Source organism: Candidatus Poribacteria bacterium (genome assembly GCA_028820845.1).
GTDB lineage: Bacteria > Poribacteria > WGA-4E > WGA-4E > WGA-3G > WGA-3G.
Genome location: JAPPII010000032.1, coordinates 1 through 44,785 on the forward strand (window position 1 = coordinate 1; position 44,785 = coordinate 44,785).

Genomic DNA, 44,785 nt, shown 5'->3' on the forward strand with positions numbered 1-44,785 from the left:
CCCTCTTCATTCGGATGGCGTGGCACAGTGCAGGCACGTACCGCATCCACGATGGACGTGGCGGCGCAGCCTCCGGCACGATGCGTTTCGCGCCTCTCAACAGTTGGCCCGACAACGCCAGCCTCGACAAAGCACGCCGACTGCTCTGGCCCATCAAGCAGAAGTATGGTCGGAAGCTCTCATGGGCAGACTTGATGATCTTCACGGGCAACTGTGCTTTAGAGTCGATGGGTCTCAAGACCTTCGGGTTTGCTGGCGGACGAGAGGATGTCTGGGCACCTGAAGAGGACATCTATTGGGGATCTGAGACCACGTGGCTCGGTGACGAACGCTATACCGGCGATAGGGATCTGGAGAAACCGCTCGGTGCCGTTCAGATGGGGCTCATCTATGTCAATCCACAGGGACCCAACGGGAACCCGGATCCGGTCGCTGCAGCGATAGACATTAGAGAAACGTTCCGGCGCATGGCGATGAACGACGAGGAGACGGTCGCGCTCATCGCTGGCGGACACACGTTTGGTAAGACGCACGGTGCTGCGGATGCGGACGAGTACGTCGGTCCCGAACCCGAAGGCGCGAGCCTTGAGGAGCAAGGACTCGGCTGGAAAAATACCTTTGGCAGCGGCAAGGGTGTCCACACAATCACCAGTGGGTTGGAAGGTGCCTGGACGGCTACGCCGACCCGGTGGGATAACAGTTTCTTTGAGAACCTGTTCAACTACGACTGGGAACTGGAGAAAGGTTCCGGTGGCGCGTGGCAGTGGACTCCCAAGGATGAATCTGCCCAGGACACCGTGCCGGACGCGCACGATCCCTCAAAGAAGCACGCACCGATGATGCTCACGACCGACCTCTCTTTGAAGGCGGATCCGATCTATGCGGAGATTTCCAAACGCTTCTACGAGAACCCGGCGGAATTCGCAGATGCCTTTGCGAAGGCGTGGTATAAACTCACCCACCGCGACATGGGACCTCGCACACGATATATCGGTGCCTTGGTGCCAGAGGAACAGCAGTTGTGGCAAGACCCCGTCCCTAATGTCGATCATGAATTGATTGGAGAACAAGACATCGCTGCCCTCAAGAGCAAGTGTCTCGAATCAGGACTCTCCATTTCCCAACTCGTCTCGACTGCTTGGGCATCTGCGGCGACGTTCCGCGGTACCGACAAGCGCGGGGGTGCTAACGGGGCACGCATTCGCCTCGCACCGCAGAAGGATTGGGAAGTCAACAAGCCGTCCGAACTGCAGGAGGTCCTTCAATCTTTGGAGGCGATTCAAAGCGAATTTAACGGATCGCAGTCCGACGGGAAGAAGGTCTCGCTCGCTGACCTGATCGTTCTGGCGGGGTGCGCAGCGGTCGAGTCGGCTGCGAAGAACGCTGGTGTCGACGTAGCGGTTCCCTTTGCACCGGGACGCACGGACGCGTTGCAGGAACAAACTGACGAGGAATCGTTTGCTGTGCTTGAACCGACAGCCGACGGATTTCGCAACTACCTCGCGAACGGACACGAGAGAACAGCCGAAGAGCTGCTGGTGGATCGGGCACAAATGCTGACACTCACCGCACCTGAGATGACGGTTCTCGTTGGTGGTTTGCGCGTCTTGGATACAGACGTTTGTCAGTCCGGATTCGGCATCCTCACCGAACGACCCGAATCCTTGACGACTGATTTTTTCGTGAATCTACTTGATATGAATACCGAGTGGTCGGCATCCGCTACATCTGAGAATATCTTTGAGGGACGCGATGGCTCGACGGGTGAAATCAAGTGGATGGGCACCCGCGTCGATCTCGTCTTTGGCTCAAACTCCCAACTCCGAGCTATTGCGGAAGTTTACGCCTGTGATGACGCACAAGAGGCGTTTGTACGGGACTTCGTGGTTGCATGGAACAAGGTCATGAATCTCGATCGTTTCGACCTTTCATAAGAATCCGCTGGCGAGGTTTTGCAGCGTACACGCACAAATGCGAAGTGCATTCCTAACCTCGCCAGTTCTCTCATTCCAGCCTTCGTATCTTCCGCCCATGAAAATTCGTTTGACTTTTCCCACGAATCTGTTATCATCTCCCTATGAAGAACGATAAAAAGACAATCTTCGGTTGGTGCATGTACGACTGGGCGAATTCAGCCTATATCACCACTGTGATCGCCGCTATATTGCCGAATTACTTTGCGAAAGCCATTGTAGGCGAAGCCGGTGTTGATATCCTTGGTATGAATATGACTGCTACAACATTATGGGGATATATGTTGGGAACAGCGGCGTTCTGCGTCTTCCTCTTTGCACCCGTACTTGGGGCGATTGCCGATTTTTCCTCAGCAAAAAAGAGATTTCTTATAGGCTTTGCGTATATGGGGAGTCTCTTCGCAACGCTGCTCTATTTTTCCAAGTCTGGCGATGTAGGATTGACTGTTGTGTTATTTCTTGGTTCTCAAATCTGCTTTGTCGGCGGTAATGTTTTCTACGACGCATTTTTACCGCAGATCGCCTCTGAAGACAAAATGGATTCCGTCTCTGCCAGAGGGTATGCTTTCGGGTACGTCGGCGGATCGCTCCAGTTTGCCATTGCACTCGCGCTGGTCGCTATGCAAAAGACCCCAGAGGACCAGGCGATGGCAGCGCGTATCGGGATGGCGATGACAGGCGCGTGGTGGGCAGGCTGGACGTTATTGACGATGAAATACCTAAAAGAGGAGAAAACCCCGTATCAACTCCCAGAAGCCTACCGCAACCGACCGAAAACTCGCGCATACCTCTCCCTCGGCATCAGTCGAACGATTTTAACGGCGAAAAAGGTCGGACGCTTTAAACACCTCACCCTTTTCCTCGTCGCCTATATGATTTACAACGACGGCATCCACACTGTCACGAGCATGGCGACGATCTACGGCACTGAGGAGTTAGGACTTTCGACAACTGCATTGATGGTAACGCTCCTGTTGGTCCAAGTCGTTGCAATCGGTGGCGCGCTGATATTCAGTCGATTGGCGGGCCGTATCGGCGCGAAACGGTCGGTGATGTTTGCATTAGTCCTATGGAGCGGGGTTGTCACCTACGGATATTTTATCCACACCGCAACAGAATTCTTCGTTTTGGGGATGATTGTTGGGATCGTCCTTGGTGGAACGCAGGCACTGAGCCGTTCCTTGTATGGTGCGATGATTCCAGAAAACGCAAGTGCGGAGTTTTACGGGTTCTATTCCGTTTTTAGCAAGTTCTCATCTATTTGGGGTCCCGTAACTTTCGGCGTTATCAAACAGATTACCGGCAGTGCCCGCCTCTCGATTATTTCGTTGATGGTTTTCTTTATCGTTGGGTTGATTCTGTTAGGATTTGTGGATGAGGAAAAAGCGAAAGCGGATAAACTCGCGTTCCAATTTAGCGATACTTAAAATAAGTAGGCGAGGTTTCCCAACCTCGCCATAAAAAATCCATGAAATTTGTGTAATCTGCGATTCAAACAATTAACGTCTCTACCAATCGCTAACTGCTAATTGCCAACTGCTAATTGCCAACCGCTAATTCGCCAACTCAAAAATAATCGGAATTTCAAGCCGTAAACTGAATCCTTCTTGTCCGTCAGGGAACGGTGGATACGGCACGGCATTTCGGACAGCGGCGAGCGCAGCGTTGTCGAGTGCTTTTGATCCGGACGAAATAGTGACTTCGGGATTCCGAACCGTTCCATCTTTGAATAGTGTAAACCGGATGGTTGCAGCGGCACCGGCATCCAAACTTCGGACGCGTGGCGGGAAACGTTGCACCTGTTTAATCCGGTCTCGGACGGCTTTTAGGAACTCGTTAAACGACTGTTTCGCATCTCCCAAGTTCATGGAAGCGAGCTCAAGATTTCCGGGGTCATTGAATTCGGTCTGCGCGAGGTTCGTTCCCATATCCAGCCTTGAAACTAAACTCGTGTTCTCAAACTTCGGTGCCTCAAACTTCGGCATCGTTGTAACAACAGCTGCCTGCCGAGTTCCCGAGAACAGGTTCCGACCGATCCCCACTGTACTAGGTGCCATCACCGGACGTGTAGGAACGTCGTTCGCGAGTAGTGTAAATCGGGCATTGCCTACTGGAATTTTAGCACTCGTCTTGACAACTTGCCCCTTAGGGGCGCGGACTTGAGAGAACTTCGGTTTTGTGGGTTTCCGTTTGGCACGCGGCGGTGTTCGGCGTTTCGTCTGTGGTTTTGACGCTTCTAATACCACACTCTCCACTTTATCCTTGTTCATATCTAACACCGTCTTCTGCACAAAATAGACCGCTCCGGCGATAATCCCAATTACATGCAGCCCAATTGCGAAGGTACCCGCAATCCGCATTGCTTTCTTTTTCCGCGTTTGCACGGCTTCTCGGTTCTGCCGTTGAACGTCGGCAATCGTCATCATATTTTTTTTCTCCCGTTCCTTTCAGCTCAGTAATTAGTCTTCGTAACTCAGTAGTTTATATCTGCCGTTTTTAACAACGACCGAGCCGAGTACTTCCAGCTCCTGTTTCTCCCCAGCGGCGTTCTGTAACGTCAAAACCGTCCCACGCAAAAGATGGAAGCCATCATAGTTTTCCTGCGGTTGATCGAAGCGGATACTCACGAACTGTAGGTGCTGCCCGCCGTAGCGATTCATCCACTTTCTCATACCGATGTTACATTTCGTATTCAGATTCGACCACGCAAATTCACCTGGAAAATTGCTCGGCGGACGACTCGCTGGGAATACCGGCCAAATCCACGCAAGATATTCTTGGCGTTGGACCCGTAGGCGGTTCAACTGTTCAATGTCTTTTCGATTTAATGCGTCAACGACCGCCAGACCGAGTTGGTCCGGCGAGTCGAGACTCTCTTTCCATACCGACGTCTCACATCCAACCCAGCTGCTCCAAACGAAAAGCAGGATTAGAAAGATGTGAGATAGAAAAAAAATAGTGCGTTTCCTAATTCTGTGCACTCGTTGTCCATCCGGTTGTCCAGTTGTTGGACGGGCTCACGCCCCCGATGAAGTTAACGTTTTCAAAGAAACCATCAGCGGGTGGGGCTGCGGGAGAAACCGCGACGGCACCCGCACCGGGTGTGAAATTGGGAGCACTCTTATTGAAGGGTGCTGCCAAGTTCGGATCCGTCTCTTCGTTGTAGTTGGCGGCTGCGAAAGCGGCTTCATCAAAACCGTCGTTGTCTTTTTCGTCGCCGAAATTGCCTTTGCCGTTCTCAAAGAAGATACTGTTTTTGACAACCAGTTTCCCACTATTTGCTTGGGCATGCGTCGCTGCGTTGTTGATATCAAGACCGACTTTATTGAATCCAGTAACAATGAAATTTGCGAATGTGCCAGCGGCACCTTCACGAATCAGCATACCGTTATCGCTTTCAGGGCCTGATGGGTCACCGACGAGCGTGGCGTTGTAGATCGTCGCAGCGGAACGCGGTGTCGCTTCGTTATCTTTACTGCTGTTATCAACTTCAAAACCGTTATCGGCATCATCACCATACTGCTGTACCACGAGGAATTGCGCTTTACCCGTCCAACCATCTGTCCAGTCGAAGGAGTCATCGCGCGCCCCTGTAACAATGACGTATTTAAGGTTGACAGTGCCGCCGAACATTTCAACGCCGTCGTCTTGGTTCATGTGGACTTGGACGTTCTCAACGATTGTACCCGATCCAACGCCTTGGAAGGCGATGCCGTTTAGTTCGTTATCAGGGCTAAACTCAATACCTGCATACTCAACACGGACGTAACGCAGCACACCGCTGCTATCCGCAGGGTTATTTCCGCCGAACGCACCCGTGTCCCCTTCACCGAACGTTACACCTTGGTTCGTCGGGGCGTTCCCATTGACAATCAAACCGCCCCACTGCCCACGCGCCCGGCTGCCGATAGCCGCATCACTGGACATAACAATCGGGGCATCCGCTGTACCCTGTGCCATAATTTTTGAACCTTGGGCGATGATGAGTGTGCCATTGGTCGCTTGCTCACCAAAAATTTGAACGCCAGCCTCGATGGTTAAGGTCGCACCGCCTTCAACAAATACAGCACCGCGTAGGAGGTAATCGTAAGCCGATGTGAGCGTTTTATCCGCATTTAGTCTACCTTCCAGTATCACTACTTGTCGTCCATCGACCTCAATAATAGTTTCTTCAGGGACTAATGCTGCTTCGGTATTTTCAGTATTTTCTTCATCGCTACCACAACCGGCGAACGCCAACGTCAATCCGATGGCGAAAATGGCTATTACCTGAAAAAGATAGTTTTGATATAGACCCTTTGTCCCTGTGGATGCGGGGGTCGACCCAATATTTAACATTAGCTAACTAAGCTCCTTTTTTGTTTTTTTATCCCTAACTGATTGAATAGTCAGGCACCGATTACAAATCGTAACTTACCCCAAACGAGAACGCTCTGCCCAATTTATACTGAACATAAGTTTCTTCACCTTGCCTAAAAAAGACATAGGGATCGAGTAAGTTTTTCGCCGAAAAACTAACCTTGAAGTAATCAGCAACGACCCGACTGAAACTCACGTCCAGTTGACCGCGCGGTTGTTCGTAGACATCCGGGACACCGTGGTTCCCCACTTCAGAGAGCCTACGTCCAAAGATGTTATACGCAATCGCGCTTGAAATACCCCAGTTCGGGGCTTCATAACCGATAGACACGTTGACAATGTAAGGACACTGACCCTGTAGTGGACGCTCAGAGGAGGTTTGAATACCGACATCTGGGAGTACCACCTGCGAGGAGATTAACGCTGCGTTTGTGTTAATCGAGAAGTTGCTCAGTGCTGGTGTAATCACGCCCAAATTCTGACGGGCTTCTAACTCCAGTCCGTAATTGTTCGCGGCATCAGCATTTTCATAAGTAATCCGAACTTCTGCCTGGGGTTGCACAATCTGCTCAATCGGTTTCTGGAATCGTTTATAGAAGGCACTCACGGCTAAAACACCACCTATCTGTGGAAAAGCCTCCCAGCGGAAATCGTAGTTATCGATCTGCGTCCGCTCGAGTTCTGGGTTACCGAGGATTGTTCTACCACCGACGAAATCTGTAAATTCAAACGGAGCCAGTTCTCGGAAATCCGGACGTGTGATCGTCCGAGATGCCGCGAGACGCAAGTTCATCCGTTCTGTTAAGCGATACGTTAAGTTCGCACCCGGCAGTAAGTCGAGCGTTTCCAAAACCGCTACAATCGGTTGCGCGGAGGCGGAGAATGGATCGTAGGTCGTGACCTTTTGCGCTGAAGATTCCAATCGTGTTCCCATCATGAACTGCCATTTCGCGCGAATCGGCATATCAAGCATCAGGTAGCCTGCGTAGATAGCGTGATCTGCGAGGTAGTTATCAGTCGCACGCGTTGATTCTCGTAATTCAAAGACGCGAGGGGCAATGTTTTGGGTTTGGAAAAGGACTTCCGGTTGTGCAGATAGATCGACCGTCGTATCTACCTGGTCAGAAGGCAGGAACCTGAAGCGACGGGCATCAAACGTACGGGATCTGTCCCGGAGGAGTCCACCAAATTTGAAGAGCCCTTCAGCACCGATCGGAATCTTCCAATCAGCACGGGCGTTGTATTCGTCGTCTTCAAGGTCGAAGAAGAATCTGCTACCGCTGTGTGTAACGTCGCGGAAGGTGTAGGTGCCGTCGCCGCGATCTTCGTAGATATTTTCGCGGGTATCCGGTTCATCTCGCGAAGCACGGGAATATGTAAGCCGCCACTCCATAGAGGCATCCGGCTGCTCTGGACCCTCCGCCAGTTCAGGTTCACCGAAATTGAAGTCGTGTGTGCCAGCGAGTTGCCCTGAGAAGAGTTGACGTTCAACATAGCGCAGCCGCGTACTCCGCATATCCGTATTTCTATCGGCATTGAAGCCTTCCCATGTCCGCGTCTCATCTTCAGCGGTATGTGTGAAAAGCGTCCGGACGCTGACTTGATGTTGCGGGGAGAACCGTAGACTTCCGTTCAACACACTCCCCCAGTCTACTTCATTGCCACTCCGTTCAACCTTATAGGAAGTCACGGGTGAAAGCGTCTCGTTGAGACCGATACGGAAGGCGTTGCGCACCTGTGTGCCGTAACTATGGCTATTCCCGTAAGAGATAACCCCTAAATAGCCGAACTCTTTACCCAAAAGGGTATTACTATTGCCGAGACTGAATTTGTAACCTTGGTTAACTGGGATGGATTGTCGTTCCGGGGACCAGACGTTGTCAAACGATTGTCCGAACTCTTGAATCTGTTCGGCGGTGAATCCTAACGGCGTAAAACGACCGCGTTCCCGGATGGGTAAACCCGCCGCACGCGTTTCGACGATAGACGGCAGCGCTCGCGAACCGTCGTCGAACCCGAGAAAATCGAGACCACCGCCCGGGTACGTTAAACCGTCTTCGCCTGTCGCTTGTGTGTTAAAACCGCTCGACATTGATAGCGACATCATCAGTTCTTCGGGAAAATCTTTGGTGAAAACTTGAACCGAGCCGCCCGCGAAACCGCCAGGCTGATCGGGTGAGAAGGTTTTCACCGTCTGTAAACTCGCCAGAAGGCTTGCCGGGAATATATCCATCGGCACGACCCGTCGGTTCGGTTCAGGACTCGGAATCTCGACATTGTTAAGGAGCGTATTGCTGTAACGTTCTCCCAAGCCGCGGACAAATACATAACGACCGCCGACAATACTAACACCTGTTACCCGTTTTATCGCCTCACCCGCAGAAGACGCTGGCAGGCGGCTAATTTCTTCTGTACTAATGCTATCCTCAATTCGCGATCTACGCATCCGTTGTTCAAGGAGGCCGCGCTCACTCGCCTGGCTTAACTGGACGGGCATCTTAATCGCGTCAAGTTTGACCACTTGCGGCACCAGTAATATTTGCACGGGCTGTGGTGCTTCTGCCACGTTGACCTGAAAATCCGATATTACATAACTATTGTAAAACGGCGCGGTTGCCTGAATTCTGTGGGTACCACTTGGCAATTCAAATGAAAATGTACCTGCTTCATCGGTTGTTACCAGAATCTGTGTATCTATAACCCGAACGGTTACGCCAGCCAGCGGCTCTTGGGTTTCACTATCGACAACACTACCTGTTATTTTGACGACTTGTTGCGTTTCTGAGTCGGCGGCGCTTACGTCCCCAAGCCCGAACGACATCCCAAGGATCAAAAGCAGCAAGCCGAGGTAGAAGTGCTCCCTAAAGCGTGGAGTTTGGCAGCCCATATTTAGAAGTCCTCTCATTTCTTATCGTTGATTAACCCCTATTAAAATCCTTTCTATTTTGTAAATTTGTTTATCCGGCGCGCTTGGACGGATTTGACAATCCGTCCTTCGTTACTTTCACATAGAACGCGCGAATGGTGTTTCACCAACATTTCTATTCTCAATGCTGTTCCAATGGTAGAAAAATTGTAATCTGTGAATGATACAAAATTGTGTTATTTTTTTGTTAAAAAGTAATTCTTTAGCGTTCAGCAGTCAGGTCGGTTTTCTGCGAAAACCTTTCAGGGGTCGGGTATGAGTCGGAGCATCTTGTTACAGGCAAAGTTGAAAGCGCAGCACCGTAACGCAGATCCGACGGATTGCTAAAAGCGCAGCGCCCTGATGGCTGAAAGTGCGGTGAATGCCATTAAGGCATTCATACCGTTGATTTGCGCAGCGGAACGCCCTGATGGCTGTCTATTTTCCCTTGCTATTTCCTCGCATAAATCCTATAATAGTTAAGCCGAACGTCCGCGATTTTTTGTTTCTTTCAGGAATCCTGAAAAATGGGCGATCAGGTGCTATGGAGACGAATTCATGTTAACCGAACTCCTTCGGAAAAGCATTCATTTATCAGGACTGATCTTACCGGTTATCTATTTTTTTCTTGATAAGTCGACGATGTTAATTTTTGTCGGCATATTGACGGGAATCGCGATTGCCGTAGAATTGGTAAAATGGTTTTCCCCGAGTTTTGGGGGTTTCTTTTTGCAAATTTTCGCGCCTATGCTCCGTAGCCATGAACGGAGGGGCGCGATGACGGGCGCGACCTATTACATCATCAGCGCGTTCTTGTGTATCCTTTTTTTTAGTAAGACGCTGGCTGTTGTCTGTATCTTTTTCATGGTCCTTGGGGACCTCGCAGCCGCACTGGTAGGAAAAAAGTGGGGGCGGACGAAACTTCTTGGCACAAAAAGTTTAGAAGGCAGTGCTGCGTGTTTCGTCGTTTGTGCTGCAATCGCCCTCATCAAATTACATCCTGTTATCGGGATTATCGGCGCATTAGTTGCCACAGTCGTAGAGATGCTTCCGTTCCCGATTGACGATAACTTGACGGTCCCGTTGGTTTCGGGGGCAGTCATGCACTTTTTGATGCAGAGTGCCTTCATTCAGTCTTTAGCCGTGTGGTAATTGTTTGGCATGCAACGAATAAATAATGGCACATATCAAACTTGAAAATATCCTAAAACGCTTCGGTGATTTTGTCGCCGTCAGAGATTTTAACTTGGAGATTCAGGACAAGGAGTTCGTCGTCTTTCTCGGTCCCTCAGGCTGCGGTAAAACTACGACGCTCCGTCTCATCGCAGGCTTGGAGCATCCCGAAGAGGGTGATATTTTCATTGATGGTCAACGCGTCAACGATCTTTCGCCTTCAGACCGGGATATAGCTTTCGTTTTCCAGTTCTATGCCCTCTATCCGCATCTGACCGTCTACGATAACATCGCTTTTCCGCTTAAAGCCGTAAAGGTCTCAAAATCAGATATTGATACGCAGGTCAAGCGCGTTGCAGAGATTTTGCAAATATCCGATATGCTGAATCGGAAACCGAGCGTCCTCAGTGGTGGGGAGATGCAACGCGTCGCACTCGGACGCGCCATGGTTCGACAACCGAAGGTCTATCTCCTTGATGAACCGATGGCGAATTTAGATGCCAAGATCCGGGTTGACACGCGTGCCGAGATTAAACGACTCCAACACGAAATCGGGGCAACAACGATCTTTGTGACCCACGACCAAGTTGAGGCGATGTCTTTGGCTGACAGGATAGCCGTCATCCATCACGGGGTCCTACAGCAAATCGGAACACCCTACGAAGTCTATAACAGGCCCGAAAGCCTCTTCGTTGCCGGATTTATGGGGATGCCAACAATGAACCTCCTTGACGCTGAACTCACGGCACGGGAGGGCGCGCCTGTCCTGCAGCTCAGTCACACCGATGTTTATCTACCGCTATCATCTGAAAGACAAGCGACCCTCAGTGCCGATGCACAAGAGAACGGCTTAGTCTTCGGCATCCGTCCTGAGCACGTCACTGCTGACAATCAACCCGATGTGCAAAAAATTGCTGCCGATGTTCACCTTGTTGAACCCCTCGGCGCGGTGAACGTTCTTGATATTCGTCTCGGTACACATCCAGAGACACAAGAACCGATTTTACTGCGTGTGCGAACCCACCCGACGTTCCGTGTTGCAGTCGGCGATACCATCTGGTTGGATTTCAGTGAAACCGAAATACATCTCTTTGATCGGAAGACAGAGCAAGTGCTTTCGTGAATAGCGGACCGCAAATCGCGAACCGCATACCGCGAATAGCGAACCACGAATAGCGAACCACGAATAGCGGACCGCAAATCGCGAACCGCGAATAAATGGAGGAAAAGAGAATGGAAAGTGAAGGCGCGAAAATCCCATGTCGATTGGCAGCCTTTGATTTAGATGGGACACTCCTGAACAGTGAACACGCGTTATCTACTGAGAACTGCGACGCGCTCCGTAACCTCACGGCGAATGCTATTCTTGTCGTTTTAGTGTCGGGAAGGATGCACCGTTCTATGCAACCGATTAGCGACCAAATCGGTTTAGAAAACCCTATTATTTCGTATAACGGCGGCATGGTACAGCACGCCACGACCGGTGAGGTTTATCATCACACACCCGTGCCAGCAGATTATGCAATGGAAGTCGTTGCTGCTTGTAGGCGACACCATCTGCATCTCAATTTCTGTTTGAATGATGAACTTTATGTGGCTGAACGCAATGCGTGGAGTGATCTTTACGAGGTGCGCACTGGCGTGCCAGCGACACCGGTTGGCGACTTACGCGAATTGGCAGGGGAAACGCCGACGAAACTGCTGATTATTCACACGTCCGAAGAATTGCCTTCACTTTTGAGCGATTTTCAAAACGATTACGCAGGAAAACTTTACGTCACACAGACCCAACCAGAATATATTGAATTTATGAATCCAGAAGTTACAAAGGGTCGAGCACTTTCCGCACTTGCCAATCGTTTTGACATCCCCATGGATACGGTTGTTGCTTTTGGAGATAGTTACAACGATGAAAGTCTGATCAAGACTGCTGGCTTCGGCATAGCAATGGCAAACGGAGTCCCCCCGGTTCGTGCCTGCGCAGATTATATCACAGGAACGAATGACGATAACGGAGTCGCAAAGGCCATCTATGAATTGATTCTCTGATACAGTTAAATAGGAGTTGCAATTTCCTGTCGTGCGCCGTCTCAACGCGTTAATTTGCCAAAAGGCACTCACCGATTCACACGCATTTCGTGTACTTCCTTGTAGGGGAAGTCCGCCACGAGTGTGCAAGAGTTGCCTTCATGTTTCAAGGATACCTGTACAGAGTTCATCGAAAATTCAAAGTACTTTGCTAATACCTCTGTCAATTCATGTTGTAGCCGCATCATCATGCGGTCATCGACATCGAATCGGTCTTGTGTAATGACGAGCTTCAAGCGCTGTTTGGCGATGCTGCTTGATTTTGATTTGCGCCCGAATAGTTGTCGGATGCTTATATTCATGTACGGACTCCTTAAGTTTTTCTCGTGAACCAGTTGAGAATGCTGGTGAACAGACCTTTCTGTTCTAAGTCTGGGATCGGAATCTGCTGTCCAGTCAACCGTCGTGCGATGCGCATATATGCTTGTGCCCCGGCGGAGTGTTCTTCATAGACAAGAGGGATCCCCCGATTTGTAGAAGTGATGACACCTGTGTCTTCCGGGACGATACCTAAGAGGTCAATATTCAGGATGTCTATAACATCGGCTTGATCCATCATACTCCCATTTCCGACAAGTTCCGGCGAAAAACGATTGAGTACGAGATTAATCGGCTCAATTCTTGCATGTTGTAGCAAACCGATAATGCGGTCAGCATCCCGAATAGCGGAAACATCTGGGGTCGTGACCACGATTGCTTCATCAGCACCTGCGGAGGCATTGCTGAAACCGCGTTCAATACCAGCAGGCGAGTCAACAAGGACAAAATCGTGCGTTGAACGCAACTTATCACAAATCGCTTTCATCTGTGCAGGTTGGACATCGTTCTTATTGTTTTTTTGTGAGGCTGCCAGAAGCGTGAGACCGTCAACCCTTCGATCTCTAACCAGTGCTTTCGCAAGTTCGCACTGTTTATCAATGACATCCATTGAAGTGTAAACGATTCGACTCTCAAGCCCCATCACGATATCAAGATTTCGGAGCCCGACATCCGCATCAACAACAACGACTGTTTTACCGAGAAGCGCGAGGGCTGTCCCTAAATTCGCTGTAGAGGTTGTTTTTCCGACACCTCCCTTTCCTGATGTTACTACGATTACTCTTCCCATAACCGATATCTCCTTTGTTAAAACTTGACAAACCTTTCAACAATAATCATATCTTCTTTCCCGATGCGCGCAATTTCTGGGTAACCTCGGGATTTTTTGCCAATAGGTATACGGTTGAAATAATTACTGATTTGAAGCTGCAGCGGTACTAAATGCATAGCAATGATGACCGCTGAGAGTCTGCCGTTCATTCCTGCATGCGCGTTACCCCGCAATGCTCCCAAAACAACAATATCACCGCCCGCTCTCACTTCAGCACCCGAGTTGACATCCCCATAGATAATCAAACTCCCTTGGGGGAACTCCTCTGTTTGACCCGACCGAATTGTGTAAGGAACAATCCGAGACGGTTCGCTCTCGCGGCTGTCTGGTGGATTCACCACTTGTGTTACGATATGCGTTGTGGGTGCAGCGGCAATAGGTGGCGGCGGCGGCTCTTCGGAGACTATCATGAAGTCTCGCACTGTTACATTGTAGACCTCCTTAAGTTTTGACCGGAGATACGCCATTTCCTCCTCTTGCAAGGTCGGCCCCTTGAGATCAATCTGAAGAGATGTCCCATTTAACGGGCGATTCATCCGAGAAATTTCTTCTTGAATAGCCTCTTCAATCTCTATTATAGAGAGATGCGGTTTGATAATTAAATGCAAACCGTCTCTATATGCTCTGAGTGCTACAATTGAATTTGCCATTTGCTACTTAAATCTCAACTCAATGATGTTGAGGGGACTTCCTCAGTAGAGACGATCTATTGATTGCTATTTTCTATGGTGTATTAGGAATCTTCCAACTGTGCTAAGACATAGGGACCCTCTGGAATCACGGCAATTTGGGCATCTGCTCCGTAACGGTCTAAGATTTCTTCGATACCCTCTTGGGGGGTCTTCAGCGGATGCACAAATAGTTTGGATCGTTGGTGATACGGAATCCCATCGGTATAGAAATAGATGTCAGCTTTCCTGGCAACTTTTGCCAATTCTTCGAGCTGCCACTGATCAATGACGAAGTTTGCTGGATTGTAAAGTCCCTGCACAAACGCAGTGAGATCGTCGGTCTTAAAAATTAAGTCTGTGAACGGCTTGCTGCCGATCCCTTCACTGCACGCTGCCACAAGCAAGATACTACCGCCCTGTTTGACGACCTCAACAGCCGTCAACAAGCCTTTGATCGCTTGATAGAATGTTGAATCCAGCGGGTAACCCGCACTCGACACGACGACAGCGTCTGCGGAGGCAGGAAGTGTGACCTTCGCCTGTTTTTCGACGAACGCCGCGCCGACAAGATGAGATTTAACCATGTCACCGGCGAAAATGCCTGTGATACTGCGCTGCTTATCAATCGCTACGTTCAGATTAAAGTCAACGCCAGCCATCAGTGCGATTTCTGTCGCTTCTTTGTGGAACGGGTTTCCGTCCAAGATGCCGACAGCCGACTTCGGGTGCTCCATCAGTTCGGGACCGTGCATCACCTTCATCGTTTCAACGGACGCGATGCCTGGGCAGATTGCCTTTCTGCCCCCAGAATAGCCTGCCATTAAGTGCGGTTCAATCAATCCGGTGATGACTTTCAGGTCCGATTCAAGATAGGTTTTATTGATATAAACGGGAGTGCCGTTCTCAGTTTTGCCTAAATACGCCTGCGTTTCTGTCTGCTGCGAGAAGTGGTTGACGATTCGGTAGGTCTCCATAATATCGGAGCCAACCATCGTTTCGAGTTCTTCCGCATTATTTGGACGGTGGATACCAGTGGCGATAAGAATAGTGATTTTTTCGCGGGGGATACCTGACGCTTCAAGTACTTCCAACAGTGGAGGGAGGATCACTTTGTTGGGTACGGGGCGAGTTATGTCGGAGATCACAATACAAGCCGATTCGCGACCTCCGGCTAATTCAGCCAAGGGCGGTGAGGCGATGGGACGCGCGATTGCCTCCCGAACCGCTCCGTTTTCATCCGACAGTGGAACACTTTCTGCAATCTCAAGGATCCCAGCAACATTCTCCTCAGGAATCTCCATCGGTAACGTGCCAGTGCCGTATCTCATTTCCACTTTCATGTTGAAGTTGTCCCTTCAGACTGACTTAAAAACGCCAATGTTAGTGTACTGTTGGGTTGGTATACTATCCCCTTGTACAATTATACCTATTTTTGAAAAAAAAGCAAATTTATTTTATACTATTGTACGCTAAGTTGTTATTTGAGCAAAAAAAACGTCATTTTTTCTTCACATATCGGTATATTTTACGCTATTTTACCTTGTATCTGCTGATTAAGTCAAGTGGAATCGGCAACAATTCCGAATCCATATCCTTGACTTTTTTCAGCAAACGTGTTAAAATTGCTCCATGAAACTTGTGTATCTAACTACTGGAATTCTCAAGACGGAGAAACGAAGAATATGCCACGGATTGAAATTACCACGAAACCGAACGGCGCAGGACGCAATTGGCTGGAAGTCGGCCATTTTGAGACGGATACGCTCGGTCGTAAACAGTGGATTAAAAAGAACGTACCGCATCAGGAATCGAAACTCACTGTAGATAGACAATACTCCGCCCGTGGTGAAACTATCGACTGGATCGTTCTCATTCCTGAGAACTATCCTTTCTCTCTCGCTAAGATTACCTACGATCGGCTGAATCCAAAAGAAATTGAGGTGCTCTGGGACCCTGAGGGGACATCTCAAACCGAGACGAACCGGGAAGAGAAAATCAAACGCGTCTTTGAACTCGCCGCGGGTAACGATGAACTCGTCAACCTGCTCAAGGAGCTCCTTACCCCTTAATCCTGACCGCTAACGGCTGGCTACCATCCGTAACGCTCAGGTCCCCACGGTTTTGTAATCAATTCCTGTTTCGCCATCACTATCGTTTTGCTCGGTACATCGTCGTATAAAATGACCCCCGGTCCAACGACGCTATAAGAACCGATGCGTCTCCCCGGCATAAGAATCGCGTTCACACCCGTCCGGCAATAATCGCCCATATAGGTTGCGTTTGCCCCCGATGGCGGCACCTCGTAACGTCCCTCTACCTGTATTGCGGTATCCTTGTCGTCGAATCGGAGCGTTCCGCATACCGTTGCAGCACCGATGTCCGTGGCGCATCCGAAGACCCCGGACATCTCACAGTAGTGATAGAGATAAACCTTATCGAACAAGACCCCCGCCATCTCGGCACCGTGCCCAATAATACACCGATTTCCGATGGTGCTGCTACCGACATCGCAATAATCGCTAATCCTACACTGATCTCCGACGAAGATGTTTCCGTGTAAGATTGCCCCGTTTGTAATGTTGTTGTTCGCGCCTGCAATGAGTGTGCCGTTGACAACGACGCGCGGACCAATCACAGAGTTTTTTCCTAAAACGACGTGTCCATTGATGTCCGCCGCATCGGAAATCGACGCGCCGGGAGCGATCTGATCTGCCGTGACCTGTTTCGCCAGATAGTCAACCATCCGCGTGTTTGCTTCCAGCACGTGCCACGGTTTATCGACATCGACGCAGAACTCGTTGGTCTGAATTGCCAGCACCGCTCTGCCGTCGTCAATCATAAGTTGTAGGGATTGGGCGATTTCGGATTCAGGCGGCGGCATCCCACCGACTGGGACCCTTGTGACTATTCCTGGATTCCTTAAGAGATAAGAAGTCGCGCTACTCCGAAAAGCGTACACGCCGCAGAGCCGATGTGAACCCCCGCGTGGGTGTCCTTCGATACCGGTCAGTTTTGAGAGGTTTTGGTCTTCGGTACCCCCGGTATCAATGCCAGCACAGAGCCAATCGCTTGCGTCTTCGCTACCGAGGGGTTGTACCAATGCTGCAGCTGCTACGTCGTGGGCGCAAAAGTCGCTAATTACAGTGCGTAGGTTTTCAGAAGTGGTTACAATATCGCCGTAAACGACGAGGAAAGGTTCATTTTCGAGGTGTTCTGAGGCGGTTAACACTGCGTTTGCAGTGCCGTCGAGGGGGTGTTGTGTAACAAAAACGACGTTTGGTATATCGGCAACGGCACCCCGTACCTGTTGTGCGTGATGCCCGACGACAACGATAATGCGTTCACACCCGACTTCGACCAAATTCTCTACAACTCGACGCACGATCGGTTTGTTGGCGACGGGGATCGTACATTTCTGTCGAAATTCCCCGTAGGGCCATACCTTACGTCCTAATCCTGCGGCGAGCACAATTGCGGTATGTATCATCAAAGTATTCCTAATTTCCGCCATGCGATATGCTGGTTCATGAATTCTGCTAAAAACGTTAAATCTGGATAAGCCGTCCCTAACTTCTTTTCATAAGGGACGACCCCTATCACTGGCACATCCGTCAACCGTTCAATTTCCAACGGGTTTGTCGCTTCAGCGAGTCCCGCGATCTCTGGACGCAAGCCGTTGAGGACGATCCCAGCAATTTGGATGTTGAACTGCCTCGCGAACCCGACAGTCAGGAGTGTATGATTCAGGGTGCCCAATCCGACCTGCGCGACGATGAGTATCGGCAATTGCAGTGTATTGATGAGATGTGCCACAAGGAAGTCGTCCAGAATCGGCACTGCGATCCCTCCGACCCCTTCCACGATGAGAAAGTTGTATTTCCGTTGAAGTGCTGCGAAAGCCGACTCGATGTCTGAGAGATTGATTTCTTTCTCTTCGATCCGCGCTGCCACGGACGGTGCCAACGGATGTCGGAGGAAGATAGGGTTGATTGCGGAAAGTTCGTCATCAATCTGAGCGGCGTGTTTGAGGAACTGAGCATCAGCGGTATCGCCTGTGCTGATGGGCTTCATCACGCCGACGTTTGTCCCGGCTTCTTTGAGGGATGCAGCGAACCCACCCGCGATAACGGTTTTCCCGATTTCTGTTCCTGTACCTGTAACGAAGATGCCTTGTGTCATACTGTGTTCGATTATACGCAAAAAAGCATTTTTCGTCAAGTGATTAGCGGTCAGCAGTCAGGATCGTTTAGTTTTACATATTTACTTTATTTTTGTGAATATTTTCTTCTGTAGGAGCGAGCTGTGCTCGCGATCCCTACGCGGAAATGCATAAAAAAACTGACAATTGAATGGTTCTGAACAGCTCTAAGGGAATGTTGCGTTCAGGGTTCTTTTTCTGTTATACTTGATACAATCATAACTAATTCTTGTTTCTCTTGGGTCGGGACAGTTCTTACAGCTATTTATAAGGGGGCAGTATGGGCTATAGTGATGGTAGGAAACAGCTACGGCGTATCTTGAGCCTAATCGATCGTCTCGAAAAAACAACACGTGGTATTAAGGTACGAGAGTTAGCAAGACTCTATGACGTTGATATGACGCGTATCTATGAGGATCTGAAAGTTATCGGAGATTTCTACGAACTGAAAAAGGATAGGGGTTCCTATTGGATTGAGGCAACCCGTCCACTGCGCTGGCCCCGTATCGACTCGGAAGAAGCACAGGTTCTGGAATTAGTGATTACGGCTTCGCCGCTTGCAAAAGAACAGCGTTTTGAGGCATCTCTCAAAAGGGTTTTGGAAAAACTTGACACGTCCCTTGCTGAACACATCCAATCAAAATTAGAGAAGGATGGTCCCGCGCAACTTGAGCGTGTCAACAACAGCGATGTGGTTAAGGAGCCTCTCCATCTCTCTGAGAATGTAGAGCCCTATGGGCGTGATAGTGATAATGACGTTGAGGAACATTTTCGTGTTTTGGAGGAGGCACTTTACGAACAAAAGGCGGTTCGGGCGGCGTATCGACCGGGTGGCAAAATGGAGTCTGTGAGACATGTCCTTCATCCGTACGCCATCTTTTTCCGGAGATCGGATTGGTATCTTGAGGCACGTTCCAATTTATCCGAGAACACATCGCTGACTTTCAAAATCCTGCGTTTCCAAAGCGTGACGCTAACAGATGAAACCTTTGAAATGCCTGCGGACTTTTCATTGTCCGAGGATTTGGCTTCTCGATGGGAACTCTTTAGCGGGGAACCGCTCAGCGTAACGCTCAAGATTGCCGCGCACAAGGCGTATCTCGTTACGGAAAAGGAACGCCATCGGTCGCAAGAGATTATAGAACGATGTTCAGATGGATCGGTGATTGTCCGTTATGAGGTGCCGAAAGAGGAATTTACGTTTTGGGTGTTGAGTCTTGGGGATGCAGTAGAAGTACTTGAACCACCCGAATTTCGATCAGAATTTCAGGAGATTGTGCGTAGGATGCATAATGTCTATTCTGGAAATTTGGAAGGGGTGTAGAAGTTTTTGCGTTTTTTATTGACCAGCCCGATAAAATAGTGTATAGTAAGTATTGGAGTGTTGGCGAGAAGTATCTCGATTACGAGATTGAAAAATTGGAATTTTTGTATGCCACATTCCAACATTTTAAGCATTTTAAGATGGCGATAAGAAGTGTCTCGATTACGAGATAAAAAAATTTGCAATACGGATAAGAATGTGCTATCATTAATTTTTAGTAGTTATTGGAATTTTAAGTATGACACATAAAACAGGCAAAAGGAATGTTGAGAAAACTTGGATCAATAGAAGTGAAACGAATCGATCTCTGGGTCGATGAGTCTGGGCAAGACACAAGAGGTAAATTGTTCATTGTCGCGGGGGCAGTAGTGGCTGCAGAAAATAGAGATGAGGCACGCCAATTCTATGCCTCCCTAGAAAAAATCTCGGGCAAAGGCAAGGTCAAATGGGCAGCTGCAGACAAAAATAAGCGTTTAACTTACCTACATACCGCAATCCAAGAAGCCGCTGCTCTTGATGTCACGCTCTTCTACAGCGAATTCCATCAAACAACGGATTATGACGGCGCAACAGTTGAAGGTATTGCAAGAATAGTCCATAAACTACACCGTTCCGCTTCTCGCATATACGTCCATGTTGATGGACTCACCGAATCTAAATGCAGCGATTACAGGGTTCGCTTGCGAAGGTTAGGGTGTCGTCGTGTTAGAGATGTGAGGGGAATTAGAAAAAGACAAAACGAGCCGCTCATAAGATTAGCAGATGCTCTAGCCGGGGGTATAGGAGCATCGCGAAAACATCAGAATAGCCAACTTGCTGGCCTTCTTTCACAAGCTGAGAAAGACGGAATTCTTGTTAAACTTTAAAACAGAAAACCACCCTCGTCAGAGAGTGGACAACCTATTCTCCCGGCCGGCCGGGGGACAGCTCAACCTACGTAATAGTTTTCGGCTGTGATTTTACTTCTGAGATTGGGCAAAAAACCACCTTGGTGAGAAGGTGGGCAACCTATCCTACTGACCGGTCAGCAGGCAGCTCAGCCTACGCAAAGTTTTCGGCTGCTACTTTACTTCTGCGAATGAACTACATGATAATAGTATAACCTTTTTTAGAAAAAAAGTCAAGGAATTCTTATAATTTCTAATTTTTTTTGAAAAAAATGCTGAATTTTCAAATTTTTAAGTCGATTTTTTTACTTTTGCGTAAAACGCAAATTTTATATGGTATCATTAAAGCATAGTAATAGACTCTAAGTTTGTAGGAAAATAGAATGAACCCTATTAAAGTTTTACCTGTCTACTCTAAACTCTCTCAATCTGAACCAAGCGCGGACATACCAACAGGACTTTCTTTGCGAGAACACCAAGTTAAAACTTTTGATGCAATTCGAGATCCTGACGTTGATGTTGTCTTCAACACGGCAGTGACTGGTGATGGAAAGAGTCTTGCAGCGTATCTTCCCGCATTAGTTGACAATCACCGCGTTTTGGCAATGTATCCAACGAATGAGTTAATCCGTGACCAGCGTGATCAGATAGAAACTTATTGTGGTTTGTTCAGTAGCAATATTACACCAGAGTGCATGTACAGTGAGCACCTATATGATCTCCGCGCGGAATTGGAGTTAGGCAGCCAAGCGGGCGCGATAGAGTTTTTGGCAGAAGGACATGAAGTTTTACTCACAAACCCGGATATTTTCAACCTGATTGCCAACTTCAAATACATGAGCGAGCACCAAAACCCTGATCGGCTACTGCAGACTATCTTGAATTGTTACGATGTATTTCTGTTTGACGAATTTCATATCTATGACGTTTCACAGGTGATTTCTGTGTTAACTGCGATGTTGTACATCATTGAACAAACACGAGGGACGCGCGACCGGAAGAAATTTGTCTTTCTTTCTGCTACGCCAAACCCTCTGCTGTTAGAGTGTTTGAAGCAATCCGGGCTTCGGTATAAAATTATTGAAGGGGACTATCGTTTTGAAAATGCCGACGAACAGCGTTGGAGTCAGATTTGCAAACCTTTTACCCTTCACTTTCATGGAATTGGGCGGCAGACCGAGGCATGGATTCAGAGCCATTATGAGGAAATAGCGAACTGGTTTTCAGAAAATCCTGGGTCGCGCGGGGCAATCATTGTTGATTCAGTCGCATCGGCGAAACGTATTGTAGCATTTCTCACGGAACGTCACGATGCAAAAGAGTTTCCAAGTGTTGGGGAAATCACAGGCTTAACCGGAAAATTGGACAGAAAATCAGCACGGGAAAAAGATCTACTTGTCGGAACATCAACGGTTGATGTCGGCGTTGATTTCAAGATCAACTACCTCATTTTTGAAGCACTTAACGCGGGCTCATGGGTTCAACGTCTTGGGCGTCTTGGGAGGCACAAAGGGTATAAACAAGATGATGGTACGAAGATTAACTTTACCAGTTTTGTGGCACACTCCTTGCTCCCGAAGTATGTAGCCGAACGGATAGAAGCAGCTGATATTCCTGAAGAGGTCAACAAAATTTCGTTGATAGATTCCATGCGAAACGAAGAAAAAGATAAACGTATTTTCTCACCAACCAACGATTTTCGGAACTATCAACGCTCATGGGGTTGGCTACATCCTGCCCACGTCATTAATATATTGGGACACCCGCGGTTGCGTGATAATTACGCGTCGCTACGCGAACAACTAACAGAAACCTACAACAACGTCTTCAAGCTGAACATCGGTGAGCGAGTAAAGTGGTATTATAAAATCACGCAAGAGCGACCTGAAATCATTGAAAACGTTGTAACTCACTTTCGCGGTGAAACGCCCTTCACGTGTGGTATCCTTGATCAAAATGATGGTGAAATTAAAACCTATGATTTGCTATGGATTCTCAGGAATGCTGAGACTGAATGGATAAATAAGCACGATTTCATGGAAATCGCTCAAGCACGAGATATTCAACCTCATCGGTATAAGTATGTTGATGTCTATCTACGGTTGCTAAAGTATCGTCCTGAACCTGAACGACTGCGGCTACGCTCCAATAAGGCAATTTTCAGCAGATTTAGTGAAGACGCATATTGCAAAGTAAAAGTGCGTCAAGGCTTTCAGATTGATGGCAATTTCCAAGGCATTAACAAAATAAACCGTTTACTCAAGCGTAAAAAACTTTTGTGTCTGATCCGTAAAGAGTCAGTAGATAAATTGAGAGCCTATTTACGCCTACCACCACTTTTTGGCATTTCTCGCTTAATTGACTCCGAAGGGAATCCACTGAGTGTTATCTTTTTTAAAGACGCGCTCTTGTTACAATCGTTGCCCTACATTTGGGCAGGGGAGGAATAATAATGGCTGAGCAACTTGAAATGTTTGATCAGTTAGATAACAACCAAGATAACAGCGAAGTGACACCTACACCTACGCAACTTGATCAGTTGGTTGATTTAACGGATGACGGAATTGAAGTCGAAGAGGAATCCGCTTATATTGCGCTGCTGAAAGGATCAGTTCCCGCTAATGATCATGTTTTGCAAGATTACGTTGAGATCGTAGGACCCCGAATGCAGAGAGAATACACGCTGCGATCGGCAAAAGGGAGTTCCGTTGAAAAATACGCGCTCAATGACGACCAAAGTATGCTGGCGCATATCCTGAACGGAGTTTTTCCAACCTTGCAGATTATGAGGGAATCTGAAGCGGATTTGAGCGATATTGAGAAACATCTCTATCTCATTGCTTATACACTTCATGACTTGGACAAGTTGGTAAATGTCCGAAAATTAAGTGTTGCTAATGCTAACGAGAAACGCGAATTTTATGGCTATCTGGATGAATGGGTAGAGCGGTTACACTTTGATAATTTTTGTCCAGAATATAATACTTACCGTGAGGACATTGGCTATTTAATCCTGAATACGCAAGTAAAATATGGTGCAGATCTCAACCCACAAAATTTTGATCGCCAACTTTCAGGGAACCGCTATGAGTTTTTGAAAAGGATGTGCCGGTTTTCCGATCTCATCGCTTATTTTATGAAAAATCCCGCAAGTTTTTTAGAGAGACGGGACATTTCGGAATCGCTTACTCATTTAAGTCGTGGAAAACTTGTGTTTGCGTATCACAAAGTTTCCGAGAATCGAGGGATGCTGACTAATGTCATTAACAATGCTGTGCTTGCGGAGATGCGAGACAATTTTGGGTGGAAACCGTTCTTATTTTTTCCTACTGGTGTGACATATCTGCGATCTCGGAATTTGGATGACAAAGCACTCCCAACAGGAGATGATATTGCTGAGATTGTTGTAGAGAAGCTCAAGACATACTGTACCTCCCGGCTTCGACAGAATCTAAACGGATTTACACGCGGCGGGAAAGGTTTCAAATATGCAGATTATTATGATGCCTTCTTTCAACCGGACGAAATGTTGGAATTAATCCAAAAAGGCTGCTTTAAGATTCTCCGACAGGATAAAGCACCTTCGGCAGGGAAACGATTGGCAAAGCTCCAGCAGCTTCAAACGGATGGTAAAATTCCTGAGGATATTTCACTGGATTTTGAAGACGATCTCCGCGTAGATCAGTTGGCGGAGTATCTCGTTGAGGTGGAGAAGCTGCTTGGCAAATTCGCGTCGCGGGAAGCTGTGGCCAACGAAATTCTTTCTTATTTAGGAGTGAATAACTTGCAAGAAGCCTTTGCATCTATCCCAAGTCAGGGGGGGGTGCCGTTGCCCTGGTATTTCGTCGCTGGTAAGTACCTCTTGCAAAATCGCGGCAAAGATGAAAATGACATGAGGGCTTTGTTTGAGGAAATAGCTAAGCATGTTACTAAGGTGTTTGCTGAAACTATCCAGAATCAGCCACAATCGGATAGCTTTACTACGCTGCGGGACTATGTTAAACAAACGGTTGATATTAACGGGCATCAAGGCATCCACCAAGACTTCCAGACTGAGCTCACTCGGTACACCAATACAAAAAAAGTTGGGAGGGGTTCAGATAAAGGATGTTCTCTCTGTTCATCGGTTTTTCAAACACAGGAATCTAGCGAAACAGACGTGATTTTTGCACCGCAAGTTTTTAGTCATAAAAGTCCGATTAATTCTGGTCGAGTTAGGAGAGGTATTTGCCAACTGTGCAAGTTGGAAATGATGCTTCGTCAAATTCTGATTCGATCACGATGGAATCTTATTGGCGCGGGGTATGAGAGTGTCAAAATTAAGTGGCTCTATTTTTATCCAAGTTATTTCTTTACGTCAGAAACATCTAAGGTTATCGGTAAGGCTTATCAAAACCTGAAATCCTTGAATTTTTTTGATGTGCGGCGAAAACTTCACAAGGGTAGTGCTGCAACTGATTTAGTAGAACTTGATGAATTTATCATTGACACTGAAATCCCTGAAACTGAGAAGGAAAATTTGTTCAAAATGGATTTTAGTGAAAATGATTTGGCAACATTCTATTTCTGCGGTATTCCAACCCTTGGCACGCGACCAACCGATACAGAATCTTGGGCAATGCCCACGTTCCTGGGACTTCTCTCAACACTCGCTTTTAATGCTAAAGTTGTTGTGACGGAGTCGCAAGTGCCACTTTACCACAGTGCGGAGGATTTTAAAGAGACGGTGGTTCTCAATGCTCCACATTCTTTTGTTACACACGTTTTGAAAAAAGATAGACTCCGTATTGATGAGATAGAGACGGGTTTAGAAAAGCTCGCAGCTACCTACGACATTAACATTGATGCTTTTCGCGACGGAGCTAAACCGCAGTGGCAACATCTCAATGGTGTCGCTGGGAATATAGAGAGTGATCCACTCTATGTGTTCCACTATCTTGATGTACTTCGCCGAAAAAATAAGTGGGATAGTTTTCCGAAACCCAGAGACGGAGATATATTCATTCCGGAACGCTATTTGCAATTCTATGAAACCCTTGGAGGTGACAAAATGAGTCTAATTGAAGGCATTGCCGAGAGATGCTTCAATTTCTATGGACCCGATTCTTTTAACGCCAACAGCATATTGAAAGTAATCGCTTTAGTGGAGGATGTCATCATTAACAGTGATCCTACAATTGACCCAATTGACCTAAAATGGGAAGCACGCGGTGAGGTTCACAATCTAATGCAACGCGTTAGAAGTAGTCGGGCACAAGGCTTCGCCCGTTTGCTCCAACGAGAGGAGTCTGCGGCTATTGAAGCATTGATCAATTACTTCTATGACCAAGTATTTATGGATGATTACAAAGGGCAGCGGGCAATTCTGCGCGCCCGCCGGAACCGTCTTAATGCTGGTATCAACGCTTGGTATCAGGCGAACTGGCAACAATTCCGAAAAGAAAAAAATGAGGAGGCAACTGATGTCAATAATTGAAATTCCCCAAACGCTTGTTCCTGAAACCTATTTCTTGGATACGATTCCCAAGGCACCCGAGGGGCGATACGCACACATTATCTTGGTTCGGGAGACCGAATCCTATCCAGTCTTTCAAACCGATGGAACTCTAAACATCGCCAACGTTAAAAGCGGTTTGCAACAAACAGAACTATTGATCCGACTCGCAATGTTTAAACGTAAGCAAACCTCTCCAGAGCGTTTGACTGGACGTGAACTCCTGCGACGGACCGGTATCACACAGAATCAGAATGATAAAGCAGACAGGTACTGCGACTACAATGAGCACTTCTGTCAGAGCTGTCCAGATTGTGTCTACTATGGGTTTGCTATCGGGAACGCTGGTGCTGAAAAGTCAAAGGTTTATGTGGATACTGCTTACTCTATCAGTGGTTATGATGAATCGCATCAACAGTTCTCATTTAACGCCCTATTTGAGAAGGGAAACATGAGCCAAAAGGGCACAGTCAGATCCAGTTTTGGGGAACAGGATCACATTGTCCCGCAGGTCTACTTTCCTTCTGTAATTACTATTAAGGACGTGACATCCAATAGTTTCGCGTATGTGCTTAACAATCTGCTGCGGACAAAACGATACGGTGCACAGACGACGCGAACAGGTAGGCTTGCCAATCATGTTGTTGGTATTGTATTTGCTGATGGAGAAATCTTTTCCAATCTTAAGCTGACTCAGGCAATCTATGACAGGCTTTCCGATTCTGAACAGTTGGAAAATACCCCGTTGAATCAAGCCGAAGTTATCAAAAATACCGAAATGGCGATACCACAACTTCTCACTGAAGACGGAGTCATCTTTCATCATGTCCACGGCAGTGATCTTGGTGAATTAATGAATTGTGTGACTGCTGTAACTACTGATGCTGACAAACTTAGGACATTCCTTGAAGAAACAGACGCGGAGACTACTGAGTATTCAGAACGTGTTATCCAAAGTGAGAAAAAGAAGAAGTAAGGAGTTACTGATGCACGTCGCAAAGTGCCAACTTATTTTGCATGACTCGCTCTATTATGCAACTCGTGAAATGGGCCGGCTCTATGAAACAGAAAAAGTCATTCACAATTGGGCACTAACTTATGCACTTGGATTCATCCAAAGACCTTACTATTGTGCCGATAGTGTTCCTACGTATCAAGATGACCTCCAACCGATTAACAAGGCAGGCGTTTACGTTACGCCTGCCAAACCTATTCGTTGTGATTATGTAATTAACACTTTTAAGTTCGCGGATAACCGACATCGTGCTTTCTCAACCCCGAATCGCACCAACAAACCCTCCTATGGAAAGGCGAAGGAACTCGCGCCTGAGAGCAAGTTTGAGTTTTTCATCATCGGTGAATTAGAAAAAAAACTCCCTAAGTGGATACGATTAGGTTTGTGGATGAGCAAGGCGCGGATAGAGATCAAAGCTGTGGAATCTCATTTAACACCGAAGCGCGGCACGTTTACCTGTCGACATCTTTTGAATCCAATCGACCTCCCTATTTTGCCGGAGTTGTACGATCTCATTTCAATGCCACCAGTGAGTTTGCTGCAAAACGCACGATTTAGCGGCGAATATGTGGAATTTGGTGATGTTTGTTTGCCAGCATCCATGGCTTACTTTGCTGGTGCATCATAAGGAGACCCACCCATGCCAATCAGCACACTCATATCGCTCATACCCGAAACCGACGTAACACTCCGACCCACCATGGGACACCATGCCCACGCAGCCTTCCTCTCTATCCTCAAAAAGAGCAACCCGGAAGTCGCAGCGGCGGTTCATGCCCACGCAGCACAAAAACCCTTTACCGTCTCGCCACTCATCGCGAAGATGGAGAAGCGCGGGAATCTCTGTCACATCAAAGCAGGCACAGCGTGCAAACTCCGATTCACCTTCCTTGATGACGAATTATTTCAACACTTCGGAAAAGCATTCTTGACGCTCGCGATGCCACCTATCCGTTTGGGAGAGGCAGCGTTTCAGGTCAGACAGATGGTCTCGCACGCTACCGAGGAACGCAGTTGGAGCAAGAACGAAACCTACGCCGAACTCATCCAATCCGCAACAACGGATACCCAGATGTGCTTCCGATTCTATTCACCGACTGCCTTCCGTAGAATGACACCGCGCGGACGGAAAACCCGTAGCGACGCGTATCTTGATCTCGTGCGATGCTATCAGAGCTGGATTAACAAGTGGAATGCCTTCGCTCCCATAAAACTTGACAAAGCCAAAATCCTCGAATTCGTTGCGGAGTATGGGCAGGTGATGACCGTGAGATCGGCATCGAAGCGACTCAACTTCGGGAAACACGCTGAGACCGGATGGGTGGGGACCTGCTCTTGTGTTTTCTATCCCGAAGATGCACTTGACACCGAGCTGCTCCGAACTGTTAACTGCTTAGCAGCCTTTGCATTCTATTGTGGCACGGGCTATAAGACAACAATGGGGATGGGACAGACGCGAAGGGTTGATTAAAGGAGATTTCAGATGTCAGAAACCTATATTCCACTTTCGCAGATAAATACTTATGTTTTTTGTCCGCGACGGTTCTACTACGAATCTATTGAAGGACATCAGGTTGTCAACGATCACGTTGAAGAGGGCAAAATCAAGCATGAACATGTCCACACAGCCGTGAAAGATCGGAAAAAAGGAGATAAGACTGTATCCCGACGGCAGTACCTCGCTTCCGATACACTTGGTGTATCAGGTTACACCGATCTGGTAGAGGAGAAAGACGGTATTCCGTATCCAGTCGAATTCAAAAAAGCAGGCACGGGCAATTGGCTTAACGATCAGGTGCAACTCTGTTTGCAGGGACTGGTGTTAGAAGAAAAGACCGGTGTTTCAATCCCACACGGCTATATCTTCTATATCGGTTCTAAGCGGCGACGGAAGGTTCCGTTTGACAAGGAACTCCGCGAAACAACACTGCGGTACGTCGCGGAAGCACGGGGATTGCTTGATTCCAGAGAGATTCCGAAGCCTGTCCACGATAACCGGTGCAACGGGTGCAGCGTTCGCCCGATCTGTCTACCCGATGAGGTCGCTTATCTTCACGAATTGGATGAACGACCGAAACGGATAAAGCCCGCACTCGGCATTGATAATGTGCTGTATGTTGACGAACAAGGCTGTGCTATCAAAAAGACAGGGGAACGTCTGCTCGTCGTCAAAGAGGATGATGTGTTGCGCGATATTCCGCTCATTCATCTTGGACAGGTGGTTATCTCTGGCAACGTCACCCTCACCACGCCTGCGATGCAAACGCTTTTGCACGAAGGTATTCCTGTTGTGTTTCTCTCTGCATACGGACGGTACCACGGGGCTTTGACACCGCAGGTGTCCCGAAATTCACTTTTGCGGCATGCACAGCATAAAGTCGCGGATAATCCAGACGCATGCCTTGCGCTTTCAAAGGCATTTGTGCAGGGAAAAGTGGCGAACATGCGGACGATGCTCCAACGCCGAAAATGGCAGGCTCCGGACAGTACAGACGCTGCATTGGAACCTTTACTTGCTAATATTAAAGCGATGAAAGCAATGGAAAAACGCATTGACACCACAACTGAACTTCCAGAATTACTGGGCGTAGAGGGAAACGCCTCTGCTATATACTTCGGGTCTTTTGGTTTTATGCTCAAGTCGGAGGTGGGGTTTGATTTTCAACGCCGAAGCCGTCGGCCACCCGCAGACGCGACAAACGCCCTGCTGAGTTTCGCCTATTCGTTACTGACAGCGGATCTCATGGCTGCGATTCAGACAGTTGGGCTTGATCCATACATCGGTTTCTTCCACCAAATTAAGTATGGGAAACCCTGCCTTGCCCTTGATTTGATGGAGGAATTTCGATCGGTTATTGCCGACTCCGTTGTGATTACGTTAATCAACAATCGGCGTATTAAGCCGGAGGATTTCACGCAATCCCACGGTGGATGGTATCTCAAGGAACGTTCTCGAAAGGTATTCTACGCGGCGTACGAGACACGGAAAAATGAGACTATCACACACCCTGTGTTTAAGTATAAACTCACATTTCGGCGTGCGATGGAATTACAGGTGCGTTTGCTGGCGAAGTATCTAACGGGAGAGATTGATCAATACGCACCACTGACAATTCGCTAACTCCAAAACCCACGAATGAGCAGAAAAAAGAATGGAAGCATGGAGGGATGGAGGTGCCTTCGTCCTTCTGTCCTTCCAATCTTCCAATCCATACAGGCTTCAGCGGAAAAAATTGAATGAGGAGTCACTGATGCATTACACAGTCGCTTATGACATCGCCGATGACAAGCGTCGGAACAGCGTTGCTAAAATTCTCAAAGACTTTGGGACTCGCATCCAGTATAGTGTTTTTGAATGTAATACGGATCGGCGCGCACTCTTACGCCTGCAAAGCCGATTGGAGAAGGTCATTGATTTTAAAGAGGACTCAATCACCTTTTATCATCTCTGCGCGGCGTGTGAAAAACAGATTGACCGGATAGGTTTAAAAAAAGGACTTGACAAGCAGTCTTATATTGTGTAAAATTGAAAGGTAGATATGCGTGTTATGAATTCTGTGAGCGATAGGAAACCAAAAAACCCTTACCGCTCACGGAGAGGCGGGAACCCTTATGACCTGTGCTTTGCACTTTCCTTGGTATCTCGATTATGAGATTGGAACAAGGCAAAATACCTCGCTCACAGAAATACCTATAGTTAAGGCAGGCACGGTAAGGCTTCAAACGAGGCGGACTTGAAATCAGAAGAAACTCGATTACGAGATTGAAACTCGAGAAACGCAATCAGTACCCGATACCGCGCCGGTGCTTGAAATCAGAAGAAACTCGATTACGAGATTGAAACCGTCTCGAACATTCCGCGTTCGGCGTTGGAAAACGTCACTTGAAATCAGAAGAAACTCGATTACGAGATTGAAACCTTTGTGTCTGGATGGACAAAGTGAAGTTGTCGCTTCACTTGAAATCAGAAGAAACTCGATTACGAGATTGAAACCGACATGCTACCCCTCGAACATACCCGCAATATTCATCTTGAAATCAGAAGAAACTCGATTACGAGATTGAAACGATCGGTATCTCGGTCGACGAGGCGCATCGCATGAAGCCTTGAAATCAGAAGAAACTCGATTACGAGATTGAAACTTGACGGACAAGGTCTTTGTCGAGTCTGGGCTGGCAGCGGTCTTGAAATCAGAAGAAACTCGATTACGAGATTGAAACACTTTGTTTTTCATGTGGCACGCAAAAACGTACTGAACTTGAAATCAGAAGAAACTCGATTACGAGATTGAAACTTTGATAAGATGCTCGCCTCGCTCTCGGATGGGCTGGCTTGAAATCAGAAGAAACTCGATTACGAGATTGAAACACGAATTACGCCTTCAGTAAGTTCGTCAAGGTTCTGGCTTGAAATCAGAAGAAACTCGATTACGAGATTGAAACATGGAGGTAAAAGAAACTATCGGCATCAGCTTCCTTCCTTGAAATCAGAAGAAACTCGATTACGAGATTGAAACGCATGAAACCGACGCGGTCATCATTTGTAAAGGTTTCTTGAAATCAGAAGAAACTCGATTACGAGATTGAAACCGTTGGTAAAGGCATTACTGACGCATTTTAATGTCGCCTTGAAATCAGAAGAAACTCGATTACGAGATTGAAACAGTGATACTGGGGACACCCGAACGCTCGGGGGAAGCCTTGAAATCAGAAGAAACTCGATTACGAGATTGAAACCTGCCGGTGTGTTCGGGAGGCTACTCAAGTCGGGCATCTCTTGAAATCAGAAGAAACTCGATTACGAGATTGAAACCTGTGGGCATGGCGGGGGCTTGGGGTGCTTGTACGCCTCTTGAAATCAGAAGAAACTCGATTACGAGATTGAAACCGAGACTCCGGCATCGGTATGATTTACGCTCCGCTCGCCTTGAAATCAGAAGAAACTCGATTACGAGATTGAAACTTGACGATGATGAGATGATATTAAAAGCAAAAGCGCACCCGCAGAGCTTGAAATCAGAAGAAACTCGATTACGAGATTGAAACGTACATTGACTGTACCTCCAGTGCCACAATGTTAACTTGAAATCAGAAGAAACTCGATTACGAGATTGAAACGTTCTTTGTTGGCATCCTGTACCACGCGTTTTTGCCTTGAAATCAGAAGAAACTCGATTACGAGATTGAAACCTGCGCTTTCGACCCTTTTGAGAACGGGTTGCCCCACACTTGAAATCAGAAGAAACTCGATTACGAGATTGAAACGGCACCGATTCCCTATACACACCAATTCGCGCATATTGACTTGAAATCAGAAGAAACTCGATTACGAGATTGAAACTCCGCTCGGTCTATCGAGGCGGGTGGCACGGTAATTGCTTGAAATCAGAAGTATCTCGATTACGAGATTGAAACTTCGTTCTACTCATACAAAACTTTGGATAATTTTTTAATATCCTACACATTTCGCCCCGCTTGGGCTTAGGTTTTGGGGAAGGACGGTGTTCTATAGACATTTCGTCCCGCTGGGGCTGACCCTTGGCACATCCCAGTTTATTTTTCTGGGAGTTGGGTCTATATGGGAAACTTTCAGAAAAATCAAAAGCACTTTGTATGATCATTATGCCCGTACAGATATTGTCCAAACTTTAGTACTCATACGGGTCATTATTAAATCCTTCCTCTTGAAATCAAAAGTATCTCGATTGCGAGATTGAAACTGACCCTTTGAAGCACAAAACGAATACGGCGACATTGCCCTCCCTTTCCTCGTCCTACGCCGATTCGACTGCATCTTAGATGAGGACGGACAAAAAGAAAAAGCCATCAATACCTATAATCAGTTTAAGGACAAAGTGTCCAAAAACGGACTACCATCGATTATCCTGAGTGCGACAAACACCAGTTTCTATAACATCTCCCAGTACGACCTCTCTCGCCTGAAAGCCGACCCGAACAACATCCGACACGGCTCCAGTCTTTCCGACGACCAATTTCAAGGGCAACGTTTTGATTATATGATTACAAATCCGCCCTTCGGCGTGAATTGGAAGTCTGATGCAGATGCTGTGAAAGCGGAAGCACAGACCGCCACAGGTAGATTCTCCGCCGGTACGCCTCGCGCCTCGGATGGAGCATTGCTGTTTTTGCAACATATACTCTCTAAGATGGAGGACCGCGGGAGTCGGGTTGGCATCGTCTTTAACGGGTCACCGCCGGTATTTCTACCAGTACACGCCGCTCCGGTCACTGCAAGAAATTACGGACGAATTGTTGGCACTGGAGCGGAAAAGTGAAGGCTTGTTGAATGAAGTTTTGGCGTTGTGAGAGATTAAGGTGTCATTTGACAAGGCACGGCAGATGTATTATACTTAAAACATGCAAATCGTTGCCAGAGAGGTCCGGAACTATATCACACCAGAGGGACGTAACCCTTTCCGCGAGTGGTTGACACAACTACGGGATAAACGAGCACGTGCAAACGTTCAGAGACGAATTGCACGCCTACAAGAGGGAAACTTTGGTGATTGTAGAAGGTTGAACAGAGATTTATATGAACTGAGGATTAATTACGGCCCGGGATATCGGGTCTATTTTGGTATTTTTACTTCTCGTATCGTTATTCTGCTTTGTGGTGGACAGAAAAGGACGCAACAACGGGATATCGTAAGAGCTCAAAACTATTGGAATGAAATAAGGAGTAGGGACAATGAACACGGAAACTCTACTTGAGCGGACTACCAGTTTTAGAGATGATCTTTTAAAAGACCTTGCGGATACGGAGTTTGCGATGTATTATTTGGAGGCAGCCTTAGCGGACTATAAAGCAGATGGGAATACAGAAGCACTCTGGATGGCATTGCGTGATGTTGTAGAAGCACAAGGTGGAATTGGTAAGCTCGCCCAACGAACGCAGGCTAATCCCCAGCATCTTAAGAATATATTTGCCTCTAAACAGAAACCTCACTTGGATAATTTGCAAAGCATTCTCTCAGGCTTGGGGTTTCAGATTCGATTGGATTTCGCTGAAAACTAACGACAATCAGTGCATGAAGTTTTAATGGAACGCCTTTCTGATCCAGAAGATGTTATCGGCTACCTTACTTGGTAATAGAGGAATATTCCGAAACAGCTTGAATTTCCGCGTCAAAGGAGGCGTGAATGGATACCTTATCTACGCATAACTGTTCCCCGAAAAACCGTGTGGACGATCTGTTACGACCAGAAGTGCTTCAGGCGTTTGATCGTGCGACGTTTGAGCGCGATGGATATTGGGTGTGGGAAGGAATACTGACAGACACCGCCCGTAAACGCTGGACAGCGAGCTTGCAGAAGTTACAGCAGATGAACGATGCGATCCTCATGGATACGGAGTGGAGTGCTATCGATTTTCAGGCGCGGGGATTTCCGCCGCCTTTGCCGGAACAAATCACACCGGCGTTTCTGGCAGCCTGCTGTGGCGGTTCAGAGCAAATGCCGGGGTTCCTCAGAACCGCTGAGTTGCGGCGATATATGCACACCTACGGGCTATTCGGACCCGGAGCGGCGTTGGTCACACATGGTTTCGAGTCGCAAGGCGTTATGCCGGAATACTTCCCCGCCGGATATGACGACTTTATCATGGATGTAACCAGTGCTCACCCGCAAATGATGGCACTCTTCAGAAAACTTTTCGGAGACCGATTCATACTTGACCACTGTTTTATGCTCAACCGGGCGATCGGTTCAAAAGGGCGTCGATGGCATGCCCATCAGTATCGGGAGGGGCAGTACGAAGTTGAGGACCCCATTGGGACTGGAAACGCCCTTACCCCTGAATTTCTAAAACGACAGTGTATTCGGACGCTCTGCTATCCAGAAGGGGCAACCCTCGAAGATGGTGGAGAACTCGCAATTATTCCTGGCGCGCATCTCTATCGCATTCCGTACAAATGGAGCACAGAACGCCCCGATGATGACGCTGCCATGAAATCAGGGTGGTTGAAGGGTAAGATCCACGCCTTCACAAGAAAACCCTTAGAAATCGTACACCTCTCGCTACCGCCCGGAAGCATGGTGTCCTTTGTCCATCACATGCCGCATTATGTTGGTTATCGAAAGCCGGGGACGACAACGCGGTGGGGACTCCTTATGGCGTATCGAACGCCCGATCCGGATGCAGAACCGGAAAAGTGGACAAATGGTATTCCCACCCATTGGGTGGAACAGGCCGCGGCCCAAGGAAAGCTGTCTGCGGCAGCGCAGCGTGTATTTGAGGCGGATAACCCCATCCACAAGCATCTACTGGAATTTCAACGACAAACCTTATCTTAACTTTGCGAAATTGTGGTCTAAATAAGCGTATGCACTACAGTCACCTACACGAATGCCTTGTAGCATAAACTGTTAGTTTGTGCCTCTGGTGAGATTCGGAAACCTCGCCAGCGAGAATGTCTCATTAATTCTAAGGTCCACCATAAATGCCCTAAAATGATCTTGAATTTTCTATAAGAATATGGAATAATATGTTACGTGGAACACAGGTTAGTAAAGATGAGTAGCGTAAAATGGGTGGTATCACTCAAACGCACCTACTTAACGCGAAACTCATGTAAACGTCAGATTTATTTTTTTGGAGGTTGAACGATATGAAAATTATGCTGGTATTAGCAGGAGTTATGCTGATGATCGCCTATCTTGTTATCAGCCCGATCGACATAGCACAGGCGGAGGAAGTCTTGGGAGAAGGAACCGAGTCACTCCTCGGAGGCGACCTAACCGACCCGGAAGACGATGGTGACCCTGAATCGGATAGCGGTTACAACGCTATTTTCTCAGCCAACGATGAACCCGGGTTCGCGGGCGGCGAATTTGCCTTTAACGTCTTCGATAACCGTCTTGGCCCCAGCAATGACAAATGGTGCTGCGGACTTGGGGGCGGCATTCCCGAGGAGGGGCTACACGTGACAGCTGAGTTGGACGCACCGTACGGATTGACACACTTCACCGTATCCTCAGCCAACGATGTTCCCGCGAGGGACCCGACAGTGTGGGAAGTTCAGGGGTCAAACGACGGCGAGAATTTTACCACCATCTTTTCTCACGATGGGGATAGCTTTTGGGAACAGCGACTGCAAGTCGTCCTTTTTGAAGCAGGCGAAGATTTTGAAGTCCAAACCACCGGGTATCGGTTTTTTCGGCATGTTACTTTTGACACCGCATCCAACCCGGCTGGGGCGTACTTTCAAATCGGCGAAATTGAGTACTTCGGCGATGCTAATCTTACCCCCGTAGACCCTAAAGCCAAGCTCACAACTACATGGGGACACATCAAAAACGCCCGATAAGCGCACATATCGAACATTTTCTAAATCGGCTTGAATCCAGTAATAACTTGGTTTGAGCCGTTTTCATATCCGCAGCAACTCTCTACCTCGGGGCAAAGGAGCGGTTACAGGCTGACTGTCAATCGCCAATCGCTATTTAATCTTTTCCTTGACTGCTTTGAGCAGATGCCTTATTATTCTATGGTAGATTATAGGGGCCTTCCTTAAAAAATATCGTCAAAAATAAAAAAGGAGCATTCTTGTGCAAGACCTCCAAGAATTGATTACACGACAACCCTACACGCGTCTCGTTACTCCGAAGCGGATTTTATACGCCGTTCTGGGTTTGATCGTTTTAGGGTGCTTAGCGACAAGTTTCTATACAGTTGAGGCAGATGAAATTGCAGTCGTACTGATGTTCGGTAAATCTGTCCGGCAAGCCGAACCCGGACTCCACTTCAAGTTACCACTCGGCATTGAGAGAGCCATTAGCGTGCCTGTCCGAAAAGTCTTCAAAGAAGAATTCGGTTTTCGCACCCTTAGAGCCGGTGTCCGTACGCAGTATGACACCCGTGATTACTCGGACGAATCCCTCTTACTGACGGGGGACCTGAGCATCGCCGATGTTGAATGGGTAGTGCAGTATAAAGTCAAAGACCCGAAAATGTTCCTGTTCTCTGTGAGGAATCCACAGCAGACGTTACGCGACCTCTCCGAAGCCGTCATGAGCCGAGTCGTTGGGGATCGGATTGTCACGGAAGTGTTGACTGTCGGACGTATTGAAATCGCGGCGGAAGTTGAACAACACCTCCAACAATTGTTGGATATGTATCAAACCGGATTAGATGTGACAACGGTGACCTTGCAGGATGTGAACCCGCCGGAAGCCGTGAAATCCGCCTTTAACGCCGTTAACGAAGCGAAACAGGAGAAAGAGCGGTTAATCAACGAGGCCTGGCGCGATTACAACCAATCCGTTCCGAAAGCCAAAGGTGTAGCAGCACAAAGGATTTCGGAGGCACAAGGTTACGCACTGAAACGGGTTAACGAAGCGCAAGGCGATGCCGATCGGTTCAAAGCAATCCGTTCGGAGTACCAAAAAGCGAAAGAGGTTACCCGGCGCCGACTCTATCTCGAAGCGATGCGAGAAGTGTTGCCACAGGTGAAAGAGATTTATGTCATTGACGGGAACGCCAATACCCCCATCCCAATCCTGCAACTCAAAGAATAAGGAGTATTCCGATGAAATCGAAAATAGTGCTTATACCCTTGATTATTATTGGGGTTCTGGCAGTAGTGCTTGCGTCAGGCGTATTCTATACTGTTTATGAAGGTGAGCAGGTCGTGATTACCGAGTTCGGCCGTCCTGTTGGGCAACCGATCGTCACGGCTGGATTAAAAATAAAAACGCCTTTTATTCAGCAGGTGCACCGCTTTGAGAAACGGGTACTTGAGTGGGATGGTTCGCCGAATCAGATTCCGACAAAGGACAAGAGGTTCATCTGGTTGGATACCACGGCGCGCTGGCGTATTAAGGATGCCCTCAAATTCTATCAGGCACTCGGAACAGAAGTATTCGCACAGTCCCGCTTGGATGACATTATCGATTCCGCTGCGCGAGATTTGGTGACAGCACAACTCCTGATTGAAGTCGTCCGAGATTCAAATCGGGTGTTGAGTCTCGATCTCGAGGTCCTGGAAGGAGAGGAGGGCCAGACTGGTGAACCTTTAGAAGAGATTCAGATTGGCAGAGAGCAGATTACACGGATGGTTCTCGAAAAAGTCCAAGAAACCGTTCCACAATTCGGCATCGAACTCGTTGATGTTCGGATCAAACGCATTAACTATGTAGACGAGGTTCGCAAAAAAGTCTTTGACCAAATGATTTCGGAGCGTCAACGGATCTCTGAGAAGTACAAGTCAGAGGGTGAAGGCGAAGCCGCCGACATCATGGGACAGAAGCAGAAGGAGTTGGAGCGGATACAATCTGAAGCCTATAAAGAAGCCGAGCAGATTAAAGGGGATGCCGATGCACAAGCCATCCAAATCTACGCCGAAGCACACGGGCAAGACCCGGAGTTTTTCGCCTTTATTCAGACCTTAGAAACGTATCGACAGACAACGGGTGAAAGCACGAAACTCATTCTGACGACAGATAGCGACCTCTATCGGTATCTTAAGAACAGCGAATAGCAATTATGGTAAACCTGAAAAACAAATAGACATTCGCCCTCCCCCGGTAGGGTTTTTGCTGGAGGTCTTTGCTTGGGTATTTCTGCGGATTTCTTCAAGGTTTCTAACCTCGCCGGTGTAGAGTGTCCAATTAATTCTAAGGTTTACCATAAAAGTACTATACTGTGATGTTTGTTGAAATCTGAAATCGAGGGGCCTCCGCATTACGTGAAGCGTCAATTCTCTCCTCTCAGTTTGAAAGCCGTTTGCATCGGGCTCGTGCTGATTCCCGCGAATGCGATGTGGCAGATGATGGGGCTACGCTGGGACATCGCGCACATGTCGATGATCTCGCTGCTCTATAACACCATCACACTCCTCTTCGCGCTGACACTCATCAACCGCTTCACGAAAAAATACGCACCGCAGCTCTCGCTTTCCGCAGGTGAACTCCTAACAATCTATGTCATGTTGTGCCTCTCGACTGCTATCGGTGGGCACATGTGCGTCCAGATACTCCTCCCGATTATCAGTTACGCCTTCGCCTACGCAACCCCCGAAAACGATTGGCAATCCCTCTTTTGGCACTATGTTCCGTCATGGACATCCGTTAGCGATAAGCGTGGACTCGCAAACTTTTTCGATGGCGGCTCGACGTTCTACCCGCACATTGAGGCGTGGATAACGCCGCTGTTGTGGTGGGGACTCTTCCTCGCTGCGCTCTTTTCCGTGATGCTGAGCATCAACTTTATTTTCCGAAGACAGTGGACGGAGAATGAGAAGTTGAGTTACCCATTGATCCAATTGCCGCTTGCGATGGCGAATCCGGGAAGCGGATTCTTTCGCAGCAAAGCGATGTGGATCGGGTTTGGTGTCGCTGCTGCCATCGATCTGCTCAACGGGGTTAACTACCTATTTCCGCAGGTCCCTCGGCTGAGTGGTATCCGCGCCTACGACATCGCAGACTTCTTTACTGTCCGTCCGTGGAATGCGATTACGTGGTTTCCCGTCGGCATTTACCCGTTCGCCGTTGGACTCGCCTTTTTCATGCCGTTGGAGTTATCGTTCTCCTGTTGGTTCTTTTACCTCTATTGGCAAGCACTTCGTGTGTTAGGCAGTGCAGTCGGTTTAACGGCACCGTTTCCTTATGCAGAGGAACAGTCTTTCGGGGCATATCTCGGTATCGGTGTGATTGCTATCTGGAGCGCGCGACGATACTTAGGGCAGGTACTCCGTAGACTTCTCGGTATGAACAACGCACTGAGGGATCGAGATGAACCGATCTCTTATCGGGCGGCAGTGATATGGATGGTGGTGAGTATCGCTTTCCTGATTGGGTTCTGCTATAAGATGGGAATGTCGTTATGGGTGATTGCAACCTTCTTTGGACTTTTCTTTGGGTTGGCGACGGGAATTACGCGGATGCGCGCGGAACTCGGTTCACCCGTCCACGATCAGCACTATGCCGGTCCTGACAGGATGATGTATTCTGTGTTCGGTGCGAAGCAGCTGGGGGCAAGCAATCTGACAGGATTGGCGTATCTCTACTTTTTCAATCGTGCCTACGATTGCCTCTTGATGCCCCACCATCTTGAAGGTTTGAAGATAGCAGAGCGCGCCAACATCGAAAACAAGACCTTCGCGAAGGCGGTGATTATCGCTATCGGTGTGAGCATCGTCGCAACAATCTGGGCATACCTACACGTCTCGTATCAAGACGGCGTTTATACAGCGTGGGCAGGTAGAGAGACCTTCAGTCGGCTCGGTAGACGACTCGTTCAACCGGCGGGTCCTGATACCGCCGTGCTGAGTGCAATCAGTGTTGGAACAGTCGTTGCGATTCTCTTGGCTTTTCTACGGGCGCGATGGATGTGGATGCCGTTCCATCAAGCCGGTTATGCCGTCACGAGCACCTTCACAATGAATTTCTTCTGGTTTTCCCTGCTTGTGAGTTTCATCTTGAAATGGATTATCACGAAGCATGGCGGCATCGGCGGTTTTCGGAAAGCAGCCCCGTTTTTCCTCGGTCTCGTGTTGGGTGAGTTCGTCGTGACGACTTTCTGGGGTACAGTGGCGATCCTGTTCCGTGTGGAGACCTATATTACGATTAATTTGTAGGGAGAATGGCGTGGTTGTATGAAGTCTAAAGATTTAAATCGGTGTTTTTTCGGATGCCCCAACTTGTTGGGGGTGCAGGCCATCGAAACACTCCCGAACAAGTTCGGGCATCCAAGTGTAAATTTGATGTCTGGTTTAATCTACTTCCCACTCCTGCAAACCGACGGGCATTGGATCAGGACGTTCCGCTGTACTTCTTATCTCAACGTGCTCACCGGTTTCAGAAGATTTATCGAAAGCGAGCATCACCTCCAACACATGATACGCCAACGCACCGTTTGCGCGATGCATCCGTCCCGATTGGATTGCCGACACCATATCAATCACGCCAATCATCCGGGCGTTGTTCGGAAACTGGATTTCCTCTGCTTCCCAATCGCCGCCTGCGGGACAGACATTAACGGGACCGCCGAAACCGTTTGGATCTGGGACCGTCATTGAGCCGGTTTCGCCGTAGATTTCGATGCACGGAAGACTGTGCCGCCACATATCGAAACTCATAATCATTGTGATAATCGCACCGTTCTGGAATTCAAGTGTGCCGGTGAGGTGGGTCGTGATTTTGACAGGAATACGTAAGCCACGCACGGCTTGACTCGTTGCGACGCGCTCTTCAAACGCTTTCGTCGTAATCGCTGCGACGCGCTTGACGGGACCGAGGATATTAACGAGCGCGGTGACGTAGTAGGGTCCCATGTCCAGCATTGGACCGCCACCGATGTCGTAATAGAAAGCCGGGTTCGGATGCCAACTCTCGTGTCCATGTCCACACATAAATGCGGTACCAGCAATCGGTCTACCAATTTTCCCAGCATCTAACGTTTGCCGCGAGGTCTGGATCCCTGCCCCGAAGAAGGTGTCGGGTGCTGATCCCACTTGCAACCCTTTTTCTGCTGCGGTGTCAATCAGCTGTTTCCCACTTTCAACATCCACACCGAGCGGTTTCTCGCTATAGACGTGTTTTCCGGCTTCCAAGACTTGCAAACCGACTTCGACGTGTGCTCTCGGAATAGTGAGATTGACGACCAGTTCAATCTCTGGGTCTGCGAGGAGTTCATCGACGCTGCATGCGTGGGAGTTGTATCTTTCGGCTTGTGCCTGTGCCGCCTCCATTCGGAGGTCAGCGCAGGCTTTGATTTCTAAAATGTCGGTTTTTCGTGCCCCCTCAAAATAAGCACTGCTGATGGTTCCACAGCCTATAATTCCAATGTTCATGTATATCTATTTCCCTTTCAGGTGGTTTTTCAATTGCGGGTTGATGAATTAAATCTGTGTTTATTATATCAGTTGTATTGGATATTCCGCAAGATTTTATGGACAACTTGCTAACCGCCAATCGCTAACTGCTAATTGCCAACCACGAAAAAAATAATTGACAGATTACAAACCTATTGCTATGATAATTGAAAACCGAGGCAATGCTTGTTGTCGATGCAACGATGCATCGGTTAGCAGAAACCTGCCCTTTATAGTAGGGGAAGCCTACAAGCAATATCCCGCAGCCCCTTGGAATGGAGAAGTGAGTATGGGAAACCGAATTGAAATCGGGAACCTCAGAATAGATGAAGGTTTGTACGCATTGGTAAGAGATGAAATCGCGCCTGGAACTGGGATAGAGCCGGATGCCTTCTGGAAGGCGTTTGGTGACATCGTAGCAGCGTTCGCACCGGAAAACAGGGCACTCTTAGATAAACGCGATGCCCTCCAGCAACAGATAGATGCTTGGCATCTGGCACGTAAAGGTGAACCGATTGACGGTGAGGCGTATGCAAAGTTCCTGACGGATATAGGCTATCTACTCCCGGAAGGACGAGACTTCACTGTGATTACCGAGGACGTTGACACAGAGATTTCGCTCATCTCAGGTCCACAACTGGTTGTCCCAACCGATAATGCGCGCTACGCGCTGAACGCAGCGAACGCACGTTGGGGAAGCCTCTACGATGCACTCTACGGAACGGATGTGATTGATGAATCAGAGGGTGCGACAATGGGAACGACCTATAATCCGATCCGGGGTGCAAAAGTTATCGCCTACACCGAACAGTTTTTGGATGAAATGACCGGACTGGAAACAGGTAGTTTCTCTGACGTTACCCAATTTTCCCTTGAAGCCGTTCAAGATGGGCAACAGTTACGCGCAGTGCTTCGTGATGGCAGTGAAGTCGGTTTGGCGGATCCAACTAAATTTGTAGGTTTCACCGAAGACAACGGCAAACTCACTGCGATTCTCCTACGAAACCACGGACTCCACATTGAGGTCCGAATAGACCGAGCGCATCCCGTTGGCAAGGAGCATCCCGCTGGTGTCTACGATGTTATCCTTGAGTCGGCAATCACGACGATCCAAGATTGCGAGGATTCTGTCGCTGCTGTAGATGCAGCGGATAAGGTGCGCGTCTATAGCAACTGGAACGGGATCATGAAAGGGACGCTGGAGACGACGTTTGAGAAAAATGGCGAAATGCTGATCCGTCGCCTCGCACCTGACAAAACCTTTACCGCCCCGGATGGAAGCGAATTGACATTGCCCGGTAGGAGTCTCCTCCTGATTCGGAACGTTGGACTCCACATGTACACCGATGCCGTTACAACAGCCGACGATGAAGAGGTCCCAGAAGGTATCCTTGACGCGATGGTAACCTCCTTCGCCGCCATGCATGATGTCCAAGGGAAGGGGCTCCACACAAACAGCAAAACAGGGAGTATCTACATCGTCAAGCCGAAGTTCCACGGACCTGAAGAAGTGGATATGACGATTCGGATGTTTGAGTGGATAGAATCCGCGCTCGGACTCCCAACGAATACTATTAAAATCGGGATTATGGATGAGGAACGGCGGACGACTGTCAATCTCAAAGAGTCGATTCGCGTGGCACAGGAACGACTCGTCTTTATTAATACTGGGTTCTTGGATAGAACCGGCGACGAAATCCATACGAGTATGGAAGCTGGAGCGATGATCCCCAAAATGGAGATTCGCGACGCACCGTGGATGCTCGCTTATGAGGATTGGAACGTTGATATGGGCATTGAGACGGCACTCCTCGGCACCGCTCAGATTGGGAAAGGGATGTGGCCGAAACCCGACCAAATGGCTGAGATGGTTGAGACGAAGGTGAATCACCCATTAGCTGGGGCAACAACTGCATGGGTCCCTTCCCCGACAGCCGCAACGCTGCATGCGATGCACTACCATCGGGTTGACGTTGGAAACTGGATAAAGCAGTTAGCCGCAAGGCAGCGTGCGAGTATGGAGGATCTGTTGACGCCACCGCTATTAGAGGAACGCGTCCTGCGAACTGACGAGATCCAGCGTGAGTTGGATAACAACGCCCAAGGTATCTTGGGATATGTTGTCCGGTGGGTGGATCAAGGTATCGGCTGCTCAAAGATACCCGATATTAACAACGTCGGTTTGATGGAAGACCGAGCAACACTCCGGATTTCGAGTCAACATATTGCGAATTGGCTCCACCAAGGGATCGTTACGAAGGAACAAGTAACCGAAACTTTCCAACGCATAGCAAAGATCGTTGACCAACAGAACGCCGGTGACCCGAATTATCGGGACATGGCACCGAATTACGACGAGAGTGTCGCGTTTCAAGCGGCTTTAGACTTGGTTTTTAAAGGATGTGAACTCCCGAACGGATATACCGAGTTTGTACTCCATCCACGTCGGCGGGAAGTTAAAGCAGGCGGTTAATCCAAGGTGGACAAGGTTTCCCGACCTCTATTTAAAATAGGTAGGCGAGGTTTTCTAACCTCGCCTATTTTCTTTCTCATATTCACTTTTCCGTACCATACCGGTTATCACCAACTATGGTAAACCAGAAAAATAAATGAACATTTTACCCCGGCCTGGTAGGTGCGGTTTCTAACCGCACCGGTCCTGAATGTCTACGTAGTGTTTACATTTTGTTAGCAGTGATCAATATAGCTGCGAAATA

At 48.2% G+C, this 44,785-nt stretch carries 34 protein-coding genes, 1 pseudogene and 1 CRISPR repeat array; of the genes and pseudogenes, 24 read left to right on the forward strand and 11 right to left on the reverse strand.

Translation table 11 applies throughout. From position 1 onward, the window contains the following. Together katG and OXN25_07850 are read left to right on the forward strand one after the other, a co-directional pair. The coding region (gene katG / locus OXN25_07845) for a catalase/peroxidase HPI (protein ID MDE0424762.1) at positions 1-1,934 on the forward strand (1,934 nt) is incomplete at its 5' end. Between the two features lie 143 nt (positions 1,935-2,077). Next, positions 2,078-3,400, forward strand: coding sequence for an MFS transporter (locus tag OXN25_07850; GenBank protein ID MDE0424763.1), 1,323 nt, complete (start codon positions 2,078-2,080; stop codon positions 3,398-3,400). Positions 3,401-3,526: 126 nt separating this feature from the next. Here OXN25_07850 and OXN25_07855 read toward each other — a convergent pair whose 3' ends face one another. The 4 genes from OXN25_07855 to OXN25_07870 all read right to left on the reverse strand — a co-directional run bounded on the left by OXN25_07855 (position 3,527) and on the right by OXN25_07870 (position 9,219). Then, the gene (locus OXN25_07855; GenBank protein MDE0424764.1) at positions 3,527-4,399 is read right to left on the reverse strand and encodes an energy transducer TonB; all 873 of its coding nucleotides are present in this window, start codon (positions 4,397-4,399) and stop codon (positions 3,527-3,529) included. A gap of 33 nt (positions 4,400-4,432) precedes the next feature. Next, positions 4,433-4,954, reverse strand: a complete 522-nt coding sequence (locus OXN25_07860; GenBank protein ID MDE0424765.1) for a hypothetical protein — start codon at positions 4,952-4,954, stop codon at positions 4,433-4,435. Then, complete coding sequence (locus tag OXN25_07865) at positions 4,941-6,311, reverse strand: hypothetical protein (protein MDE0424766.1); 1,371 nt, start codon at positions 6,309-6,311, stop codon at positions 4,941-4,943. Before OXN25_07865 ends, OXN25_07860 begins: the two co-directional genes overlap by 14 nt. 61 nt (positions 6,312-6,372) lie before the next feature. Then, complete coding sequence (locus tag OXN25_07870; GenBank protein ID MDE0424767.1) at positions 6,373-9,219, reverse strand: TonB-dependent receptor; 2,847 nt, start codon at positions 9,217-9,219, stop codon at positions 6,373-6,375. 576 nt (positions 9,220-9,795) lie between these two features. On the opposite strand from OXN25_07870, the gene OXN25_07875 reads away from it, so the two are divergent. From OXN25_07875 to OXN25_07885, 3 genes are all read left to right on the forward strand, one after another. Beyond that, complete coding sequence (locus tag OXN25_07875; protein MDE0424768.1) at positions 9,796-10,389, forward strand: SEC59/DGK1/VTE5 family protein; 594 nt, start codon at positions 9,796-9,798, stop codon at positions 10,387-10,389. Positions 10,390-10,414: 25 nt separating this feature from the next. After that, positions 10,415-11,533: an ABC transporter ATP-binding protein gene (locus OXN25_07880; protein MDE0424769.1), complete on the forward strand. Its 1,119-nt coding sequence runs from the start codon at positions 10,415-10,417 to the stop codon at positions 11,531-11,533. A 110-nt stretch (positions 11,534-11,643) separates the two neighbouring features. Then, positions 11,644-12,459 (forward strand): Cof-type HAD-IIB family hydrolase, encoded by an 816-nt coding sequence (locus tag OXN25_07885; GenBank protein MDE0424770.1) that lies wholly within the window; start codon positions 11,644-11,646, stop codon positions 12,457-12,459. Positions 12,460-12,527: 68 nt separating this feature from the next. On the opposite strand, the gene minE is transcribed toward OXN25_07885, so the two are convergent. The 4 genes from minE to larA form a co-directional block, all read right to left on the reverse strand. Then, complete coding sequence (minE, locus tag OXN25_07890; GenBank protein ID MDE0424771.1) at positions 12,528-12,800, reverse strand: cell division topological specificity factor MinE; 273 nt, start codon at positions 12,798-12,800, stop codon at positions 12,528-12,530. A gap of 11 nt (positions 12,801-12,811) precedes the next feature. Then, positions 12,812-13,606, reverse strand: coding sequence for a septum site-determining protein MinD (minD, locus tag OXN25_07895; GenBank protein ID MDE0424772.1), 795 nt, complete (start codon positions 13,604-13,606; stop codon positions 12,812-12,814). A 17-nt stretch (positions 13,607-13,623) separates the two neighbouring features. Further along, positions 13,624-14,298, reverse strand: a complete 675-nt coding sequence (locus OXN25_07900) for a hypothetical protein (GenBank protein ID MDE0424773.1) — start codon at positions 14,296-14,298, stop codon at positions 13,624-13,626. 83 nt (positions 14,299-14,381) lie between these two features. Then, on the reverse strand, positions 14,382-15,659 hold the full coding sequence (gene larA / locus OXN25_07905; protein ID MDE0424774.1) for a nickel-dependent lactate racemase: 1,278 nt from the start codon (positions 15,657-15,659) through the stop codon (positions 14,382-14,384). A gap of 342 nt (positions 15,660-16,001) precedes the next feature. Between larA and OXN25_07910 the strand changes: the two genes are divergently transcribed. Then, positions 16,002-16,388: a hypothetical protein gene (locus OXN25_07910; GenBank protein MDE0424775.1), complete on the forward strand. Its 387-nt coding sequence runs from the start codon at positions 16,002-16,004 to the stop codon at positions 16,386-16,388. A gap of 20 nt (positions 16,389-16,408) precedes the next feature. On the opposite strand, the gene OXN25_07915 is transcribed toward OXN25_07910, so the two are convergent. After that, a complete protein-coding gene (locus tag OXN25_07915; GenBank protein ID MDE0424776.1) occupies positions 16,409-17,806 on the reverse strand; it encodes an NDP-sugar synthase in 1,398 nt (465 codons plus the stop codon). Continuing rightward, positions 17,806-18,519 carry a dethiobiotin synthase gene (gene bioD, locus OXN25_07920; protein ID MDE0424777.1) on the reverse strand — a complete coding sequence of 238 codons (714 nt, stop codon included), beginning with the start codon at positions 18,517-18,519 and terminating at the stop codon, positions 17,806-17,808. The genes OXN25_07915 and bioD overlap by 1 nt, the downstream gene beginning before the upstream one ends. A 278-nt stretch (positions 18,520-18,797) precedes the next feature. Between bioD and OXN25_07925 the strand changes: the two genes are divergently transcribed. From OXN25_07925 to OXN25_08005, 17 genes and pseudogenes are all read left to right on the forward strand, one after another. Further along, entirely contained in the window at positions 18,798-19,841 is a 1,044-nt protein-coding gene (locus OXN25_07925; GenBank protein ID MDE0424778.1) for a WYL domain-containing protein, read from the forward strand. Positions 19,842-20,104: 263 nt separating this feature from the next. Beyond that, positions 20,105-20,707: a DUF3800 domain-containing protein gene (locus OXN25_07930; protein ID MDE0424779.1), complete on the forward strand. Its 603-nt coding sequence runs from the start codon at positions 20,105-20,107 to the stop codon at positions 20,705-20,707. 404 nt (positions 20,708-21,111) lie between these two features. Further along, positions 21,112-23,178, forward strand: coding sequence for a type I-D CRISPR-associated helicase Cas3' (gene cas3 / locus OXN25_07935; GenBank protein MDE0424780.1), 2,067 nt, complete (start codon positions 21,112-21,114; stop codon positions 23,176-23,178). A 2-nt stretch (positions 23,179-23,180) separates the two neighbouring features. Beyond that, on the forward strand, positions 23,181-26,204 hold the full coding sequence (gene cas10d, locus OXN25_07940) for a type I-D CRISPR-associated protein Cas10d/Csc3 (protein MDE0424781.1): 3,024 nt from the start codon (positions 23,181-23,183) through the stop codon (positions 26,202-26,204). Beyond that, positions 26,191-27,198, forward strand: a complete 1,008-nt coding sequence (gene cas7d / locus OXN25_07945; GenBank protein MDE0424782.1) for a type I-D CRISPR-associated protein Cas7/Csc2 — start codon at positions 26,191-26,193, stop codon at positions 27,196-27,198. Before cas10d ends, cas7d begins: the two co-directional genes overlap by 14 nt. Before the next feature lie 7 nt (positions 27,199-27,205). Next, the gene (gene cas5d, locus OXN25_07950) at positions 27,206-27,865 is read left to right on the forward strand and encodes a type I-D CRISPR-associated protein Cas5/Csc1 (GenBank protein MDE0424783.1); all 660 of its coding nucleotides are present in this window, start codon (positions 27,206-27,208) and stop codon (positions 27,863-27,865) included. 12 nt (positions 27,866-27,877) lie between these two features. After that, on the forward strand, positions 27,878-28,708 hold the full coding sequence (gene cas6 / locus OXN25_07955; protein ID MDE0424784.1) for a CRISPR-associated endoribonuclease Cas6: 831 nt from the start codon (positions 27,878-27,880) through the stop codon (positions 28,706-28,708). A gap of 12 nt (positions 28,709-28,720) precedes the next feature. Further along, positions 28,721-30,358, forward strand: coding sequence for a CRISPR-associated endonuclease Cas1 (gene cas1, locus OXN25_07960; protein MDE0424785.1), 1,638 nt, complete (start codon positions 28,721-28,723; stop codon positions 30,356-30,358). Between the two features lie 130 nt (positions 30,359-30,488). Further along, positions 30,489-30,761 carry a CRISPR-associated endonuclease Cas2 gene (gene cas2, locus OXN25_07965; GenBank protein ID MDE0424786.1) on the forward strand — a complete coding sequence of 91 codons (273 nt, stop codon included), beginning with the start codon at positions 30,489-30,491 and terminating at the stop codon, positions 30,759-30,761. Between the two features lie 209 nt (positions 30,762-30,970). Then, a CRISPR array of direct repeats spans positions 30,971-32,652; the repeat unit is 37 nt; unit sequence CTTGAAATCAGAAGAAACTCGATTACGAGATTGAAAC. 335 nt (positions 32,653-32,987) lie between these two features. Beyond that, positions 32,988-33,533: pseudogene (locus OXN25_07970) on the forward strand (N-6 DNA methylase). A gap of 82 nt (positions 33,534-33,615) precedes the next feature. Then, the gene (locus OXN25_07975) at positions 33,616-33,969 is read left to right on the forward strand and encodes a type II toxin-antitoxin system RelE/ParE family toxin (GenBank protein MDE0424787.1); all 354 of its coding nucleotides are present in this window, start codon (positions 33,616-33,618) and stop codon (positions 33,967-33,969) included. After that, on the forward strand, positions 33,947-34,273 hold the full coding sequence (locus tag OXN25_07980; GenBank protein ID MDE0424788.1) for a transcriptional regulator: 327 nt from the start codon (positions 33,947-33,949) through the stop codon (positions 34,271-34,273). Before OXN25_07975 ends, OXN25_07980 begins: the two co-directional genes overlap by 23 nt. A 125-nt stretch (positions 34,274-34,398) precedes the next feature. Continuing rightward, the gene (locus tag OXN25_07985; protein MDE0424789.1) at positions 34,399-35,550 is read left to right on the forward strand and encodes a hypothetical protein; all 1,152 of its coding nucleotides are present in this window, start codon (positions 34,399-34,401) and stop codon (positions 35,548-35,550) included. Between the two features lie 314 nt (positions 35,551-35,864). Further along, positions 35,865-36,563: a discoidin domain-containing protein gene (locus OXN25_07990; protein ID MDE0424790.1), complete on the forward strand. Its 699-nt coding sequence runs from the start codon at positions 35,865-35,867 to the stop codon at positions 36,561-36,563. 241 nt (positions 36,564-36,804) lie between these two features. Next, complete coding sequence (hflK, locus tag OXN25_07995) at positions 36,805-37,773, forward strand: FtsH protease activity modulator HflK (protein ID MDE0424791.1); 969 nt, start codon at positions 36,805-36,807, stop codon at positions 37,771-37,773. 11 nt (positions 37,774-37,784) lie between these two features. After that, positions 37,785-38,735: a protease modulator HflC gene (gene hflC, locus OXN25_08000; GenBank protein MDE0424792.1), complete on the forward strand. Its 951-nt coding sequence runs from the start codon at positions 37,785-37,787 to the stop codon at positions 38,733-38,735. A 174-nt stretch (positions 38,736-38,909) separates the two neighbouring features. Further along, on the forward strand, positions 38,910-40,832 hold the full coding sequence (locus OXN25_08005; GenBank protein ID MDE0424793.1) for a hypothetical protein: 1,923 nt from the start codon (positions 38,910-38,912) through the stop codon (positions 40,830-40,832). Between the two features lie 135 nt (positions 40,833-40,967). Here OXN25_08005 and OXN25_08010 read toward each other — a convergent pair whose 3' ends face one another. After that, complete coding sequence (locus OXN25_08010) at positions 40,968-42,047, reverse strand: Gfo/Idh/MocA family oxidoreductase (protein MDE0424794.1); 1,080 nt, start codon at positions 42,045-42,047, stop codon at positions 40,968-40,970. A gap of 310 nt (positions 42,048-42,357) precedes the next feature. On the opposite strand from OXN25_08010, the gene OXN25_08015 reads away from it, so the two are divergent. Continuing rightward, positions 42,358-44,541 carry a malate synthase G gene (locus OXN25_08015; GenBank protein ID MDE0424795.1) on the forward strand — a complete coding sequence of 728 codons (2,184 nt, stop codon included), beginning with the start codon at positions 42,358-42,360 and terminating at the stop codon, positions 44,539-44,541. Positions 44,542-44,785: the final 244 nt, after the last annotated feature.

What these genes read in the sequence shown, in the direction of transcription:
- larA (MDE0424774.1), bottom strand. Translation starts at nt 15,659, where the DNA reads ATGAAAGTGGAAATGAGATACGGCACTGGCACGTTACCGATGGAGATT.
- OXN25_08015 (MDE0424795.1), top strand. Translation starts at nt 42,358, where the DNA reads ATGGGAAACCGAATTGAAATCGGGAACCTCAGAATAGATGAAGGTTTG.
- OXN25_07985 (MDE0424789.1), top strand. Translation starts at nt 34,399, where the DNA reads ATGGATACCTTATCTACGCATAACTGTTCCCCGAAAAACCGTGTGGAC.
- OXN25_07880 (MDE0424769.1), top strand. Translation starts at nt 10,415, where the DNA reads ATGGCACATATCAAACTTGAAAATATCCTAAAACGCTTCGGTGATTTT.
- cas7d (MDE0424782.1), top strand. Translation starts at nt 26,191, where the DNA reads ATGTCAATAATTGAAATTCCCCAAACGCTTGTTCCTGAAACCTATTTC.
- OXN25_07975 (MDE0424787.1), top strand. Translation starts at nt 33,616, where the DNA reads ATGCAAATCGTTGCCAGAGAGGTCCGGAACTATATCACACCAGAGGGA.
- OXN25_07925 (MDE0424778.1), top strand. Translation starts at nt 18,798, where the DNA reads ATGGGCTATAGTGATGGTAGGAAACAGCTACGGCGTATCTTGAGCCTA.
- OXN25_07915 (MDE0424776.1), bottom strand. Translation starts at nt 17,806, where the DNA reads ATGATACATACCGCAATTGTGCTCGCCGCAGGATTAGGACGTAAGGTA.
- minD (MDE0424772.1), bottom strand. Translation starts at nt 13,606, where the DNA reads ATGGGAAGAGTAATCGTAGTAACATCAGGAAAGGGAGGTGTCGGAAAA.
- OXN25_08010 (MDE0424794.1), bottom strand. Translation starts at nt 42,047, where the DNA reads ATGAACATTGGAATTATAGGCTGTGGAACCATCAGCAGTGCTTATTTT.
- OXN25_07930 (MDE0424779.1), top strand. Translation starts at nt 20,105, where the DNA reads ATGTTGAGAAAACTTGGATCAATAGAAGTGAAACGAATCGATCTCTGG.
- cas6 (MDE0424784.1), top strand. Translation starts at nt 27,878, where the DNA reads ATGCCAATCAGCACACTCATATCGCTCATACCCGAAACCGACGTAACA.
- cas10d (MDE0424781.1), top strand. Translation starts at nt 23,181, where the DNA reads ATGGCTGAGCAACTTGAAATGTTTGATCAGTTAGATAACAACCAAGAT.
- OXN25_07885 (MDE0424770.1), top strand. Translation starts at nt 11,644, where the DNA reads ATGGAAAGTGAAGGCGCGAAAATCCCATGTCGATTGGCAGCCTTTGAT.
- OXN25_07855 (MDE0424764.1), bottom strand. Translation starts at nt 4,399, where the DNA reads ATGATGACGATTGCCGACGTTCAACGGCAGAACCGAGAAGCCGTGCAA.
- hflC (MDE0424792.1), top strand. Translation starts at nt 37,785, where the DNA reads ATGAAATCGAAAATAGTGCTTATACCCTTGATTATTATTGGGGTTCTG.
- cas1 (MDE0424785.1), top strand. Translation starts at nt 28,721, where the DNA reads ATGTCAGAAACCTATATTCCACTTTCGCAGATAAATACTTATGTTTTT.
- OXN25_07870 (MDE0424767.1), bottom strand. Translation starts at nt 9,219, where the DNA reads ATGGGCTGCCAAACTCCACGCTTTAGGGAGCACTTCTACCTCGGCTTG.
- cas2 (MDE0424786.1), top strand. Translation starts at nt 30,489, where the DNA reads ATGCATTACACAGTCGCTTATGACATCGCCGATGACAAGCGTCGGAAC.
- OXN25_07875 (MDE0424768.1), top strand. Translation starts at nt 9,796, where the DNA reads ATGTTAACCGAACTCCTTCGGAAAAGCATTCATTTATCAGGACTGATC.
- OXN25_07850 (MDE0424763.1), top strand. Translation starts at nt 2,078, where the DNA reads ATGAAGAACGATAAAAAGACAATCTTCGGTTGGTGCATGTACGACTGG.
- cas3 (MDE0424780.1), top strand. Translation starts at nt 21,112, where the DNA reads ATGAACCCTATTAAAGTTTTACCTGTCTACTCTAAACTCTCTCAATCT.
- OXN25_07980 (MDE0424788.1), top strand. Translation starts at nt 33,947, where the DNA reads ATGAACACGGAAACTCTACTTGAGCGGACTACCAGTTTTAGAGATGAT.
- minE (MDE0424771.1), bottom strand. Translation starts at nt 12,800, where the DNA reads ATGAATATAAGCATCCGACAACTATTCGGGCGCAAATCAAAATCAAGC.
- OXN25_07900 (MDE0424773.1), bottom strand. Translation starts at nt 14,298, where the DNA reads ATGGCAAATTCAATTGTAGCACTCAGAGCATATAGAGACGGTTTGCAT.
- OXN25_07865 (MDE0424766.1), bottom strand. Translation starts at nt 6,311, where the DNA reads ATGTTAAATATTGGGTCGACCCCCGCATCCACAGGGACAAAGGGTCTA.
- OXN25_07910 (MDE0424775.1), top strand. Translation starts at nt 16,002, where the DNA reads ATGCCACGGATTGAAATTACCACGAAACCGAACGGCGCAGGACGCAAT.
- OXN25_07990 (MDE0424790.1), top strand. Translation starts at nt 35,865, where the DNA reads ATGAAAATTATGCTGGTATTAGCAGGAGTTATGCTGATGATCGCCTAT.